Origin of the sequence: Microbacterium sp. PRF11 (assembly GCF_031844085.1) — a bacterium.
Classification (GTDB): Bacteria; Actinomycetota; Actinomycetes; order Actinomycetales; family Microbacteriaceae; genus Microbacterium.
In genome coordinates this window covers 1-56,561 of the sequence record NZ_JAUZUP010000007.1, presented here as the reverse complement: position 1 = coordinate 56,561, position 56,561 = coordinate 1, and the positions used below count along the sequence as shown (strand labels likewise).

Here is a 56,561-nt window from a genome sequence, read left to right as displayed (position 1 = left end):
CCGGGGGCCCCCCCCCCCCCCCCCCCCCCCCCCCCCCGGGTGAGAAGCGCGGGCGGGTCAAGCGGGCGCTGACCGCCGCGACCCTCGTCACGGGACTGATCGCCTCGCTGACGGCCGCGAACGTGCTGGCGTCGCCGACCGCGGCGCAGGCCGCGCCGCCGACAGGGCCGGCCTGGAGCTGCTCGACGGACGGGTACCTGTTCCAGAGCAGCCGTGGCAACACCCCCACGATCCAGTCGGTGAACATCGTCACGGGCGAGGCGCAGGAGGCCGGAACCACGGAGTACGCCGTGAACGCGGTCGGGTACAACACGCTCGACAACTACATGTACGGCATCAGCGGGACCCTCGGGAACTCCGTCGTCGCCATCGCCGCCGACGGCACGATCACGGATCTGGGCAATCCGGGCATCGACCGAGGGTGGAGCATTCAGACCGGCGACTTCGACAGCACGGGGCACCTCTGGGTCACGGCGGGTGGAGCCAACCCCAGCAACACCCAGCCCTACTACGAGATCGATCTCTCCGATCCCTCCTCGTCGACCTACGGGAAGATTCTGAAGAGTGGCACGACGAGGAAACCTGCGGCCGACTCCCGGGTTCCCTCCGACATGACGTACGTCAACGGATACTTCTACGGGCTCACCGCTCAGGCCGGGACCGGCGGAGGTGCGGGGCACCTGTACCGCATGGACACAAACGGCGTGTGGAAAGATCTGGGCGCCGTGGCGGCGACCCGGAATGAGTCGACAGGAATCTACGGGGCTTCGTACGCCGACTCCGAGGGCCTTCTCTACTTCTCCAACAATTCAAGCGGCGCCATCTACCGAGTCAACCCGAAGACATTCGAGGGTTTGAAGATCGCCGATGGGCCCGCGTCCGCGGGCAACGACGGCGCCCGCTGCGCGGATGCGCCCATTCCCACCGTCACCGTGACCAAGACGGTCGAGACCAGGGCATACGCAGAGGACCAGTTCACGGTCGCCCTCGCGGATGACGAGGGAGCGACGCTGGCCTCGGCGACCACCACCGGCACCGACACGACAGCGTCGACAACCAACTGGCCGGTCGTGCGGGGGACGACCTACCGCCTCACCGACACGATGGCCGAGGGGTCGGCCACCGGCATCGATGGGTACACGCCGACGGTCGTCTGTACCGACGAGACCCTTCAGACGGAGGTGCCGACCGGCGGATCGCCCGGTCAATGGACGTTCACCGTTCCCGGCGACAACCAGTACAGCTGCAACATCACCAATGTCGCGAACGAACGAGGATTCGTGGTGTCGAAGGCTGCGGACAAGACCACGTTGACGCAGGGCGACACGCTCACCTACACCGTCACGGTGAGGAACCCCGGCACCGTTCCGTACACGGCATCCCACCCAGCTTCCTTCACCGACGATCTCGCCAAGGTGCTCGACGACGCCACCTACAACGGCGACGCGACCGATGGCGCGACCGTCTCCGGCACGACCCTGTCGTGGTCGGGGCCTCTCGCCGCAGGCGAGACGAAGACCATCACCTATTCGGTCACCGTGAACACCCCCGACGAGGGCGACCTGCTCCTCGACAACGTGGTGTCGCCGGATACCTCGATCGGCGGGTCGTGCGACCCGGATCTCACCTGCGCGACGTCCACGCCGGTGCAGCGATACAAGGTCGACAAGAGCGCCGACAAGGTTCGCGCGGCGCCGGGCGAGACCGTGACGTACACGATCACGGTCAGCAACACCGGAAAGGTGGCGTATACCGAGCAGTCGCCGGCATCTTTCGACGACGACCTGTCGAAGGTCACCGACGACGCGGTCTACAACAATGACGCGACCGACGGCGCCACCGTGACCGGCGACGTCCTGTCGTGGGCGGGTCCGCTGGCCGTCGGCGAGACCAAGACGATCACGTACTCGGTCACGGTGAACGACCCCGACACCGGCGACAAGGTGCTCGAGAACGCGGTCGTTCCCACCGGCGAGGGCCCCGAGCCGCCGCCGCCGCCGATCATCGTCAAGGTGCTGTCGTACTCCGTCACGAAGACCGGTGACAAGACCGAGGTGAACCCCGGCGAGGTCGTGACGTACACCGTGACCGTGACCAACACGGGTGAGGCGGACTACACCGCCGAGCAGCCGGCGTCCTTCACCGATGACCTGTCGAAGGTGACCGACGACGCCACCTACAACGGCGATGCCACCAACGGCGCCACCGTCGAGGGGAACACGCTGTCGTGGTCGGGGACCCTGGCGAAGGGCGAGACGAAGACCATCACGTACTCGTTCACGGTGAACAAGCCCGCGACCGGTGACCGCACGCTCGAGAACGCGGTCGTTCCCACCGGAGACGGACCGCCGCCTACGCCGCCGACGCCGTTCATCACCAAGGTCGGCACGTACTCGGTGGAGAAGGCCGTCGACAGGACGCAGGCGAAGTCGGGCGACCGGGTGACGTACACGGTCACCGTCCGCAACACCGGCCAGGTCGACTACACCGACGCCAAGCCCGCGTCGTTCACCGACGACCTCTCGAAGGTCACCGACGACGCCACCTACAACGGTGACGCCTCCAACGGCGCGGTGGTCAGCGGCAACACCCTGTCATGGAAGGGAGCGCTCGCCATCGGGGAGACGAAGACCATCGTCTACTCGTTCACCGTGAACACCCCCGACACCGGCGACAAGGTGTTGCACAACGTCGTCGTCCCGACCGGGCCCGGCGGCGACTGCACCGGCAACTGCGAGACGACCACGAACACCACGCCGCCGCCGGCGGGGCCGCTCGCGTCGACCGGAGGGGCCCTCCTGGCCGCCGCTCCCGCGTGGCCGTGGATCGGACTCGGCGCCATCGGGTTCGCCATCCTTATCGCCCTGGGCATCACCCGTGTCCGCCGCGCCCGCACGGACGCGACCGACGAGGACTGATCGCCCGCGGTGGGAGTTGCCTCGACGGCGGCTCCCACCGCGCCCTCCTGCCGTCGACACGGAGGGCGTCGGCGCGGCGCGAGCCGTCGGCCGCTCTTCTTCTCACCCCCACCCGTGAGGCGGACATGAACGAACACCCCAGCCCACCGGCATCCGGACGCCCCGGGGTCGCGACAGCCGATGCGGTGCACCCGGTCGTCCGGGAGGTGCTCCTCGCCGCGGCCCGCGAGGCCGACGAAGCGCGGGGCCCCCGCCGTCGCGAGGCATTCCGCACCTCCCGCTACCTCCTCGCCGCCTGCCGGGTCCTCGGGGAACCCCGGGCGGGTCTCGCCGCCGCTCTGTCGGTCGGGGTGGAGGCCATCAGCTCGCGCAACGCCGTCGAGGGCGACATCCCCGCAGCCGATTTCGCGCGTCTCGCCGACATCCCCCTCGACGAGATCGAGCACTGGCGCCGTGCGGACTTCCTCCCCGCGCCCGTCGTCGAGCCCACCGGCCGCGCGACGTACCCCGCCACCGCGCTGCTCGCCGCGCTCATGCGTACGCGGACGCCCTGACGCCCCCTCGCTGCGCGGGCCCGTTGAAGAACCGTGTCCCACTTTGCGCGGAGCGTGTCCCGATGGTGGTGGTTCGGCGTGCTCGCAGGCAGCCATAAGTGGGACATGGAAGGGCCCCGGCCGGCGGGTGAGCCGCCGTCAGTCGAGCAGATGCCGCAGGTACCGCCCCGGAGCGTCGAGGAAGGTGCGGTGCAGCCGTACCACCTCGAGGTCCTCCCACGCGCTCTCGCGGATGCCCCACTCGCCCAGCTCGAGGATCGTCGCGCCGGGCAGCGCCGCGAGCACGGGGGAGTGGGTGGCGCAGACGACCTGCGTGCCGCGGGAGCGCATGCGGTCGAGAGAGGCCAACCATCGCAGGGTCGACGAGAACGACAACGCCGCCTCGGGCTCGTCGAGGCACGCGAGACCTGCGACGTAGTGGGGGTGGTCGAGCGCTTCGTCGAGAAGCGCGTTGAAGGACTCGCCGTGACTCATGGGGTGCAGGCTCGGTGGGGCGTCGGGCAGGTCGTCGCGCCACGAGTAGTAGCCGTGCATCGTCTCGGCTCGCAGGAAGAAGCCGAAGCGCGGGGCGCGGGGGCTGCGTTCCAGGCGGAGCCACTCGCCGAGGGGACTCTCCGTCCGCCGGGTGGTGCCGCCGCCATTCGAGGATCCGCCCTCGGGCGGAAGGCCGTACGCCTCGGCGATCCCCTCGAGGAGCGTCGACTTGCCGGAACCGTTCTCGCCCACGAGGAACGTCACCCCGGGGCCGAGCTCCCACCCGTCGCCCCGGGCGACGTCGAGGAACTGCGCGACGGCGGGGATGTCGGCCGGCCAGGAGCTCTCGTCGATCGGCGCGTCGCGGAAGACCTTGACCCGCTGGATGGGGCGCGGGTCGTGCAGCCACTCGTCGCCGCGGGACACGTCAGATCCAGGACGGCAGCCAGTTGTGCAGGCGCCAGAACTCGTACGGCACGGGCAGGCCCGCCCACACCGGGTACCAGAACGCCGAGACGCCGACGCACACGACAAGGAACACCACGACGATCGCCTGCCCGCTCGCGCGAGACGCCCCCCGCACTCCGCGCGCGATGTCCTGCAGCGCGAAGGCGAGCGCGAGCACGAGGAACGGCACCATCGCCACCGTGTAGAACTGGAAGATCGTGCGCTCGGGGTAGAGCAGCCACGGGAGGTAGGTGGCGGCGAGCCCGGTCAGCACCAGCGCGTAGCGCCCGTCGCGCTTCATCACGAAGCGCACGAGCAGATACACGGATGCCGCGATCCCCGCCCACCAGATGAGGGGGTTCGCGAGGCTCGAGATCGCCTCGGTGCAGCCCGCCGGGAGGGCGCATCCGTTCACGCCGACGTCGTCCTGGTGCCAGTACATCGAGGTGGGGCGGATGAGCAGCGGCCACTGCCAGGCCGGGCTGGCGTAGCTGTGCGGGGTGACGAGGCCGACGTGGAAGGCGTAGATCTGCTGGTGGTACGCCCAGAGGTTCTGCAGCGGTTCGGGCACCCAGGCCCACAACCCCGTCGCCGGTATGCCGCCGGTCCGCCCCCAGCCGCCGCTCGTGAACAGCCACCCCGACCAGCTCGCGAGGTACACGACGGCCGCGATCGGCACGAGCAGGACGAACGACACGAGGCCCTGGCGCACGGCATCCACCGGCCATTGCACGATCCCGGCCCGACGACGGGCGAGGGCGTCGGTCACCACGGCGTAGACGCCGACGGCGGCGAGCACGTAGAGCCCCGACCACTTCACCGCGGTCGCCGCGCCGGCCGCGGCTCCGGCGGCCAGCAGCCACGGACGGTCCCACAGCACCGGACCCCACGTGTGGGTCGAGCCGGGCAGGGCCGCGATGCGCGCGGCGAGACGGTCCGTGGCGCGCGTGCGGTCGAGGGCGACGAACCACAGCGTCAGCACGACGAAGAACGTGAGGAAGACGTCGAGCAGCGCGATGCGACTGAGCACGATGCTGAGACCGTCGATGGCGATGAGACCGGATGCCACGGCGGCGAACGGGATCGACCCGGTCAGGGTGCGCGCGAAGAGGTACACCAGCAGCACCGTCGCGGTGCCGAAAAGGGCGGCCGACAGTCGCCAGCCGGTCGCCGAATCGGGCCCGAGCAGCGCCATGCCCGCGCCGATGAGGATGCGTCCGAGAGGCGGGTGGACGACGTAGCTGCCGACGCCCGTGAAGATGTCGGTATCGCCCGCGGCGAAGCTCGGGTCGGCGTCGGTGGGCCACTGCGACGGGTAGCCGAGCACCCACTGGCTCCACGAGTCCTTCACGTAGTAGGTCTCGTCGAAGACCAACTGGTGCGGGTTGCCGATGTCGATCAGGCGCAGCACCGCCGCCACGAGAGTGATGATCGTGGGAGCGAGCCAGCGCCACAGCCGTGCGCCGCGCGGCGACGCCAGCAGCGCGTCGCGCCACTGGTCGAGGCGCGTCCGGTCTTCCGACGGGAGCACAGCGGGGACGGCGGTCACCGCCCCAGCATAGGGTGGGGCGGTGATCATCCTCGCGGCGACTCCCATCGGCAACCTGGGCGACGCCTCGAAGCGTCTGGTCGAGGCCCTCGAGAACGCCACGGTCGTGGCGGCGGAGGACACGCGCACCACCCAGCGCCTGCTCGCCGGACTCGGCGTCGAGAACCGGCCGCGCCTGATCGCCCTCCACGACCACAATGAGAAGGAGCGGGCGGCCGAGCTCGTCGACCTCGCCCGCGACGACGATCTGCTCGTTCTGAGCGACGCCGGGATGCCGACCGTGAGCGACCCCGGTTTCGGTCTCGTCGCCGCGGCCGCCGCGGCGGGCGTCACCGTAACGGCCCTTCCCGGGCCCAGCGCCGTCGTCACCGCGCTGGCGGTCGCGGGGCTGCCCACCGACCGCTTCGCCTTCGAGGGCTTCCCGCGCCGCAAACCCGGCGAGCGCCGCAAGGCCTTCGCGCGGCTGGCGTCGGAGGAGCGCACGCTCGTCTTCTTCGAGTCGCCGTCGCGCGTGGCATCCACTCTCGACGACCTCGCGACCGCGTTCGGCGCCGATCGCCCTGCCGCGGTGTGCCGCGAGTTGACGAAGCTCTACGAGGAGGTGAAGCGCGGCACGCTCGGCGAGCTCGCCGCGTGGGCGGCCGAGGGCGTGCGCGGTGAGATCGCGATCGTCGTGGGCGGTGCGAGCGCGCGCGAGGTCGCGTTCCCGGATGCCGTGACCCAGGTCCTCGAACTCGTGCGCAGCGGAACGCGGCTCAAGGAGGCGGCCGCCGAGGTCGCCGCGCAGACGGGCCACTCCTCGCGCGAGCTGTACCAGGCGGGGCTCGCCGTCAAGCGCTGAGTCGGTCGCGAGCGCCCGCAGCCGTCGACGGACGTCGTCGTCGCCGGGACTCCGCACGCCCGGTCGGCGCCGGGCCGTCACAGGCGCGGCCGTGGCGGTGCGCCCCCGTAGAATCTCCTGGTGACTTCCGGCCGATCCTTCTACATCACGACGCCGATCTACTACCCCAGCGATCTGCCCCACATCGGGCACGGGTACACGACCGTCGCCGTCGACACGCTCGCGCGCTGGCACCGTCAGGCGGGCGATGAGACCTGGATGCTCACCGGCACCGACGAGCACGGCCAGAAGATGCTGCGCGCGGCCGCCGCGAACGGCGTGACGCCGCAGGAGTGGGTCGACAAGCTCGTCACCGAGTCGTGGTTCCCGCTCCTCGAGACGCTCGACGTCGCCAACGACGACTTCATCCGCACGACCCAGCCGCGCCACGAGGAGCGCGTGCAGCAGTTCGTGAAGGCGCTGTTCGATCGCGGCTACATCTACGCGGGCGAGTACGAGGCGCTGTACTGCGTCGGCTGCGAGGAGTTCAAGCCCGAGGCCGAGATCGTCGACGGCACCGGCGCGTTCGAGGGCCTCAAGGTCTGCGCGATCCACTCCAAGCCGCTCGAGCTGCTGCAGGAGAAGAACTACTTCTTCAAGCTCAGCGAGTTCCAGGACCGCCTGCTCGAGCTGTACAAGACCGAGCCCGACTTCGTGCGGCCCGAATCGGCGCGCAACGAGGTCGTGTCGTTCGTGCGCAGCGGCCTGAAAGACCTCTCGATCTCGCGCTCCGCCTTCGACTGGGGCATCACGGTCCCGTGGGACCCCTCGCACGTCATCTACGTGTGGGTCGACGCGCTGCTCAATTACGCCACCGCCGTCGGGTACGGCACCGACCCCGAGGAGTTCGCCCGGCGCTGGCCGGCGTTCCACGTGGTCGGCAAAGACATCCTGCGCTTCCACGCCGTCATCTGGCCCGCCATGCTCATGGCGGCCGGTCTCGACGTGCCCCGGGGCGTCTTCGCGCACGGCTGGCTGCTCGTCGGCGGCGAGAAGATGTCGAAGTCCAAGCTCACCGGTATCGCGCCGACCGAGATCACCGACGTGTTCGGCTCCGACGCCTACCGCTTCTACTTCCTGTCGGCGATCGCGTTCGGTCAGGACGGCTCCTTCTCGTGGGAAGACCTGTCCGCCCGGTACCAGGCCGAGCTCGCCAACGGCTTCGGCAATCTGGCGTCGCGCACCGTCGCGATGATCGCGAAGTACTTCGAGGGCGTCGTGCCCGAGCCCGGTGCGTACACCGAGGGCGACCACACGATCCAGCGGATCGTGGCGGATGCCGCCGCGAACGCCGACGCCGCGGTGGAGCGGTTCCGCATCGACGAGGCCATCTCCGCGATCTGGACGATCGTCGATGCGCTCAACGGTTACATCACCGAGAACGAGCCGTGGGCCCTCGCCAAAGACGAGTCGACGCGTGAGCGTCTGGGCACCGTTCTGTACACCGCCGCCGAGGGGCTGCGCGCGCTCGCGGTGCTGCTCTCGCCGGTCATGCCCGCGTCGACCGCGAAACTGTGGGTCGCGCTGGGCGCGGCCGAGAGCCTCGGCGACCTGCACGGCCAGCCGTTGCGCGAGGCGGGGGAGTGGGGCGTCCTGCGTCCCGGTTCGTCGGTGAACGCGCTCTCGCCGCTGTTCCCGCGCGTCGAGCAGGCGTGACGCGGGTGCCTTCCGAGTCGGCGTCGGCGGCGGTCCCCGAGCATGGGGCGTCCCCTCCGCCTGTCGAAGGGTCCGCCACCGGCGGCGCCGACCAGCCACCCGCCCCCGGCTCGACCCCCGTCGACCGCCCCCGCGGCACCATCGACGGGGGCGACCCGAGCCAGTACGTCCGGGAGCGGTCGATCGACGGTCGCCGCGACGTCAGCTATCCGCCGGCGCCCGAGCCGCTCGGCATCCCGGTCTACGACAACCACACGCACCTCGAGATCGAAGACGGCGAGACGGGCCTCTCACTCGACGAGCAGCTCGAGCGCGCCCTGGCCGTCGGCGTCCACGGCGTCGTGCAGGCCGGCGGCGACGTCGACTCCTCGCGCTGGTCGGCGTGGGCCGCGCGGTCGCACCCCCGCGTACTGGCCGCCGTCGCGATCCACCCGAACGAGGCGCCGGCGTACGAGCAGGCCGGCGAACTCGATGCCGCGATCGCCGTCATCGACGAGCTCGCCGCCGAGCCGCGCGTGCGGGCGATCGGCGAGACGGGCCTGGACTTCTTCCGGACCGGAGCCGACGGCATCCCGGCCCAGCAGCGCTCGTTCGAGGCGCACATCGCGCTGGCGAAGAAGCACGGCATCGCTATGCAGATCCATGACCGCGACGCCCACGACGCCGTGCTCGAGACGCTCGAGCGGGTCGGCGCCCCCGAGAAGACGGTGTTCCACTGCTTCTCGGGTGACGCCGACATGGCGCGCACCGCCGCCGACCGCGGGTACTACCTCTCGTTCGCGGGCAACGTCACGTTCAAGAACGCGCAGAACCTGCGCGACGCCCTCGCCGTGACCCCGCTGGACCGCATCCTCGTCGAAACCGACGCGCCGTTCCTCACCCCGGTGCCCTACCGCGGTCGCCCGAACGCGCCCTACCTCATCCCCGTGACGCTGCGCTTCCTCGCGGCGGAGCTGCAGATGGATGCCGACGAGCTCGGCGCCCGGGTCGCAGCCAACACGCTCCGCGTCTACGGCGCGTTCGAGGACTGACCCCGAGCCGGGTGGGCCCGGACGCACGGAAGGCCGGCGCCCCGCAGGGCGCCGGCCTTCCGGCATCCGGGATCAGGCCTTGGTGCCGGCCTTCGGCTTGCGCACGAACAGGGTCTCGGTCTGCTCGAGCTCCATGCCCTTGGTCTCGGGGATGCGCAGGGCGACGTACACGAACGACAGCGCCGCGAACAGCGCGTACATGCCGTAGGTGAGGGGGAGCGACCAGCCCGACATCGCGGGGAACGACACCGTGATCGCGAAGTTGGCGATCCACTGCGCTCCGGCGGCGACGCCGAGGGCCTTGCCGCGGATGCGGCTCGGGAAGATCTCGCCGAGCAGCACCCACACCAGCGGACCCCATGAGGCGCCGAAGCCGACGACGAAGACGTTCGCGGCCACGAGGGCGACCCCGCCCCACGGGGCGGGAAGCGAGACGTCCTGACCCGAGCCGGTGGCGAAGGCGAACGACAGCGCCATCGCGCCGAGCGAGAGGGTCATGAGGATCGAGCCGGTCAGCAGGATCGGCTTGCGACCCACGCGGTCGACGAGGAAGATCGCGACGAAGGTGACCACGACGTTGGTCACCGAGGTGATGACCGAGATCAGCAGCGAGTTGCTCTCGTCGAACCCGACCGCCTTCCAGAGGGTCGTGGAGTAGTAGAAGATCACGTTGATGCCGACGAACTGCTGGAACATCGACAGCAGGATGCCCGTCCAGACGATGCCCTGCAGCCCCAGCACCGGTCCGCGGAGCGAGACGTTCTTGTTCTTGCGGTCGGCTTCGATCGTGTTCGACAGCTCGTTCATCGTCTTGTCGAGGTCGGCCGGAGGCACCAGGCGCGCGAAGATCGCCTTCGCCTCGTCGCGCTTGCCCTTCGCGAGCAGGTAGCGGGGCGACTCGGGAACGGTGAACGAGAGGATGCCGTAGACGGCGGCGGGGATGACACCGACGAGGAACATCCAGCGCCACGCCTCCAGGCCCAGCCACAGCTGGTTCGCCGCGCCGCCGGCCGAGTTCGCCAGCAGGGCGTCGGAGAGCAGGGCGCCGAAGATGCCGAGGGTGATCGCGAGCTGCTGGAGAGAGGCGAGCGAGCCGCGGATCTGTCGTGGCGCGACCTCGGCGATGTACGCGGGGGCGACCACCGAGGCGATGCCGATGCCGAGGCCGCTCATCACGCGCCAGAGGATCAGGTCGGGCACGCTGAAGGTGAGCGCGGCGCCGATCGACGACACGAAGAACAGTACGGCGCCGAGGAGCATGACCTTCAGGCGGCCCCAGCGATCCGAGAGGGCACCGGCGATGATGGCGCCCACCGCGCAGCCCAGCAGCGCGACGGCGACGACGAAGCCCGTCAGCACCTGCCCCAGTTCGAAGTTGCCGTCGACCGCATCGACCGCGCCGTTGATGACCGAGGAGTCGAAGCCGAAGAGGAAACCGCCCACCGCGGCCGCGACCGAGAGGCCGATGGCTCGTCGCCCGTAGGGGCTTCTGAGGGTGAAGGCGTTCGAGGGGATGGACTGCGTTTGACTCACCTGCCTACGCTACTCCCGCCCCACGGACGTCGAGGGTTCTGGCGGAGCCCTGACTACAGTGGAACAATGCCCGTTTCGCTCCTCGGTGCCGCCGAGATCCGTCGGCTCGCCGCCGACCTCGATGTCACGCCCACCAAGAAGCTCGGGCAGAACTTCGTCGTCGACGCCAACACGGTGCGCAAGATCGTGCAGGCGGCGCGGGTCACGGCAACCGATCGGGTCGTCGAGATCGGCCCCGGCCTCGGATCCCTCACGCTCGCGATCCTGGAAACCGGCGCGTCGGTGACGGCGGTCGAGATCGACCACCGCCTCGCCGAACGCCTGCCGGACACCGCGCGTGCCCACGGGGTGCCGGAGGACCGCCTGACCGTGATCGACGCCGACGCGCTGCGCGTCGACGAACTGCCGGGTGAGCCGAGCGTGCTGGTCGCGAACCTCCCATACAACGTGTCGGTGCCGGTGCTGCTGCACTTCCTCGAGACCTTTCCGTACCTCGAGCGCGGCGTCGTCATGGTGCAGGCCGAGGTGGGCGAGCGTCTGGCCGCCCCTCCCGGGTCGAAGATCTACGGTGCGCCGAGCGTCAAGGCCGCCTGGTACGGCGCCTGGCGTTTGGCGGGCACCGTGTCGCGTCAGGTGTTCTGGCCCGTCCCCAACGTCGACAGCGTGCTCGTCGGCTTCGATCGGGATGCCGAGCCCCGTGGCAGCGAGGAGCACCGCCTCCGCACCTTCCAGATCGTGGATGCCGCTTTCCAGCAGCGTCGCAAGATGCTCCGCCAGGCGTTGTCCGGCGTGTTGGGGGGAACCGCGGCCGAGGCGTCGGCGCAGCTGGAGGCCGCGGGCGTCGACCCCACCCTCCGCGGCGAGCAGCTCACGGTCGACGACTACGCCCGCATCGCCGCACCCATCGCGTGAGTCGCCAGGATTTGTCGCCTGGCGGCCCGCCGCGGCGACAAATCCTGGCGACTCACGCGGGCGGGTATCGGGTGAATTCTCGCCGTGTTCATCACGCGTTCCCGAAACACGTCTGTAACATTTCGAGCTGACCGGGAGCATCACGCCGGTGACGAGGCCGTACCCGACGGCCCGAGAGGATCGAGATGCGCTACGCCGAGTACCCCCGAGCCGAACGGGTGCTGCTGCACCTGAGCGACACCCACCTGCGTGCCGGTGGAGCCCCGCTCTACGACGGCGTGGACTCGGAGGCGTACCTCGCCCGCGCGGTCGCGTCGATCGAGGCGTCGGGGCTGCGCCCGCACGCGCTCGTGTTCACCGGCGACCTCGCCGACTTCGGCGAGGCCGATGCCTACGCCCGCGTGCGCGCGCTGGTCGAGCCGCTCGCCGAGCGCCTCGACACCCGCGTCGTGTGGGTCATGGGCAACCACGACGAGCGGTCCGCGTTCCGCGAAGCGCTGCTGCCCGACGACGTCGCCGAGAAGGCCGCGCCCGTCGACCGCGTCGACGAGTTCGACGGCCTGCGCATCGTCACCCTCGACACCTCTGTGCCGGGCGCCCACCACGGCGAGGTCACGGCCGCCCAGCGCGCGTGGCTCGCCGACGTCCTGTCGACCCCGGCCCCTCTGGGCACGATCCTGGCGATGCACCACCCTCCGGTCCCGAGCGTCCTCGACCTCGCGGCCTCGGTCGAGCTGCGCGACCAGCGCGACCTGGCCGACGTCCTGCGGGGGAGCGATGTGCGCGCGATCCTGGCCGGGCACCTGCACTATTCGACGTTCGCCACTTTCGCCGGCATCCCGGTGTCGGTCGCGTCGGCCACCTGCTACACGCAGGACCTGATGGTCCCGGTGGGGGGAACCCGGCCCCAGGATGCCGCGCAGGGGTTCAACATCGTGCACGTCTACGACGAGACGATCGTGCATTCGGTGGTTCCGCTGGCGGCGAGCGAAGCGTTGCAGTACGTGGACGCCGAGGAGTCCCAGCGTCGCCTCCGCGACGCCGGGATCGTGGTCCCGACTTCGCGGGCGCTCAGCGGGCGGGTGTCGCCGCCGACGACGCCGATCCCGATCCTGCACTGACCGCGGGCTTCTCCCACGGCGCGGCGACGGGGAAGTAGCGCTCCAGGCAGGCGCGCAGCGCCGGGACGCGCACCTCCTCGGGGATCTCGGGGACGCTGCCGTCGTTGAGGCAGAACATGTCGGTGTCGCGACGGGAGACGAGTCGCTCCATGGTGCGCAGCGAGTCGAGCTGCGTCGTCTGCACGTAACGCGTGCGGGGCTCCGTCGTCACAACAGCCCGGCCGGTGGCCAGCGCGTAGTAGTGGTACAGGCTGTTCGTCACCGAGATGTCGGTCGCCGCGCGGAAGCGGCTCGCCGCGGTGCGGGTGTAGTCGTCGGCGAACTCCGCCTCGAGCTCGAAGGCGACCGAGCGGCGCAACGGCGTCGCGCAGTGCTCGAGGTCGAGCGTGATGACCCGGCCGAATCGCTCCTTCAGGAGGGCGCGGTTGACGCGGAGCCCGTTGTCGTGACCCGAGCGCTCGATGTGCGCCGGACCACTGCCGATGCGGACGCCGCTCTCGACGAAACGGCTCACGCCGCCACCGCTGAAGAACAGCTCGGGGGTCACCGGTCGCCCGAAGAACATGTCGTCGTTGCTGTACAGGAAGTGCTCGGCGAGACCGGGGATGCGGTGCAGCTGCGCTTCGACGGCGTGCGAGTTGTGCGTGGGCAGCACCGAGGGGTCGGCGAAGAACTCCTCGCTGCGCACGACGGTGACCTTCGGGTGATCGGCGAGCCACTCGGGCGTGGGGGAGTCGGTCGCGATGAAGATGCGCCGCACCCAGGGGGCGTACATGTGGACGCTGCGCAGCGCGTAGCGCAGTTCGTCGACCTGGCGGTAGCGGGCGGCGTTGTCGTCGCCGTCGCCGACGACGTAGCCCTTCATGCGCGCGGCACGCTGGCGCTGGAACTCGCTGGACGAGCCGTCGACCCACGAGAAGACCATGTCGATGTCGGCGGTGAATTCGTTGGGGTGCGGGTCGAACATGCCCGAGACGGTGGTCCACCGTCGGCCGTAGCGCTCGACCTCGACCAGATCGAGGTCGGCCGTGGCGAAGCGGCGGCGGGTGAGGGCGCTCGGACGCGGCGCCTCGACGGTGGTGTCGCCGAAGCGCCACAGCTCCAGGCGCGGGGCGAGCGACGCGCCGTATCGGTAGGACCCCTCGGTCGACGTGCGCGGACGGAACACGGCGTAGGCCTGCACCGACCCGGGCGCGGGCTGCACGCTGTGGGCGGGGACGGGGTCCTCCCCGCGGGCCTTGAGGTACACCGGGCCCAGATCGGGATCGCGAAGTGCATCGACCGCCCGCTCGCCGTCGACGGTGTCGACCACGAGCTTCGGGCGGCGGTTCGCGTCGCGCACGAGCAGCACCCGCACGCCGGCCGCCTCGATGGCCGCAGCGGCCGTCAGCAGGTCGTCCTGCTCCGCCATCGCAGGGGTGGCGGTGTCGTCGACGACGTGGAGGATGCCGTCGTGCATGCGGATGTCGGAGCGGGACAGCAGGGCGCGCCAGGGGTCGGTGTCGTTCGACAGGGGGACCATCGGGCGCATGCTGCCTCCTCGGGGGGATGGATGACGGATCCCGCAACCGTAGGGTTCCGGGGTTTCGACGACGTTTCGGCGGCGGCGCCGAACGGTGGGGAGCGGAGCGCTACTGTCGAAGAGTGACTCTCATCGCCCGCTCCGGCCCGGACCTCCCCGTACCGCCTTGCGAGCGACGGCGGGAAGCGGGCCGACACACCAGTTTCGCACACCCCGAGCCCGTCGAAGAGCGAGGTTGACGATGGCGTCGCACCCCCCGGCATCCGTCCGCGTCCGTGCCCCCGGGAAGATCAACGTCTTCCTCGAGGTGGGCGACGTGCAGGACGACGGTTACCACGAACTCGCGACCGCGTTCCAGGCGGTCTCGCTCTACGAGGAGCTGACGGCGACCCCCGCCGACGACATCACACTCGAGGTCGCGGCCCGGGGGCCGGTCGACGTGGAGGGAGTGCCCACCGACGACCGCAATCTCGCCGTGCGCGCGGCACGTCTGCTGGCTCAGACCGCCGGCATCGACCGCGGCGCCCATCTGTCGATCCGCAAAGCGGTCCCGGTGGCCGGTGGCATGGGCGGCGGCTCGGCCGACGCAGCCGCGGCGCTCGTCGCGTGCGACGCCCTGTGGGGGCTGGGGATGCCGACGAGCGAGCTCGCGCGTCTGGCGGCGCGTCTCGGAGCGGACGTGCCCTTCGCGCTGCTCGGCGGGACCGCGGTCGGGACGGGGCGCGGAGACGAACTCAGCCCGGCCCTGGCGCGCGGGCGCTTCGACTGGGTGCTCGTGCCGAACGACGAGGGCATGTCGACGCCGGTCGTCTACGGCGAGCTCGACGCCCATCGCGAGCGGCACGCGGTCGACATCGGTCCGGCGCCGCGGGTGCCCGCGGTCGACCCCGACGTGCTGCACGCGTTGCGCCAGGGCGACGCGCGCATGCTGGCCGCGACGCTGCGCAACGATCTGCAGGCGCCGGCGCTGCACCTGCGCCCCGACCTGGCGCGGGTGCTCGAGCGCGGCGAGAGCTCGGGAGCGCTCGCGGGGCTGGTCTCGGGCTCGGGACCCACGCTGGCGTTCCTCGCCGCCGACGAGTCCTCGGCGATCGACCTGCAGGTGACGTTGAGCGCCGCGGGCCTGGTGGCTCTGCACGTGCACGGGCCCGTCCCGGGCGCGCGGGTGGTCTGACCCCGACGACGGTTTCCCTTCGACGGGCTCCGGGACCCGGTGCGGGGGAAGGGACAGCCGAGGGTCGGGCGACCGGTCCCTTCGACAGGCTCAGGGACCTGGCGCGGGGCGGTTCCCGGTCCTTCGACCGGCGAAGCCGCCGGAGCGCGGCACCCTAGCCCAGGTCGACACACGGGGCAATCTTCGCAATCCGTACCGACGGCCTCGCTAGCCTCGACCGAGGTGGACCGACACCGCTGGGCGCCGTGCCCGCGGGCGCCACGGAGGGGGTATCCCATGAAGGCAGTGCTCGACGGCGTCGTGATCGCCGAGGCCGACCGCGACGACCTGGCCTCGATCGAGGGCAACTGGTACTTCCCGCCCCAGTCGGTGCGCGAGGGCGCGCTGTCGCAGAGCCCCACGCCGTACACCTGCCCCTGGAAGGGCGCTGCGCAGTACTGGAACATCTCCCTCGACGGCGCCGAACTGAGCGACGGCGCCTGGTCGTACCCCAACCTGCGCCCGGGTGCGGTGGACCGCGTGGGCAAGGACTTCGCCGGCTACGTGGCCTTCGATCGCAAGGTCGTGGTCTCCGACTGAGTCGGATCAGCGCATGATCGAATTCTCGGCCGTCTCGAAGGTCTTCCCCGACGGCACCCGCGCCGTCGACGACTTCCACCTCGTCATCCCGTCTCGGAAGACGACGGTGTTCGTCGGGTCCTCCGGCTGCGGCAAGACGACCCTGCTCCGCATGATCAACCGGATGGTCGAGCCCTCGTCGGGCACCATCACGATCGACGGCGACGACATCGGCGGCAAGCCCGCCGTGCAGCTGCGCCGCAGCATCGGGTACGTGATGCAGAACTCCGGCCTGCTGCCGCACTTCACCGTCGCCGACAACATCGCGACCGTCCCGGTGCTCCAGGGGCAGAACCGCAAGACCGCCCGTACCCGGGCGCTCGAGTTGATGAAGACCGTGGGGCTCGACACCGCGATGGCCGACCGCTACCCGAGCCAGCTCTCGGGCGGTCAGCAGCAGCGCGTCGGCGTCGCCCGCGGGCTCGCGGCCGACCCGAACATCCTCCTCATGGACGAGCCGTTCGGCGCGGTCGACCCGATCGTCCGCGACGAGCTGCAGCAGGAGCTGATCCGTCTGCAGAGCGAGATCGGCAAGACCATCGTGTTCGTCACGCACGACATCGACGAGGCCTTCCTCCTGGGCGACCAGGTCGTCATCCTCGAGAAGGGCGCGAAGATCGCCCAGGTCGGCACGCCGAGCGAGATCGTCGAGAACCCGGCGTCCGACTTCGTCGCCAGCTTCATCGGAGCAGTCAAGGGCAAGCGGGCCCTCCACCTCAAGCAGACGGCCACCGGCACGGTCGTCGTGGACGCCGAGGGTCGCACACAGGGCGCCCTGGTGGAGGACTCCCGCCCGTGACCTGGGTCGTCAACAATCTCGACCTCATCGGCGAGCTGACGCTGGTGCACCTGCGCCAGAGCCTCATCGCGCTCATCGCGGGTTTCGTGCTGAGCGTCCCTCTGGGCTGGGTCGCCTGGCGCTACCGTCTCGTGCGCAGCGGCGTCATCACGATCACCGGGCTGCTCTACACGATCCCCTCGCTCGCCCTGCTCATTCTCGTACCCGTCGTGACCGGCTGGTACAGCATCGTCAGCGAGACGAACCTCATCGTCGCGCTCGCCATCTACGCGGTCGCGATCCTGGTCCGCGCGGTCGCCGACGGTCTCGATTCGGTGGATGCCGGGGTCCGCCAGGCCTCCACGGCCATGGGCTATGGCTCGTTCCGCCGGTTCTGGGCGGTGGAGTTCCCGCTCGCCGGTCCCGTCGTCCTCGCGGGTCTGCGCGTGGCCTCGGCGAGCACGATCGCGCTGGCCACGGTCGGCATCCTGGTCGGCATCCAGAACATCGGCTACCTGTTCACGAACGGTCTGCAACGGCGCATCATCCCGGAGGTGTTCGCGGGGATCGTCGCGATCGTCGTGCTGGCGCTGCTGATCGATCTTCTCCTCGTCGTCGCGGGCCGGCTGCTCATGCCGTGGACGCGGGCGACCAAGAACGTCTCCCGTCAGGGTACTCGGACGGCGGTGAAGGCATGAACCTCCTCGGCGACGCCATCGGCTGGATCTTCTCGGGCGACCCCGGTCGCGGCTTCGACCCCATTCCGCTCGCGATCGGCGTGCAGCTGCTCTACACGCTCGTGGCGATCCTCATCGCAGGCGCGATCGCGATCCCGCTCGGGTGGTACATCGGCCACACCGGCAAGGGGCGCGAGATCGCCGTCGCCGCGTCGGGCGCCGCGCGCGCGATACCGTCGTTCGGTCTGCTGATCCTGCTCACGCTGCTGCTGGGCGTGCTGCACAAGCCCGAGGCGGCGATCATCTCGTTCGTGGTCCTCGCGATTCCCTCGCTCCTCGCGGGTGCCTACACCGGCTTCGAGGCCATCGACCGCCGGGTCATCGACGCGGGCCGGTCGATGGGAATGACCGAGACGCAGATCCTCTGGCGCATCGAGGTGCCGCTCGGTCTCCCGCTGCTGGTCGGCGGCATCCGTGCGGCCACGCTGCAGGTGCTCGCCACCGTCACCATCGCCGCCTACATCGGGCTCGGCGGACTCGGGCAGTACATCATCGCCGCGATCCCGCTGCGCCGCTTCGACATCCTCATCGGCGGCGCCATCCTCGTCGCCGTTCTCGCGCTCGTCATCGACGGCCTGTTCGCGCTCCTCCAACACCTCGTCGTCCCGCGCGGCATCCGTGCCGCCGGCGCCGCGCAGCCGCAGCGGCGCTCCGCCCGGCAGCGGCGCGCCGAGGCCATCGCCGTGGGCGCTCCCGCCGCGCCTCCGGCGACTCCCTGACCCACCCGAATCCCGATCACCAGAAAAGAGAGCATCCATGTTCACAGCACGAACCCGGAAGGGCCTCGGTCTCTTCGCCGGCCTCGCGGCCGCCTCGCTCGCCCTCGCCGGTTGCAGCGGCGGATCCAGCGACCCGCTCAGCAACGACGGTGGCGACGGCGGCGACTCGTCGTCGACGATCGTCGTCGGCTCGCAGGCCTACTACTCGAACGAGATCATCGCCGAGATCTACGCGCAGGCCCTCGAGAGCGCCGGCATGACCGTCACGCGCCAGTTCCAGATCGGTCAGCGCGACGCGTACATCCCGCTGCTCGAGGACGGCTCGGTCTCGGTGTTCCCCGAGTACACCGGCAACCTCCTGCAGTTCTTCGACGCCGAGACCACCGCCCGCACCGCCGACGAGGTCTACGCGGCCCTCCCGGACGCCCTCCCCGAGGGCCTCGAGGTGCTCGACCAGTCGTCGGCCACCGACCAGGACTCCTACACGGTCACCTCGGCGTTCGCCCAGGCCAACGGCCTGACCACCATCGCCGACCTCGCCAAGGTCACCTCGGGCCTCACCCTCGGCGGCAACGCCGAGCTCGCCGAGCGCCCCTACGGCCCCGAGGGTCTGCAGTCGACCTACGGCGTGAACGTGCAGTTCTCGCCCACGGGTGAGACCACCGTCGACGACCTGGTCGCCGGCACCATCCAGGTCGCCAACGTCTACACCGCCGACCCGCGCATCCAGACCGACGACCTCGTCACGCTGACCGACCCGAAGGGCCTGTTCCTCGCGTCGAACGTCGTGCCGGTCGTCAACTCCGACGTCGCCTCGCAGGTGTCGGACGTGCTCAACAAGGTCAGCGCGGCGCTCACGCCCGAGGGCCTGGTCGAGCTGAACGTGAAGTCGACGGTCGACCAGGAGTCGCCGGAGAACATCGCCAAGGAGTGGCTCGCCGCCAACGGCTTCTGAGCCCACCCGTTCTTGCGGGGCCGTCCGGATGTCCGGGCGGCCCCGCTGTGTTCCGTGGGGGGATGCCGTCCGGATTCCGGGCGGCCCCGCCGTGTGTCGTGGGGGGCGTCCGGATTCCGGGCGGCCCCGCCGTGGTTCGTGGGGATCCCGCCCGGGCGGCCCCGCCGTGTCGCCCGGAGCAGATACCGTCCGGCCGGCGTCTCCCGTGACCGCGGGTCGCCTACCCTGGAACGGATATGGCACATCTGCTCGGGGGCGAAGCCCTGCACCTGGAATACCCGACCAAGGTCGTCTTCGACTCCGTCTCGCTCGGCGTGAACGAGGGCGACCGGATCGGCATCGTCGGACGCAACGGCGACGGCAAGTCGAGCCTGCTCGGCATGCTGGCCGGCATCCGCGAGCCCGACAGCGGTCGCGTGACCGTGCGCGGGGGAGTGACGGTCGGCGTGCTCGACCAGCAGGACACCCTCGACGACGACGACACGATCGGCCACGCCGTGGTCGGCGACCGTCCCGAGCACGAGTGGGCGGGCGACGCCCGCACCCGTGACGTCATCGCGGGCCTGCTCGGCGACCTGCCCTGGGACGCCCGACTCGGCGACCTCTCGGGCGGCCAGCGCCGTCGCGTCGCGCTGGCGAAGCTGCTCTCGGGCGACTGGGACGTGCTGTTCCTCGACGAGCCCACCAACCACCTCGACGTCGAGGCCATCACCTGGCTCGCCGGCCACCTCAAGAAGAGATGGGCCCCGTCCGCGGGCGGCTTGCTCGTCGTGACCCACGACCGGTGGTTCCTCGACGAGATCTGCACCATGACCTGGGAGGTCCACGACCGGATCGTCGAGCCGTTCGAGGGCGGGTACGCCGCGTACATCCTGCAGCGCGTCGAGCGCGATCGTCAGGCGGCATCCATCGAACAGCGCCGGCAGAACCTCGCCCGCAAAGAGCTCGCGTGGTTGCGCCGTGGGGCGCCGGCGCGCACCTCGAAGCCGAAGTTCCGCATCGACGCGGCGAACGAGCTGATCGCCGACGTGCCCGAGATCCGCGACAAGGTGGCGCTGCAGTCGCTCGCCGTCTCGCGCTTGGGCAAAGACGTGGTCGACCTGCTCGACGCGGGGGTGGCCTACGGCGACCACACGGTGCTCAGAGATGTGGAATGGCGCATCGCGCCCGGGGAGCGCACCGGCATCCTGGGGGTCAACGGCGCCGGCAAGTCGACCCTGTTGAGCCTGGTCACCGGCTCGCTCGAGCCCACGAGCGGGCGGGTGAAACGCGGCAAGACGGTCAAGGTGGCCACCCTCACCCAGCGCCTCGACGAACTCGAGCAGCACCTGAACGATCCCGTGCGCGTGGTCATCGCGGGGTTGCGCACGACCTACTCCTTCGGTGCCGGGTCGAAGGCCCAGGAGCTCACCCCGGGGCAGCTGCTGGAGCGCTTGGGCTTTTCGAACGCCCAGCTCTCGACGCCCGTGAAAGACCTGTCCGGCGGGCAGAAGCGCCGCCTGCAGCTGCTGCTGGTGCTGCTCGACCAGCCGAACGTGCTGATCCTCGACGAGCCGACCAACGACCTCGACACCGACATGCTCGCGGCGATGGAAGACCTGCTCGACTCGTGGTCGGGCACGCTCATCGTCGTGTCGCACGACCGGTACTTCCTCGAGCGCGTCACCGACCAGCAGTACGCGATCCTCGACGCGAAGCTCCGCCACCTCCCCGGCGGTGTCGACGAGTACCTGCGGCTGCGTTCGATCCAGGATGCCGAGCCCTCCCGGCCCGCGCAGACGGGTGGCGCTGCGCCGGCTCCGGGTCTGCAGGGCGCCGAGCTCCGGGCCGCGCAGAAGGAGGCCTCCGCCACCGAGCGGCGCATCGAGAAGCTCCAGCAGCAGATCGACAAGGCCAAGGCCGCTCTCGCCGACCACGACCAGGCGGACTACGTCGGTCTCGGCAAAGAGATGCAGCGCATCTCGGGCTTGGAGGCCGAGCGCGACGAGCTCGAGATGCAGTGGTTCGAGCTCACCGAGGCGATCGGCTGAGCCGGCGCCGGCCGAGCCGGTGAGCGGAGGGGAATCGGGCAGCGGAGGACGTTCGGTGCCGTGACCGTCCTCCGCCGACCGGATCTTCTCCGCTCACCGCGCCTCGGCGCTCAGCGCACCGACACGAAGATCGGGTTGGTGTAGAGCCAGGTGTCCAGCCACGGGTTGCCCTGCCCCGGCGCGTGCGGCTGCGGGGCGCGCGGGTCGACCTCGGCGCCGCGCGGGCCGGTGCCGTTCACCCGGCCGTCGGAACCGCGCACGCGCACGTAGCCGTCGACGTCGACCGTGCCCACCGGGATCACGAGCTGGAACGGCGAGCCACTGCGGTCGCTCACGTCGCGCAGCTCGATCACGCGGGTCTTGGGCGCCACCATCGTGTCGCGGTCGCCGACGGGGCCGGTGATCTCGCCGCGGATGACGTCGAGGTGCGCGAGACGCGGCAGGATGCCGGCGGAGTTGCGCTGCGTGGTCGGCTCGACGTCGATCACGAGCTCCACCTTCGTCCCGCGCGGCACGCGCAGGGTGCCGCCGAGGGTGGCGGTGTTCGCGGTGTCGTCGGCGGCGCGGAGCGTCACCGACAGACCGGCGACGAGGTGGCCGTGGTCGACCCACATCCGCCCGGCTCGCACCGCGTCGAGGACGGCGGCGTGCGTGCGGGCGGTGGCGCCCACGTGGGTGCGGCTGAATTCTCCCGGCCACAGATCGCTCCCGCCCTGCGGCGTCGCCGTCGACACGGGGTCGGGGCGGCGCCCCGCGCGGTTGAAGTTGGCCAGCGTGGCTCCGTTGTCCCACCCCGTGCCGGTGGGGAAGTCGCCCACCCGGGTGTTGTCGAAGTTCTTCAGGTGCAGATCGCTGTTCGTCGTGATCCACCAGCGGCGGCCCTCGCTCAGCAGCGCGTCCCACATGCCGCCGACGACGGCGGTCATCCAGTCGAAGCCGCCGTGCGCGCGGTAGGCCTCGGCGGGGAACCCGGGGAAGGAGTAGTCGCTGCGCGAGTTCTCGTACTCGCCGCGCTGGGAGCGGTCCGTGGTGTTGGCGGCGAGGCCCGACGCCTGGGCACCCGGCGCGCCCTCGAAGCCGAGGAACACGTCGGGGTCGGCATCCTGCCACGCGCGCAGCTCGCCGGGGGAGTCGATGCCCAGTCGGCTCGGGTGGTTCGCGAGCACCAGCACGTCGTCGACCACGCCGCTCTTGCGCTGCTGACCGAGCCACCGGATGCCGTCGACCGCGTGCTGCAGCCAGTCGGCGGCGTCGCTGGTGCCGGGGCGGGGCTTCTCCCATTTGTTGAGCTTGCCGTCGTAGTCGAGCTCGAAGCGGCGCAGCACCTGCGTGACGCGAGGACCGGGTGCCACGAGCACCGTTCCGTGCTCCGCGGCGGGGATGTACCACTCGAGGCCCTGGAACACGAGCAGGTCGGGCCGCGCGGTGCGCGCCGCCTCGATCTCGCGCGCCGCGTTGAAGACGCCGCCCACGTTCGCGTGCCCGAGGTTGCTGTGCTCGGTGAAGGCGATGGCATCCACTCCGAAGCGCTGAGCCTGATCGAGGATCGTCGTCATCGCGTACTTCGCGTCGTGCGAGTAGACCGAGTGCACGTGGTGGTCGAACACGAGCCAGCTGAGCTTCGAGGGATCGGCCGGCGTCGTCGCGGCGGCCGCCTGGGCGCTCGCGACCGCGGCGGGGCCGAACGACGACGCGGCCGAAGCGGTGGTGACGGCGGCCGCGGCGGCGGCCAGGAAGGTGCGGCGCGAGAGGCCGGAGTGCGTGGGAGAGGACATCGCTGACTTTCGTGAGGAGGGTCGCCGGGAACGTATGCGCGGCGGGTGAATGCGAGGTGGCCGGTCGATGATGTTGACGTCATCATCCGTTCACCGGCCGGATCATCCGGTGCGGCACAGTCCCTCGCGTCCGCAGAACCCGCCTCGACCGAGAGCCGCCATGTCGTCCAGCACCCCCTCCCTCCGCCTCCTTCCCGTCGCCGCGATCGCCGTCGCGGCGCTGCTCCCGCTGGGTGCCGCCGGAGCGTCCGCCACGACCGCGGACGAGCTCGTGATCCGGGATGCCGCGGGCGCGGCGATCTACGCGGGCGACGCCACCGCCTACCCGTCGTTCGCCACGGGGGAGGCGAGCGGCGGGTGCCCGGCGGGCGTGCGCGACGGCGCCCGGCTGACGGTGACGCCCGTCGGCGGCAGCGCCGTCGTCGCGTCGGCCACCGTCCCCGCGAGCGCGGGGACGGTCGTCGTGCCTATGGCGTCGTCGTTCGCCGAACTCATCCCCGCCGGAACGGGCTCCGCGGCGCTCTCCGTCGAGTGCCTCGCCCTCAGCGGTGGGGTGCCGTCGACGGTCACGCCCGTGGCGACCGTCACCGTCACGTTCGCGGGGGCCCGGTGGTCCATCCCCGGCGCGCCCACCGCGACGCCGACGCCGACCCCGACGGCGACCCCCTCGTCGACCCCGACCCCCACGACGGGTGCCCCGAGCGCCTCGCCGTCTCCCTCGGCATCCGTCTCGATCGCGCCGACCGCGTCGGCGACTCCCGCGCCGGCAGCGGGCGGTGCGAACCTCGCCGTGACGGGCGGCTCGATCGCGGCGGGGGCGGGTCTGCTCGCTGCCGCGGCCGTGGTGACCGGTCTCGCGCTGCGCCGTCGTCGCCGCGAGCGCACCGAGGCCTGACCCGCCGAGCGCCGCTGGACGGCACGGGCGTCCCGCGGCGCCCGTGCCGTCGCGCACGTGACCGGCCCGCGGGCCGTGCGGCTACGCTCGGCGGAACGTGCTCAGTGCACGGCGTACTCGAGGAGCACGATGAACACGCCGAGACACGCGGTGGCCACCGCGCCGACCAGACGCATCGGGATCGACGCCTTGCGCCGCGCGTAGGCGCCGTACCCGAGCAGGCCGAGCACGGCGAAGGTCGCCCACATGCACGCCTCGAAGGCGTCGGGGACGGGGACTCCGGCGATGCCCGCGTACACGAGCACGAGGATCGCCGGCACCGAGGCGTAGAGCATGCCGGAGCCGTGCCGCAGACCCTGGCGGGTGGCCCGGCGCAGACCGTGCGCGGCGTGCTCCGTGAGCGTGTGCGCGAAGACATGCGCGATGAAGAACACCACGAGCGAAGTGACGGCGCTCTCCAGCACCTCCCACACCGAGTCGGTGTGGTCGTCGGCGATCGAGACGAAGGCCGCGAAGACGATCAGGCCGTAGATGGCGGCGGGGGAGCGGAACCGCACGTCGAACCACGCGAGGACGCGGGCGAGGTGCGACGGCCGCGTGACGGGGGCGCTCATGCGTCGAACCCGAGGCTGAGCTTGCGCAGCAGCGTCGCGAGCCGGTCCCGGTCGCCCCGGGCCAGCCCGTCCAGCAGCAGCGCTTCGGCGTCGACCAGGCGGGTGATGGCGGCGTCCACGCGCACCCGGCCGTCCTCGGTCAGGGTCACCAGGATGCTCCGTCCATCGCCCGGGTCGGCCTCGCGGCGGACGAACCGGCGGGCGACGAGCCGGTCGATCCGGTTGGTCATGGTGCCGCTGGAGACCAGCGTCTGCTGCAGGAGCTGCTTGGGGCTGAGCTGGTACGGCTCCCCGGCACGGCGCAGGGCCGACAGCACGTCCCACTCCCACGACTCGATGTCGCTGCGGCGGAATGCCTCCTTGCGGGCGTTGTCGAGGTGCCGCGACAAGCGTGCCACGCGGGAGAGCACCTCGAGCGGCGAGAAGTCGAGATCGGGGCGCTGGCGCATCCAGGCCTCGACGATGCGGTCGACTTCGTCGCTGTCCCTGGTCACGGTCTCATTATGGCGACAAGGCGACGCGCGTGACGGCGGGCGCGAACGCCGGCGGGCGAGGTCTGGCAGACTTGACCGGTGCCCGCGGGCACGGTCCGCCGTGGTGTAACGGCAGCACGACAGCCTTTGGAGCTGTTAGGTCTAGGTTCGAATCCTGGCGGCGGAGCATGACCTCACCGACCGAGCTCGCCGTCGTCGTCCTCGCTGCGGGCCAGGGCACCCGCATGCGTTCCCGCCTCCCGAAGGTGCTGCACCCGGTGGGCGGTCGTCCGCTCGTCGGCCACGTGCTCGACACCGCGGCATCCCTCGATCCGGCGCGCATCGTGGTCGTCGTCCGCCATGAGCGCGAACTCGTCGCGCAGGCGGTGTCGGAGCTCGCCCCGGGCGTCGTGGTCGTCGACCAGGACGAGGTGCCCGGCACCGGCCGCGCCGTCGAGGTCGCGCTCGACGCGCTCGGGGACTTCGACGGCGACATCCTGGTGCTCAGCGGCGACGTGCCGCTGCTCGAGACCGGCACCCTCACCGAACTGCTCGCGACGCACCGCACCGGGGGCAGCGCGGTCACGCTGCTCACCGCCCGGGTCGACGAGCCCTTCGGCTACGGGCGCATCCTCCGCGACGACAGCGACGGCGTGCGTCGCATCGTCGAGCAGAAGGACGCGTCGACCGACGAGGCCGCGGTGAACGAGATCAACGTCGGCGTCTACGCCTTCCGCGCGGCCGCGCTGCGCACGCAGCTCGCGCTCGTCGGCACGGCCAACGCGCAGGGCGAGAAGTACCTCACCGACGTCATCGGGCTGCTCCGCGATGCGCAGCTGGGAGTTGCGGCATCCCTCACCCCCGACGCTTCGGCGGCTCTGGGCGTCAACGATCGCGTGCAGCTGTCGGAGGCCGGGCGCACCCTCAACGCGCGCACGGTGCGCCGCTGGCAGCTCGAGGGCGTGACCGTCATCGACCCCGCCACGACCTGGATCGACGTCACCGCCACGCTCGCCCCCGACGTGACGATCCTGCCCAACACCCACGTGCGGGGGGCGACCGTCATCGGCTCCGGCGCCACGATCGGCCCCGACACCTCGCTCGTCGACTGCGAGATCGGCGAGGACGCCACCGTGACCCGCACCGACGGGACGCTCGCCGTCGTCGAAGCGGGCGCCACCGTCGGACCCTTCGCGTACCTGCGCGCGAACGCGCGCGTGGGCGTCAACGGCAAGGTCGGCACCTTCGTCGAGGTCAAGAACTCCTCGATCGGCGAGGGGAGCAAGGTCCCGCACCTGTCGTACATCGGCGACACCGACATCGGCCGCGGCGTCAACCTCGGCGCGGGCGCCATCACCGCCAACTACGACGACCTCGCCAAACACCGCACCGTCATCGGCGACGAGGTGCACAGCGGCTCGCACAACGTCTTCGTCGCGCCGGTTACGATTGGAGACGGCGCCAAGACGGGTGCCGGCGCGGTGATCCGCAAGGACGTCCCGGCCGGCGCATTGGCTCTGAGTGTCGCCCCTCAGCGCAACATCGAGGGGTGGGTCGAGAAGAACCGACCGGGCACCGCAGCGGCCGACGTGGCCGCGCGGGCTCGGGCTGAACAGGAAGCGCGCGATGGCTCGTAAGAAGAACCGTGTAGATCTCGACCGCGACAACGGCATCGCCCCCGGGCTCGTCGCCAAGACCAAGAAGCGGCTCGTCGTCGCTTCGGGCCGGTCGCACCCCGAGCTCGCCGCGCAGGTCGCGCAGCACCTCGGCACCGAGCTCGCCCCCACCGAGCACCGCACCTTCGCGTCGGGTGAGATCTACACCCGCTTCGAGGTGTCGATCCGCGGGTGCGATGTGTTCGTGGTGCAGTCGTTCGGTCCGCCGGTCAACGAGTGGCTCATGGAGCTGCTCATCATGCTCGACGCGCTCAAGCGCGCCTCGGCCAAGCGGGTCACGGTCGTCGCACCGTACTTCCCGTACTCCCGTCAAGACAAGAAGGGCCGCGGTCGCGAGCCCATCAGCGCGCGCCTCGTCGCCGACCTGCTGAAGACCGCCGGCGCCGACCGCATCATGAGCGTCGACCTGCACGCCGCGCAGATCCAGGGCTTCTTCGACGGTCCCGTCGACCACCTCTTCGCCAAGCCCGTGCTGCTCGAGCACTTCGAGCAGGGCCTCACCGGCGAGGATCGCGAGACCCTCACCGTCGTGTCTCCCGACATGGGTCGCGTGCGCGTGGCCGACACGTGGTCCGACAGCCTGGGCGCCCCGCTCGCGATCATCCACAAGCGTCGCGACCCGAAGGTCGCCAACCAGGTCTCGGTGCACGAGATCGTGGGTGACGTGAAGGGGCGAACCTGCCTCCTCGTCGACGACATGATCGACACCGGCGGCACCATCCAGAAGGCCGCGCAGGCGCTCAAGGCGAACGGGGCGCGCAAGGTCATCGTCGCCGCGACCCACGCGATCTTCAGCGACCCCGCCGTCGAGCGCCTCCAGGATGCCGCGATCGACCAGGTCGTGGTCACCGACACCGTTCCGATCTCCGCCGAGCGTCGGTTCGAGCGTCTCACCGTGCTGCCGATCGCTCCGCTCCTCGCGCGCGCGATCCACGAGGTCTTCGAGGACGGCTCGGTCACGAGCATGTTCGGCGGCGACGCGTAAGCGTTCCCGGCCCACTGACTCAGCCGTCTCCCGTTCCGGGAGGCGGCTGAGCCTCTTCGGGGCGGGTTCGGCGCAGCGCGCTCACAGCCGGCACAAAAGAATGAACCCGGGTGCCGCCAAGGTCGTGTCCCTACCGTGAGCACGAACGCGCCGCGAGGCACGACCGAAGGAGGACCCTCATGATCCGCACCACAGCCGTACCCCGTCCCGTCCGCATCGGCACCGCTCTGCTGGGCGTCGCCGGGATCGCCACCCTCGCCGGGTGTTCGGGCGGCGCGAGCACCGACTCCGCGGCGCCCGCCGAGAGCGCCGCCGCCCCGGCGGCCACCTCCGCCCCCACGTCGAGCGCGGCCGCGGGCGGCTCGAGCGCCTCGGGCACCTATACGGACGGCACCTACGAGGCGACCGGCCAGTACGCCACCCCCGAGAGCGTGGAGACCGTGGACGTCACGCTGACGATCGCCGGAGACACCGTCACGGCGGTCGAGGTGACCGGCGACCCGCAGGCCGCCGAGTCCAAGCGCTACCAGAGCGAGTTCATCGGCGGCATCAAGGACGAGGTCGTGGGCAAGAAGCTCGACGAGATCTCGGTCAGCAAGGTCGCCGGCTCCTCGCTGACCAGCGGCGGCTTCAACAAGGCCGTCGACGAGATCAAGTCCGAGGCCAAGGCCTGACGAACATGAGCATTCCGGTTGCGACGGGTTCGACCTGGACCTTCGACGCGATCGGCACGTCGTGGGCGATCGAGACGGCGGATCCGCTGTCCTCGAGCGCCCGCGACGCCGTGTCGTCCCTCGTCGAGCGGTTCGACCGCGAGTGGTCGCGGTTCCGCGATGATTCGCTCGTCTCGTCGCTCGCCGAGGGGCGCACGGCATCCATCCCCGCCCCGGAAGACGCGGATTCCATGCTCTCGCTCTACCGCGAGCTCGCCGCCGCGACCTCCGGCGCGGTGAACCCGTTGGTCGGCGACTCGCTCGCGCGTCTCGGGTACGACGCCCGCCTGACTCTCGCGGCGTCGGGGGACGCGCAGCCGGCTCCGGCGTGGGACGAGGTCCTCCGCTGGGATGCCCATCATCTGCGGGTCACGACGCCCGCGACCATCGACGTGGGGGCGCTCGGCAAGGGGCGCCTGGTCGACCTCGTCCTCGAGGCCGTGCGCGTCCACGCCGAGGGCGATGTCGTGGTCGACGCCTCCGGCGACCTCGCCGCCCGCGGTACCCCGGTCCGTGTCGGCCTCGAGCATCCCTACGACCCCACGCGCGCGATCGGCGTCGTCACGGTGACCGATGCGGCCCTCTGCGCCTCGGCCATCAACCGTCGCGCGTGGGGGAACGGCCTGCATCACGTGCTCGACGCCCGCACCGGCGCTCCCGTGCGGGCGTACGCCGCGACCTGGGCCCTCGCCGACACCGCGATGCGCGCCGACGCTCTCGCCACGGCGCTGTTCTTCGACGGCGGCCCCGAGCTCGCGGCATCCTGGGACTGCTCCTGGGTCCGCATGCGCACCGACGGCCGCGTCGAATGGTCGCCCGGATTCTCGGGCGAGATCTTCTCCTGACCCCGTTCCATCCCCCGAAGGGTTCCTCATGAGCACCACGCTCACCGCCGGCTCGACCCGGGTCCTCGGCCTCATCGGACGTGTGTCGATGTACCGGCTCGTCCTCGCGTCGCTGGGCCTGCTCGCCGTCGTCTCGCTCGTGCTGTCGTTCGCGGGACTGGTGGTGCCGCAGCCGCTCGAGCTGGTCGCGAGCGTCGTGGTGCTCGCCGTGGCGTGCGCGCTCACCGACCTGGTCGCGCAGAGCCTGCTCCGGATGCCGCGCCGTCTGGAGTCCTCGCTGATCACCGCGGGGATCCTGCTGTTCGTCCTGCGCCCCTCGGTCGAGCCGATGGGCCTGGCCGGTCTCGCACTCGCCGGTGTCGTGGCATCCGCGTCGAAGTATCTCCTCCTGTGGCGCGGGCGGCACGTCTTCAACCCCGCCGCCACCGGTGCGACGGTGCTGACGATCGTGAGCATCTGGGCCCCCGACCTCGGCTCGTCCGCCTGGTGGGTCGGCTCGCCCTGGCTGGCGGCCACGGTGCTGGTCCTCGGCGTCCTGCTGCTGCTGAGGACGGACAAGCTGCCGATCGTGGTCGTCTTCTGGATCGTCGCGATGGCCGTCGCGTTCCTCCGTACGAGCGTGCAGTTCCAGGCGGCCGGGTTCCCGGTCGACGTACCTGCCGTGCTGATGCAGGTCGCGTTCTCGTCCCCCTTCCTCTTCCTCGGCGCGTTCATGCTGTCGGAGCCGCTGACGCTCCCGCCGCGTCGTGCGCAGCAGTACCTCGTGGCGATCCTCGTCGGCGTCCTCGCCGGGTGGCCGCTGCCGGTCGGTGAGATCACCCTCGGCCAGGAGCGCGCCCTCCTCGTCGGCAACCTCCTCGCCTTCCTCTTCTGCCTGCGCGCGGCCGTCCGTCTGCGGGTGGAGCGTCGCCGCGACGTGACCCCCACGGTGCGCGAGCTGTCCTTCCAGGCGGCACGCCCCTTCTCGTTCCGCCCCGGCCAGTACCTCGAGCTCGACGTGCCGCATCGCCGCCCCGACGCCCGCGGCACGCGCCGCGAGTTCTCGATCGTCTCGGCTCCCGAAGACCTGCCCGAGGTGCGCATCGCCTTCAAGGACGGCTCGCAGTCCTCGTACAAGCGGGCGCTCGCGGCGGTCGAGCCCGGATCGACGCTCGCGGTCACCGGCGTCTGGGGCGACTTCGTCCTCCCCTCGCGTCCGACGTCGCCCGTGCTGCTGGTCGCGGCCGGCATCGGGGTGACCCCGTTCGTGTCGCAGCTGCGCCACCTCGTCGCCACCGGTCAGGAGCGCGATGTCGTGCTCGTGTACGTCGTGTCCGAGGCGTCGGAGCTGGCATTCCGTGACGAGATCGCCGACAGCGGCATCCCCGTCGTCGTGTTCTCGCGCGACGAACCGCTCGACCTGCCCGCGCGGTGGGCGTGGGCGGGACCGGATCGAGTGGATGCCGAGGCGCTCTTGCGCGCCGTTCCCGACATCGCGCAGCGCTCGGCGTACGTCTCGGGCCCGCCGCGGCTCATCTCGGCGCTCGCCCCGGCGCTCGCGAAAGCCAGATCGCTCACCACGGACGCCTTTGCCGGCTACTGAACCGCGACAGGCAAGGTTCAGCCCTCCAACGTGAGACTGGCGTCCGGCGCCGCGAGAGGAGAAGGTGGGGGTATGCGCTCGACCTTCTTCTCCTCCGACCCCGTGGACGACGGTGACGGCGACCGCTTCGACGGGCGGTCCGAGCGGATCCCCTCGTTCGAGCCGCCGCGCGATGAGATCCCGGTCCTGTCGGGCCTTACCGGCCTGCTGGCACGCGGGAGCGACGTCGTCATCGCCCTCATGGGCGTACGCGTCTTCTCGGACGGCGTCGAGATCCTGTTCGATCGGCACCTCCGTCGCGGTGGACGCGACCCACGGGAGTGGCAGCTCGCGCAGATGGACTTCGCGGGGCACTTCGGGGTGGCCGACCGCACCCCGGGACGCCTGCGTTGGGGTTTGTCGCTGGGCGACGGTCAGCGGCTGCTCCTGGACGACCCGTTCGGGTTCCCAGATCCGCACCGCCACGACGCTCCGGCCGAGCCGCAGCGTCACACCGTGCGGATGACGGGTCAAGGCGGGTCGGGCGGGTCCGACGAGTACACGATGCATGACGGGCTGTGGCTGTGGCCGCTGCCGCCTGAGGGCCCACTCGACGTCGTCGTGCAGTGGACGACGTTCGGGGTTCCCGAGTCGCGATTCTCGCTCGACGGTGGCCACCTGCGTGCCCTGGCCGCCGAGGTACGTCCGCTGTGGGACTGACGGCCGTGGACGTGGCGGTCGCCGGCGTCGCGGCGGCGCCCGCCCCCGACGTCGAGGCGGCGAAGGCGGCGGTCAGGGAGCGCTGCGCCTGACCGCCGGCATCCGCGAGGTCACACCGGGTCGGCGGGCTTCGCCGGAAGCCGCACCTCGAACGTCGTGTCGCCGGGGGCGCTCCGCACGGTGATCGTGCCGCGGTGGGCGTCGACGATCGCGCGGGCGATCGAGAGGCCGAGGCCCGTTCCGCCGGTCTTGCGGTCGCGGGAGCGGTCGGCGCGGGCGAAGCGCTCGAACAGCTGGGAGGCCACCGACGGGTCGATCCCGGGCCCGTCGTCGTGGACGCGCAGCACCGCTTCGTCGCCCTCGTGGGCGACTGACACGTTCACCTCGCTGCCGGCCGGGGTGTGCGTGCGGGCGTTCGCCAGCAGGTTCGCGACCACCTGGTGCAGGCGCGAGGCATCCCCGGCCAGCTCGACGGGCGCGTCGGGGACGTCGATCGTCCAGGAATGGTCGGGACCCGCGGGGCGGGCGTCGCCCACGGCTTCGACGGCCAGGCGGGTGAGGTCGACGGAGCCATAGACGAGCTCCTGTCCCTCGTCGAGGCGCGCCAGCAGCAGCAGATCCTCGACGAGAGTCGTCATGCGCAGCGATTGCGCCTGGATGCGCTCGAGCGACTGCTCCGTGGTCTCCACCGCCCTGGCGACGCGCTGGCGGCTCTCGTCGTCCTGCGCCTGGCGCATGGCGCGCAGCGACAGCTCGCTGAAGCCGCGGATGGATGCCAGGGGAGTCCGCAGCTCGTGGCTGGCATCGGCCACGAACCGGCGCATCAGCTCCTCGTTGCGCTGTCGGGCGGTGAGCGAGGCGTCCACACGGTCGAGCAGCGTGTTCAGGGCGGAGCCGACTTGGCCGATCTCGGTCTGCGCGTCCGCCTGCTCGGCGGGCACGCGCTCCGTGATCGAGACGTCGCCCTGGTCCATCCGCAGCGAGGCGACACGCGTCGCGGTCTCGGCGACGGCGCGCAGCGGACGCAGGCCGAGGCGGATGACGATCGCGATGATCACGGCGAGCAGCAGCAGCCCGCCGGCCGTGACGAGGGCGACCGTGGTGAGGATCGCGCCAATGGTGCCGGTGACACTCGACAGCGGTAGGCCGACCAGGAATGCGCCGCCCCCGGGGGCGGCGTACGGCCGAACAAAATATTCACCAAGATTGGGGAGGTCGACCGTCTGAGCTCTGCCATCCGCCGATTGCAGAGTCTGGACGATCTGCCCGAGATCGTCATCGGAGAGGGCGCGCGGTCCGTTGTCCTCCACGACGGCCCCGGTGATGCTGGAGCCGGTGTTCAACACGAGCAATGTGCCGCCCGGGAATCGGGTCGATTCGAGCACCGACTCCGCATCGCTCTGGAACGCCACGCGCGGCTGGATAGACGCCGCCGTCTCATCCACCTGCGCCCCGAGGTTCACGTACAGCACCTGACTGAGGATCGCGCTCGTCGAGATGCCGATCATCACGAGGATGAACGCCACCATGCCGATCACGGCGGTCATGAGTCGCGCCTGCAGGGTCCAGGGGCGGCGTAGCCGCGTGAGCGTGTTCTCGCGTCGCGGTGCGGCGGGGGGAGCGGACGGGGGAGCGGGTCGGGGCGGGATCGTCACTGGGGAGCTTTGATCATGTAGCCGACCCCGCGGACGGTCTGGATGAGCGGCTCCTGTCCGGCGTCGATCTTCTTGCGCAGGTACGAGATGTACAGCTCGACCACGCTGGAGCGGCCGCCGAAGTCGTAGTTCCAGACGCGGTCGAGGATCTGCGCCTTCGACACGACCCGGCGCTGGTTGCGCATGAGGAAGCGGAGGAGCTCGAACTCGGTGGCGGTCAGCTCGATCCCTCGGTCGCCGCGCATAACCTCGTGGCTGTCCTCGTTGAGCGACAGGTCGCCCACGCGCAGGATCGGCTCGGCGTCGCGAGTGAGTGCGGTGCCCGCACGGCGCATGAGCCCCCGCAGGCGCGCCACGACCTCTTCGAGGCTGAAGGGCTTGGTGACGTAGTCGTCGCCACCGGCGGTGAGGCCCGCGACCCGATCGGCCACGGCGTCCTTCGCCGTGAGGAAGAGCACGGGAACGTCGTTGCCCGAGTGGCGCAGGCGCTGCAGCACGGCCATGCCGTCGAGGTCGGGCATCATGATGTCGAGCACCATGGCATCCGGTTCGAAGTCGCGGGCGGACTGCAGGGCGTCGAAGCCCGACCCGGCGGTCTTCACGTCCCACCCCTCCATGCGCAGGGCCATCGACAGCAGGTCGGTGAGCATCTGCTCGTCGTCGACGACGAGCACGCGCAGCGGGCTCCCGTCGGGGCGGGTGAAGGCGGGGGCGGCGGCGGTCGCGGTCATGGAACTCATTGTGCGCCGGAATCTATGAGCTTTCTATGGTGTGCATTATGGGATTCCTGTGAGCTGCGCAGCCACCGGCTGGACATCATCGCGAGGCCGACCCCCAGCGCTCCGCCGACCGTGTTGGCGGCGAGGTCGCGCACGTCGGCCACCCGCGACGGCAGCCACAGCAGCTGCGCGGTCTCGATCGCCGCGCTCAGCGCGAGGGCGATCAGGATGCCGTGCCACCACCGCCCCCGCCACGCCATCGCCAGCAGCCCCGCGGGGATGAACAGCGCGACGTTCGCCACGGACTCGACGACGTCGAAGGTGATCCAGAATGTCGCCGGGAGCCTGCGCAGCGCCTCGAGCACCCGATCCAGGATGCCGCCGACCTCGGCGTCGTAGATCGAGGGACGCAGCGTCATCCACCACAGGCCGACGGCGTAGACGCACGAAGCGGCGACGAGCAGTGCCCGCCGCCGCTTCGTCATCGGGGTCGTCAGTGGGTGTCCTCGGCCTCGATCTCGGTGCGGTCGCCCGACCAGAGGGTGTGGAAGGTGCCCTCCTTGTCGATCCGGCGGTAGGTGTGCGCGCCGAAGAAGTCGCGCTGACCCTGGATGAGGGCGGCCGGCAGGCGCTCGGCGCGCAGGCCGTCGTAGTACGCCAGCGACGAGCTGAAGGCGGGGGCGGGGATCCCGCTCGCCGCGGACAGCGACACGATGTGGCGCCAGGCGTCCTGGGCGCGGCCGAGGGCCTCGACGAAGTACGGGGCGGTCAGCAGGACGGGCAGCTCGGGCTCGGCGTCGTACGCCTCGGCGATGCGGTTGAGGAACTGGGCGCGGATGATGCAGCCCCCGCGCCAGATCTTCGACACGGCACCGAGGTCGATGCTCCAGTCGTACTGCGCCGCACCCGCGCGGATCTCGTCGAAGCCCTGCGAGTAGGCGACGATCTTCGAGGCGTAGAGCGCGAGGCGCACCTGCTCGATGAACGCGTCGGCGTCTTCGCCCGAGAGCAGCTCCGTGCCCGAGGGGCCGGGGAGCTCGCGCGAGACCTCGCGCTGCTCGGGGTGGCTCGAGAGCGAGCGGGCGAAGGTGGCCTCCGCGATGCCCGAGACGGGCACGCCCAGGTCGAGAGCCGTCTGCACGGTCCACGCGCCGGTGCCCTTCGCGCCGGCCTGGTCCAGGATGACGTCGACGAGGGGCTTGCCGGTGTCGGCGTCGGTCTGGCGCAGCACCTCGGCGGTGATCTCGATGAGGTACGACTCCAGCTCGCCGCGGTTCCATTCGGCGAACACGTCGGCGATCTCGGCGGGCGTCTTGCCCGTGGCGCGACGGATGAGGTCGTAGGCCTCGGCGATGAGTTGCATGTCGGCGTACTCGATGCCGTTGTGCACCATCTTGACGAAGTGACCGGCGCCGTCGTGGCCGACGTGGGTCACGCACGGCTCGCCCTCGGCGACCGCAGCGATCGACTTCAGGATCGGGCCCAGCGTCGCCCATGCCTCGTCGGATCCGCCCGGCATGATCGAGGGGCCGCGCAGAGCGCCCTCCTCGCCGCCGGAGACGCCCATGCCGACGAAGTTGATGCCGGTGTCGCGAACGGCCTTCTCGCGGCGGATGGTGTCGGTGAACAGCGCGTTCCCGCCGTCGACGATGATGTCGCCGGGCTCGAAGACCTTGACGAGCTCGTCGATGACGAAGTCGGTGGGGCGGCCGGCCTTCACCATGATGATCGCGGTGCGCGGCTTCGACAGCGACGCGGCGAAGTCCTCGTACGAGAACGAGGCGACGAAGTTCGCTTCGGGGTGCTGCTCGAGCACGTGCTCGGTCTTGTCCTGGCTGCGGTTGAAGATTGCGACGGTGTTGCCCTCGCGGCTGGCGAGGTTGCGGGCGAGGTTCGAGCCCATGACGGCCAGGCCCACGACGCCGATGTTGGCGGTGCCGTCGCCTTCGCCCTCGGGGCGCGAGTCGGCTTCGGCGGTGGGACGCTCCACCTCTTCGATGCCGGGTGCGCCTTCGTGCACCTGTGCGGCCTCGTGCGGGGCCTGGTCCTGGTCGGTCGAAGGTCCGGTCGGGGAGGGGGTCGACGTCATTCGTTGCTCCGTTTTCGGGTGCGAGGAAGGGGTGGGCGAGCGCACGCGGGCCGCCTCCGCCACTGTATCGGCTCGGCCCGCGCGTGTTTCAGGGTGTGGCGGTGAGGTGCAGGCGGGCGACGACCTCGTCGACCTGCTGCTGCGGTGTGAGGTCGAGGTCGACGCGGATCGCCCGCTCATCGGCATCCGGGATCTCGAGGGTCTCGAACTGCGAGGTGAGCAGCGACGGCGGCATGTAGTGTCCCTGGCGGCGCAGCAGGCGCTCGAGCACGAGCTTCGGGTCGCCCATCAGCAGCACGAAGGTGACGTCGTCGCGGCGCAGCACGTCGCGGTAGCTGCGCTTCAGGGCGGAGCACGTGATGACACCGGGGCGGCCGGCGGCAATCCGACCGTCGATCCACCCCGCGACGCGATCGAGCCAGGGCCAGCGGTCGTCGTCGTTGAGGGCGTGACCGGATGCCATCTTGGCGACGTTCTCGGCGGGGTGCAGGTCGTCGCCCTCTTGGAAGTCCCAGCCGAGGCGACCGGCGAGCATGCCGGCGACGGTGGACTTGCCGGTGCCGGCGGGTCCCATGAAGACGAGGACGGGGACGGGAGCGGTCATGGCTTCTCTCTTCGTCGAAAGCGGTCGGTTGACGGTCAGATCGTGCGGCGGACTTCGGTGAGCACGGCGGCGACGTACATCCGCGTGTGCTCCTCGGCGGCGTCGGCGTCGGCGCGACCGATGGCTTCGGCGGTCGCGACGTGGTTGTCGAGGGCGTCGGGGTTCGGGATGCCGGGGGTCAGACCGTGCATCGCGCGGCCCTCGATCGCGGCGGCGATGGGCGCGCGCGCGGCGGCGAGCATGAGGTTGCCGCTGGAGATCAGGATGAGGTCGTGGAAGGCGATGTCGGCCGCGAGGTACTCGGGGGAGTTGCCGAGGCCGGCCGCCCCCAGCCGTGCGAGCTCCTCGGCGAGGCGGAGGATCTCGCCGCGCTGGAGGTCGGTGGCGCGGCGCGCGCTCAAACGGGCGGCGACCGGTTCGATCGCCGCGCGCAGCTCCGTGGTGTTGACGATGAGTTGGTCGCGGCGGCGGCTCGCGAGCTGCCAGCCGATGAGGCGGGTGTCCAGGGCGCTCCAGTCGGAGGCGGGGCGCACGGTGATGCCCACGCGGCGGCGCTGAGCGAGCATGCCCATGGCTTCCAGCACACGGACGGCCTCGCGCACGACCGTCCGTGAGACGCCGTACTCGGCTTCGAGGGCGGCGAGGGTCAGCACGCGGCCGGCGGGCAGCTCTCCGTCGACGATGCGGATGCCGATGGCATCCAGCACGGAGTCGTGCGAGGCGCGGGCCATGACCCCTCCTTAGGTCGTTTGGTACGACCATATCTTGTCAAAAATATGATCATTGTGTGAAAATGCCCTGACTGGACTCGTGGGCGCGGGTCGATCACAGCATGCCCGACGCCGCGCACCCTGAATCAACGGAGATCTCTTGGACGACTGGACTCAAACACTCGGCACGGCGCCGCTGCTCGCCATCGCGGCGGGCGCGATCGCACTGATCCTGGTGCTCATCATCTGGCTCAAGGTGCACGCGTTCCTCGCGCTCATCATCGTGTCGCTCGTGACGGCGTTCGTCGCCGGCATCCCCGTGTCGGCCATCGTGTCGACGCTCACGGGAGGGTTCGGAGGAACCCTCGGCACGGTCGCCCTGCTGGTCGCACTCGGCGCGATGCTCGGGCGGCTCATCGAGCACTCCGGCGGGGCGCAATCGCTCGCGGAGACGTTCGTGCGCATCTTCGGCGAGAAGCGAGCCCCGTTCGCCCTGGGCATCGTCTCGCTGATCCTCGGCTTCCCGATGTTCTTCGACGCCGGGCTCGTGATGATGCTGCCGATCATCTTCGCGATCGCCCGTCGAGTGTCGGGTAACAACGTGCTGCTGTTCGGTCTGCCCGCTGCCGCCGCGTTCTCGGTGATGCACGTCTTCCTGCCCCCGCACCCCGGCCCCGTCAGCGCCACCGAGCTTTACGGCGCGAACCTCGGCTTGGTGCTGCTCGTCGGCCTGCTCATCGCCTTCCCGATCTGGTACCTCTCCGGTTACCTGTGGGGCAAGTTCATCGCGCGCCGCATCGTGCTCCCGGTGCCCGCGCTCTTCGGCGATGTCGACGCCGACCAGCCGAGCAACCCGCCCAAGCCCCTGACCGTCATCGCCGTGCTCCTGCTGCCGATGCTGCTGATCTTCCTCAACACCGGTCTCACCACCCTGGGCTCGGCCGGGGTCGTCGACACCGACAACACGGTCGTGCAGGTGCTCATCCTGCTCGGCAACTCGCCCGTCGCCCTGCTCATCACCGTGCTCGTGGCGACCGTCGTGTTCGGCTTCCGCCGCGGCGAGAACGGCACGGCCCTCGAAAAGGTCGTCGACTCCGCTCTCGGGCCGGTGTGCTCGGTCATCCTCATCACCGGCGCCGGTGGCATGTTCGGGGCTGTCCTCCGCGCCTCGGGTATCGGTGACGCGCTCGCCGACAGCCTGGGCGACCTCGGACTCCCGGTCATCGTGGCGGCCTACATCATCGCGGTGATCCTGCGTCTGGCGCAGGGCTCGGCCACGGTCGCCCTCGTCACCGCCGCGGGCCTCGCGGCCCCGGCCGTCATGGCGGGCGACTTCTCGCCGCTGCAGGTCGTCGCGATCACGATCGCCACCGCTGCCGGCTCGGTCTTCGCCGGCCACGTCAACGACTCCGGCTTCTGGCTCGTCGGCCGCCTGATGGGCATGGACGTCAAGACGACGCTGAAGACCTGGACCGTGCAGCAGGCCATCGAGTCGGTGCTCGGCTTCGCTGCGGCGCTGCTCGTCTTCGCGATCGGAGCGGTCCTGTGACCGGCTCGAACGCCGATCTGTTCGACGTCTCCGATCGCCTGGCCCTCGTCACCGGGTCGTCCCGAGGTCTGGGCCGTGCGCTCGCTCTCACGCTGGCCCGCGGGGGCGCGCGACTGATCGTCCACGGTCGCGACGAGGCCGCCGTCGAGCAGACCCGCGCCGAGGCCGAGGAGCTGTCGGGACGTCCGGCCCACGCCGTGACCTTCGACGTCACCGACGCCGCGGTCGTCGAGAACGCCGTCGGCGAGCTGCTCGCGGAGGTGGGGACGCCCGACATCCTCGTCAACAACGCGGGCGTGCAGCGCCGCGCGCCGATCCACGAGTTCGCGGTGTCGGACTGGGATGACATCGTCGCGGCGAACCTGTCGGGGGTGTTCTACGTCTCGCGGTTCGTCACCCCCGCGATGGTGGCCCGCGGCTCCGGCAAGGTCGTGAACGTCGCCTCGGTGCAGTCGCGTCTCGCGCGTCAGACGATCGCCCCGTACTCGGCGACCAAGGGCGGCGTCGCGCAGCTGACCGCAGGCATGGCCGCCGACCTCGCGCGCTTCGGCATCCAGGTCAACGCGCTCAGCCCGGGCTACTTCGCCACCGAGATGAACCGCGCTCTCGTCGACGACCCCGAGTTCACGCGCTGGCTCGAGCAGCGCACGCCCGCCGCCCGATGGGGCGAGGTCGACGAGCTGCGCGGAGCCCTGCTCTTCCTCGCCTCGGATGCGTCGAGTTTCGTCTCGGGGCAGAACATCTTCGTCGACGGCGGGATGACGGCGGTCGTCTGACCGCGGAGAGGAACGATGATGCAGTCACTGCTGATCGAGAAGGCGCTCACCGCCGCCGTGCACGAGGTCGACGTCCCCGAACCGGGGGAGAGGCAGGTGCGCCTGCGCGTCGAGTACGTCGGCATCTGCGGCTCCGACCTGCACTACTACTTCGAGGGGGCCAACGGCGCCTTCGTCGTCCGCGAGCCGCTCGTCCCGGGGCACGAGCTATCAGGGCGGGTCGACCTCGACCCCTCGGGCACCCTCGCCGCGGGCACCCCGGTGACCGTGCACCCCGCGCGCTTCGGCACGCCCCGTGCGGGGATCGAGGACGCCCCGCACCTGTGGCCCGGGGGCTCGTACCTCGGCAGCGCGTCGACCTGGCCGCACACCCAGGGCGCGGCATCCGAGTATCTGATCGTCGAGGCCGCCATGGTGCGCGTCCTCCCCGACGACCTCCCGGTCCGGCGTGCCGTTCTGGCCGAACCGCTGGCCGTCGCGCTGCACGCGCTCGGCAAGGCGGGCGACGTCGCGGGTCTCGAGGTCCTGGTGACCGGGTCGGGGCCCATCGGGCTCATGGCCGTGGCCGCCGCCGTCGCCGCGGGGGCGCGCGTCACCGCGACCGACGTGCTCGCGGGGCCCCTCGAGCGAGCCCGAGCCCTCGGCGCCGAGGCCGTCATCGACGTCTCCGCCGACGACGTCGAACCCAACGCCTACGCCGTGGTGCTCGAATGCTCCGGGGTGCCGGTGTCGATCTCGACGGCGCTGAAGGCTGTGCGCCCCGGCGGCACGGTGGTGCAGGTGGGCATGCTCCCCGACGACCCGCGGCCGGTCAACCTCGCGCCCTTCATCTCGAAGGAGGTGCGCTATCTCGGCGCCTTCCGGTTCCACGAGGAGATCGACCGGGCCGTGCAGCTGCTGGCCGAGAACCCCGTCATCGAGACGGCGCTCACGCACGAGTTCGCGCTGACGGATGCCGAAGAGGCGTTCGCCACCGCTCGTGACTCGCAGCGCTCCGGCAAGGTCGTCTTCGCGCTCTGACACGGAGAACGCCCCGGTGCTCGCCACTCGAGCACCGGGGCGTTCCACGTGTTCAGTCCGCGCTGCGCTCGGCCGTGAACCGGCGGGTCACCGCGATGTCGCGCTCGCCGAGGCCGCGGTCGACGATCTCGTCGAAGGCCGAACGCAGGGCCGGAAGGAGGGCGGGGCGGGTTCCGGTGGCCCGGGCGATGTCGGCGGCGAAGCGCAGGTCCTTGACCATGTACCCCGCGATGCCGCTGGGGGAGTCGTCGCCCTCGACGAGTTTGTCGCGGCGGCTGTGCAGCAGGTTCGAGCCCGCGTAGCCGCCGCCGAGCAGCTCCCACAGGGCCGCCGGGTCGACGTCGGAGCGCGCCGCGAGCTCAGTCGCCTCGCCGAGGGCGAGGATCGTCGCCGCGACCACCATCTGATTGCAGGCCTTGGCCACCTCGCCCGCGCCGAGCGGTCCGAGGCGCACAGGTCGTCCGCACGGCTCGAGCAACGCCGCGGCGTGTTCGGTGTCGGCGGGATCGCCCCCGAGCATGATCGACAGGGTGCCCGCTTTCGCGCCGTCCTCCCCGCCCGACACGGGACAGTCGACGACCCGGATGCCGGCCGGCAAGCGCTCCGCGAGTTCGCGGACCCCGACGGGGGAGGAGGTCGAGCCGATCATGACGAGGTAGTCGCGACCGCCGACGCCGGCGAGGAGGCCGTCGGGCCCGTCGAGGTGTTCCTCGAGCTGGGGGAGGTCGGGCAGCATCACCAGGACCGCGTCGGTCGCCGCGGCGAGCTCGCGCGCGGTCGGCGCCCACTGCGCGCCCACCGCGGTCAGATCCGGGCGATCGCGGCGCGCGTGCACCGTCAGGGATCCGCGTGCGTCCAGCAGATGCCGCGCCATCGGTTCGCCCATTGCGCCCAGGCCCCAGACGCCCAGGCGTGTGTCGTCGGAGGTACCGGTCTCTTCGTCGAGCGGAGTCATGGCGCGATCCTATCGGCTGGACAACAGGTTGAACAGGGTTCACTATGGTGAACAGCATTCGAAACAGCCCGCGAGCGGTCGGTGATCCTCGCGGTGGAGGGAAGAGACGACGATGTCGACGACGAAGAGCCTACGCGCGGTGGTCGCGGTTCCCCTGAGTGACGAGCACTGCCGCCTCATCGAACGCCTCGAACCCCGCGTCGAGGTGGTGCGCGACGCCTCGCTCACGCACCCCATGCGCGGGCCCGCCGATTGGTCGGGCGACCCCGCCCACGAACGCACCCCCGACGAGCAGCGTGCCTTCGACGCGATGGTCGATTCCGCCGAGGCCCTCTTCGGCATCCCCGACGTCGACCCCGCCGCCCTCGCGCGGACCGTGGCGGCGAACCCCCGTCTTCGCTGGGTCATGACCACGGCCGCGGGCGGGGGCGGTCAGGTCAAAGCGGCGGGCCTGGATCGCGAGTCGCTCGACCGTGTCGTCTTCACCACGAGTGCGGGGGTGCACGGCGGGCCGTTGGCGGAGTTCGCCGTCTTCGGAGTGTTCGCCGGGGCGAAGGATCTGCCGCGGTTGGCGCGCCAGCAGGCGGAGAAGACCTGGACCGACCGGTGGGAGATGCGTCAGGTCGACGAGATGACCGTCCTCGTCGTCGGTCTCGGAGGGATCGGCGCCGAATGCGCCCGTCGCTTCCACGCTCTCGGCGCTGAGGTCTGGGGGACCACGCGCTCCGGCGCCCCGGTCGAGGGCGTCGATCGACTCATCCCGCTCGACGACCTCGTGACCGCCGTGCAGCAGGTGGACGCCGTCGTCGTCACCCTGCCCGGAACCGATCAGACCCACCACCTGATCAGCGCGGAGGTGCTCGCCGCGGTCAAGCCCGGCGTCATCGTCGCCAGCGTCGGTCGGGGGACCGTGATCGACGAGAAGGCGCTTCTCGCCGCCCTCGACGACGGGCGGGTGTCGTTCGCCGCGCTCGACGTCTTCGAGGTCGAACCTCTGCCCGAGGACTCCCCGCTGTGGCGGCATCCGAACGTCCTCGTGAGCCCGCACACCGCCGCGTTGAGCAGCAAAGAGGAGGAGCGCATCGCCCGACGCTTCGCCGAGAACGCCACGCGCCTTCTCGACGGCGAGCCGATGCGTGCCGTAGTCGATACGGTCGAGTTCTACTGACACGGTCGCTCCGGCGACGTCGACGCAACGGGAGGTCGCAGTGAGCGACGACGACGACACCGCGATCGCTCGAGATCCGGCTCCGGCGGTGGGGCGGAGCATCCGCCTCCTCGGTCTGCTGGCCGAGGCCGACCGTGCGCTAACGCTCACCGAGCTGGCCGCGGGTCTCGGGCTGGCGAAGTCCTCGACCGCGAACCTGTGCCTGTCGCTCGAGGCCGGCCGCATGATCGAGCGCGTTCCGCTCGGCTACCGCCTCGGCATCCGTACCGCGGAGCTGGGCGGCGCCTTCGCGGCGCAGTTCAATCAGGTGCGCGAGTTCTACGCCGTGTGCGAGAGCTCACCGGTACTCGCGACCGAGCTCGTGCAGGTCGCCGTGCTCGACGACGTCGATGCCCTCTACCTCGCCCGGTACGAGGGGTCGCGTTCCGTGCGGCTCGGCACGCCGCTCGGCTCGCGCCTCCCGGCGGCCCTCTCCGCCACGGGGCGGGCGCTGCTCATGACCCGCTCCGACGACGACGTCCGCGCCCTCCTCGCGCACGGCCGCCCGCTGCCGAAGCTCACCGAGCACAGCACGGTCGACGTCGACGCGGTCATCGCGAAGCTGCGCGCTGCGCGCGAGCGCGGGTGGTCCGTCGACGAAGAGGAGTCCTTCCGCGGCATCGTCGGCGTCGCCGTCCCCCTCGAGGGGTGGGCGCCGGGCGATCCGCAGCTCGCGTTGGGCGTCGGCATCCCGGTCGCGGATGCCACGACCGAACGCCTCGCCCGCGTCGGCGCCGCGCTGCGCGAGGCCGCCGCGGCCTTGACGAACCCGTTCAGCGCGACGCGCGCGGGCTGATCCGCCCGCGCTGCCCCTCCTCGGGTTTGGGGCGAGGTTCGTCGTTCGGGGCGGAATGATCCCGCCCCGAGCTGCCGAACCCGCCCCGAACGCCCTTTGTCATGCCGTAGCGCCGGAAACGTGTTCAACATATTGAACTCTGTCCAGCGGGTTGGTACAGTCGGCTTCGTCGTAAGACCCCAGCCGATCGAAGGAGATGGCCGTGACCACTTCATCCAACCCGACGCCGCCGCCGACGGATGATCCCGAATACGCCGCCAATCTGCGGCGGGCGACGCTCGCCTCGAGCATCGGCAGTGCGCTCGAGTACTTCGACTTCGCGCTGTACGGCCTCTCGACGGCGCTCATCTTCAACGTCCTGTTCTTCTCGCAGGACAACCCGGCCCTCGCGACGGTGGCGGCTTTCGCGACCTACGGGGTCGGCTTCCTCGCCCGTCCGTTCGGCGGCCTCTTCTTCGGTGTCCTCGGCGACAAGCTCGGTCGCAAGTGGGTGCTGGTCATCACGATCCTGCTGATGGGTGGGGCCTCCACCGCGATCGGCCTGCTGCCGACGTACGAGGCGGTCGGCATCCTCGCGCCGATCCTGCTCGTGATCATGCGTCTGCTGCAGGGTTTCGGGGCGGGCGCCGAGCAGGCCGGGGCGACCGTGCTCATGGCGGAGTACGCGCCGGTCAAGCGTCGCGGGTTCTTCTCGGCCCTGCCGTTCATCGGCATCCAGGCGGGAACCCTTCTCGCCGCCGTCGTCTTCAGCCTGATCTCGCTGCTCCCCGAGGACCAGCTGCTCAGCTGGGGCTGGCGAGTTCCGTTCCTCGCCTCCTTCGTGCTGATCCTGCTCGCGCTGTTCATCCGCATGCGGCTTCGCGAGACGCCGACGTTCATCGAGCTCGAGAAGACCGAGCAGATCGCCGATCGCCCGATCCGCGACATCTTCACGCGCGGTCTCCCGGGCGTCGTCGTCGGCATCGGTCTGCGCATGGCCGAGAACGGCGGCTCCTACATGTTCAACACCCTCGCGCTGACGTTCTTCGTCGCCTCGGTCGGGGGCCAGGCAGACCGCAGCCTGCTCACCTGGGGTGTCACGCTCGGTTCGCTCATCGGCATCTTCTCGGTGCCGCTCACGGGGGCGCTGTCCGACCGCATGGGCCGGCGGACGGTCTACCGCGCGGGCGCGCTGTTCATGCTGCTGCTCACCTTCCCCGCGTGGTGGCTGATGTCGCTCGGCAGCTACCCGATCACGATCGCCGTGATCGCGATCGGCATCGGCGTCGCGGTGAACTCGATGCTCGGACCCCAGTGCGCGATGCTTCCCGAGCTGTTCGGCAACCGCCACCGCTACCTCGGTGTCGCGATGGCCCGCGAGATCTCCGCGGTGCTCGCCGGTGGTCTCGCCGGGGTCCTGGGCGCCTACATCATCGCGGTGAGCGGGGCGAACTGGTTGCTGCTGGCGATCTACATGGGCACGCTGGCACTCATCACCACGGCCTCGACGTTCCTCGTGCCCGAGACGCTGCGTCGCGACCTCACCCGCACCGACGATGCGATCAAGGTGTCGCGCGACGAGGCCGGCGAGGGCGTGGATGCCACGACCGTCACCGTCCGGACGATCGCGTGAGCGCGCCCGACCGGGCCGCTTCGATGACGGCAGCCATCTGATGCGTCTGGCGAGGATCTCCACGCCCGACGGTGTCCGTACCGTCCGCGCCGTGGCCGACGGTACGTGGATCCCCGTCCACGACCCGTTCGCCGCCTTCACCGCCGGGCGCGAGGTCCAGGATGCCGGCGGTCCGGTGTCGGGAACCCTCCTGGCGCCGTGCGAGCCGACGCTCGTCGTCGGAATCGCCCAGAACGGTCCGCGTCACGCCTCGCCGGTGCAGGCGTGGCTGAAGAGTCCCCGCACCGTCGTGGGCCCCGATGCGACGGTGACGCTCCGACGTGATGCCGGGACCACGGTGGCCGAGGCGGAAGTGGCCGTGGTGATCGGCCGGGAGACGACGGGCCTGACCGCCGGGAACGCGCACGAGTACGTCCTGGGTGTCACCGCGGTGAACGACCTCTCGAGCCCCGACCGCGCGGCGGTCGACCCGCGTAACTTCGAGTCCAAGTCGGGGCGGGGCTACACCCCGCTCGGGCCGTGGATCGACACCTCGATCGGGCTCGACGACGACGTGCCCCTCCGCTTGCTCGTCGACGGCGAGCCGGTCGCCGAGACCTCGGCCGGCCGCTACCCGGTCTCGCTGCGGGACTGCCTCGCGTACGTGGCGGGATGGACGACGCTCGGGCCCGGCGACGTGATCATGATGGGCGCCCCGTTCTCGGCATCCCCGATCCGGCCGGGAGCCGATGTCGACGTGGTGGTGGGAGAGATCAGCCTGCGCACCTCGACGGTGTGAGGCGGGGAGCCTCACGGCTCCGATGTGCGACGAGGCGGACCCGCGGTGGGCGGGTCCGCCTCGTTCGTCCCCGTCGTACGGGGGCGGTCATCGGTCGATCGCCCGAGGGGGCGGCCGGCGATCCGCGTGATCAGTGCTTCTTGTAGTTCGCGTTGCGACCCATCGAGAACAGGGCGCCGATCGCGCCGATGCCGCCGACCAGGGCGATGCCGCCGATGACCCAGAGCACGACGTGTGAGAAGAAGCCGCTGTCCATGATAATCCTTCGGGTCGGTGGGCTTCGATCCTATCGGGCCGCCGGGAGCGCCCCGGCACGCGCGGGTCGTGCGGGCACGCGCGCGCTGGTAGACTTCCGGGGAACTTCGGCGAGGGATGCCGCTTCGCGGGCCGTACGGCTCGCGGGCATCCGTGATCGACGCAGTGATGCAGGCTCCCCGGCTTTCCTCACGCGCTCGCGTTCGAGTCGAATCCAGACCACACAGGTGCGGGCCATGTCCCGCTCACAAGCTGCGGGCCGCGAGCCCGCGAGGAGAACATCATGTCGGAAGACAACAAGGTCGTCGCGGAGCTCCGCGAGAACTTCGGCAAGGGCTTCGCCCGTCGTCTGCGCGCCGCGGGCAAGATTCCGGCCGTCATCTACGGTCACGGCACCGAGCCCCAGCACGTCGCGCTGCCCGGCCACCAGGTCGCGCTGCTTATCCGCCGCGCCAACGCGCTGCTCGACCTCGACATCGCGGGCAAGGGCCAGCTCGTCCTCGTGAAGGACGTGCAGAAGGACCCCGTGCGCCAGATCATCGAGCACATCGACCTCATCGTCGTGAAGAAGGGCGAGAAGGTCCAGGTCGACGTCCCCGTCGTCGTCACCGGCGAGCCCTTCCCCGGCACCATCGCGATGCTCGACGCCGCCTCCGTGTCGCTCGAGGTCGAGGCCACCCACATCCCGCAGAACATCGAGGTCTCGGTCGAGGGTGCCGAGGACGGCACGCAGATCACCGCCGCGGACCTGACGCTGCCGCAGGGCGCGACCCTCGTCACCGAGCCCGAGACGCTCGTCGTCGGTGTCTCGATCCCGCTCGACACGATCGCCGCAGACGAGGAGATCGCCGAAGCCGACGCCGAGGTCGCCGAGGAGCAGTCCGAAGAGGCCGAGTCGGCCGAAGAGGGCGACGACAAGTAATCCCCGGCGGGCTCCGGCTCGCCGATCACGAGGGGGCGCGTTCTCGCGCCCCCTCGTTCTACTTTTCCGGGTCTTCGGGGCTCGGCTCGAGCGCGCGGACCCGGTTCGCGCATCCGGAAGGATGGATGCCATGGCAGACACCTGGCTCATCGTCGGTCTCGGCAACCCCGGCCCGCGCTACGAGGCGACTCGGCACAACATCGGTCAGATGGTGATGGACGAGCTCGCCGGGCGGCGGCGCGAGGCTTTCCGCGCGCACAAGGCGAACGCGCGCGTCGTCGAGACGTGGCTCCGACCGGGGGCGGCGAAGCTCGTGCTCGCCAAGCTCAACTGCTTCATGAACGTCTCCGGCGGTCCGGTGGCGGGTCTGGCGCGGTTCTACGGTGTCGAGGCTGAGCGTGTCGTCGTCGTGCACGACGAACTCGACATCCCCTACGACACCATCAAGCTCAAGACCGGGGGCGGTCACGGCGGGCACAACGGCGTGCGCGACATCGCCAAGGCGCTCGGCACCGCGGACTTCCCCCGCGTCCGCGTGGGCATCGGCCGCCCGGTGGGACGGCAGGACCCCGCCGACTGGGTGCTCGACCCGTTCAGCGCGATCGAACGGCAGACCCTGCCGATCCTCGTCTCGGATGCCGCGGATGCCGTCGAACTCCTCGTCGAGGACGGTCTCGTCGCCGCTCAGCAGCGCTTCCATGCCCCTCGGGTGTGACGCCTGGACTTCAACTTCAACGCTCGATCGGGCGGACGGGAACGGAGAGGACCGTCGATCCGTCCGGTGAGAGGGCGTGCCGGAATGGTCCGTGTGCGTCGAGGCCGCGCTCGAGGAGAACCGCGTCTAAGGCTGCCCAGCAGTCGCCGAGATCGACGGGGCGATCCGCCAACCGCACGCGTGCTCCTCGATCGGCGGCGGCCACGGTGAGCACGGGGGTGCCCGCTGTCGCCGTTCGACCGGGGATCAGCACCGTGACCGTGATGACCTGCAGGTTCGTCGTCCCGTCGTAGATCTGGACCACCGTCTCGGCGGGGCGCGGTTGCACGCGTTCCCTCAGTCGGTGGGCTACCGCGGCGATCTCGCTCTCGTGGAAGACCGGGGCCCGCGACCCGGCGCCCTGGAGGTGCGGCAGCGGCCCGATCTCGAGCGTCGCCTCGATGGCCTCTCGTGCCCGGTCGAGCGCTTCGAGGCGCTGATCGAGCTGACGAAGAGCGGCACGATCGCGGGCGATGCTCGCGGCGAGGGTGGACCGTCGCGCGTCGAGGACGGTCCGTACGCGGCTGATGTCGCTCGTCGAGTCGAACAGGTCGCGGATTGCGTCGAGTCCGAAGCCGTTGGCGCGAAGCGCGACGATCGTCTGCACGCGCCCCTCTTGCTCCGGTTCGTAGGTCCGCGCACCCGATCGCGGGTCCACCGCCGCCGGCGGGAGGATTCCGGTCGCCTCCCAATGGCGCAGCATGCGTGGAGTCGTGCCTGTGCGCCGGGCGAGTTCGCCGATGGAGAGCATGGACGACATTCCACACCCTGACACGGTGTCAGGGGGAAGCAGGCGATGACGCAGCGGCCGCGACCGCCTTCACGGTATGACGTCGTCGCGCACACGTCGTCCGGCGCCTCGGCCGGAAGGCCGTGGTTCGGGTGCACGAGAGTCGTATCCGCATGATCATCGCACGGGCACTCCTGAGGGCGGCGGCTCCTCCCGCGCGAACCGTACGGCCGGCGAATACGGGAGCGGATGGTCGGTGTAGACGCGCCCGGTGGGTGAGGTGAACTCGATGACCCCGCCGGGGAGTTGTCTGACCTGCCATCGGGTGAATTGCTTCTGCGTGTGGTGTCTCTGGCAGAAGTGGCAGAGGTTGCACACGTGAGTTTTGCCGCCGAGGGCGTAGTCGAGGTTGTGGTCGACCTCGCAGCGCACCGCCGGGGCCGTGCAGCCGGGCCACCGGCAGTGCCGGTCGCGGGCACGAAGGTACCGGTCGATCGCGGCGGTCCGCTGATACGTGTCGGTGCAGAGCACGGCTCCGGTGACGGGGTGGGTGAGTACCCGGTCCCAGGGCACTCTCGTCGTCTCGGCGAGGCGTCGGGCGGTGTCGATGTCGATGGGGCCGTGTCCGACGAGTTCGGCGGGGTCGATGTTCTCCCGCTCGGGATTCAGGACCGACAGTGCGGGGACGACGACTTGCACACGCGCTCGGATGGCACCGAGGGTGCCGGGGCCGTCGTCGGTGCGGGTGGGGTCGGCGTCGGGCGCGGCGGTCAGGAGGAGGTCGGCGAGGATGTCGGCGCGAACCTGATCGGTGCTGCGAACATCGCCTGCGCCTGCGCCTGCGCCTGCGCCTGCGCCTGCGCCTGCGCCTGCGCCTGCGCCTGCACCCGCGGTGGCGGCGGTCGCGTCGCGCTCCAGCGCCTCCATCGCGCCGACCGTTTCCCCTTCCAGCCGTTCGTCGGAACCGCGGCCAATACGGTCGATCCCGAACGCGGCGCCGCTGACGACCGACTGATCCGAACCGGACGAAGATGTGTCACCGGCGCCCGCCGAGACCGGCAATCCGGGCTCATCGCGCGCATCGATCAACGCTCGCGACTGCTGCGTCAACCGGTCGTAGATCCCCACCGCGAGCACCGTCGGAAGCGTCGCGATCAGATCGGACATCCCGTTCTCGCCCCGTACCACCCGGACGCACCGTTCCTCACGGCCCCGCCGGTGACGTTCGGTGATGGTGGTGGGCTGCAACCGCTCCGTCAGGGTCGCCAGTCGCGCGCGCAGGCGCCCGGGGCTCAGCCCTTCGGCGGTGGCGGCGGCGAGGACGTCGAACTCCGCACGCTTGTCGACGGGCAGGGGTGTGCCGGCATCCACGATGGCCTGCACGTGCGCCCGCGACAACGCTCCTGCTTCCCAGGCGTCAACGGTCGCCGGGAAATGGTCCACGAGCGTCAGCGCTCGCTCAATCTGCGCCTGCACCGACCGATCCGACAAACACCCCGCGGCCGCGATCTCCGACGCCACCTCCCGCAGCGCCATCTCCGCCGCGCGGGACGACGCCCGCTGCCCGGCCATGACGTCGATCGCGAGACGCCCTGCCCGGGCCAGCGCTCGGGTCTTGCGGGCTTCGGCAGACGCGAGTGCGGCATCCGCTTCGAGCACCTCGCCCAGCACGACCGCAAGCGGGTCGGACCCGTCGGGTGACGAGGGTGGAGGTGTCGAGAAGCTCATGCAGGCATGCTAGCCGTGACCTCCGACATTTAGCCTTCCGATCGGGTTTTTCTGTGGATGGATCTACCAGAGAACCGTCTGTGGAGGAACAGTCCGAAGCCTCTACGCAGCACGCAGCACGCAGCATGCCGCGCGCCAGGTCGCGTGCCTAACGCCTCTACGCAGCACGCCGCACGCAGCATGCCGCGCTCCAGGTCGCGTGCTTGACGCTTCCACGCAGCACGCCGCACGCCGCCCCGCCGGCCGGCTGATCGAGTCCCGGCATCCCGGTGCAAGACGCACCGCGACGCATCCAAGCGCATCCTGTTCAGCGCCCGGAACCTCGCGAGCAAGCCAACGCGTCGCATCCGGAGCGTTCCGCTCGAGCGCAGACATGGTCCGGCAGCACGCCCAGGTCGTTCCGCACCGCCCGCGAACCTGACGCACCTCGCCCGCGCGCGCCGCCCTGGACGAGACGCATCGCCTCCCCGAACGGGACAAGCCGGACCTGCGCGCCCCCGCCCGTTCCGCGCCGCAGAGTTCCGCTGTCGTCATCATCGAGAACGACAACGGCCCCGGCCTTCGAAAGACCGGGGCCGTGAAACGTCTTCGTCACATGGCGGAGCCGACGCCCACGGCCGCACCGACACCCAGGGCGACGACGACGGCGATGCCGCCGAGGACGGCGAGGACGATCGCGCCGATGCCCCAGCCGCGTCCGCGGTTCTTGACGGCCGCGATGATGCCCTGCACGAATCCCCACAGACCGAACACGCCGTAGACGAGGAACGCGACGACGCTCAGCACGGCGACGGCGACGGCGGCCTGCTGCGCCTCCGCCGGCACCGTGTTCGGGTCGATCTGACCGGTGGAATCGGCGTACGGTGCGATCGCGCCGCTCTGCAGTCCGCCGATGAAGGCGATGATCGAGCCGCCGACGACGGCGATGAGCGACACCACGAATGCCACGACACCGAGTCGCTTGGACTGCGCGACCGCACGCCGCGGCGGTTCACCGTAGGCGGGGGCTGCGGGAGCGCCGTATGCCGCCGCGGGGGCGGGTTCGCCGTACGCCTGGCTGCGTGCGGCGGGCTCCTCGTACGGCCCCGGGGGCGGAGGTGTGGTGCTCACGTGTTGCTCCTCTGGTCGACGGTGGGCGGGTTGCACCCGTTTCGGCGAGCATAAGGACGCGTGTTCGAGCGGTCGCGGGGCTGGACGCACCGCCCGTCAGCGGGGTATCGCCTGCTCCGAAGCCGGATGCCGGCGACCCTCGTCGCGGAGAATCCGCGGCTCAGACGCCGGTGACGGTGTCGAGACCGGCCGAGACACCGGCGATGACGGCCACGACCGCGAGCCCGCCGAAGATGAACGGACCCAGCACCGACAGGACGATCGCGGCGACGCCCGCGCCCGTGGCGGCCCGTCGGGACACCGCGACGATCCCGAGCACGAAGGCGGCGATGCCGACCACAGTTCCCGCCCAGAACGACACTTCCGCCAGCAGCACGAGGTCGCGTACCGGCGTGAGCACCCGCCAGTCAAAACCCGTCGCCGTGCTCATCGAACCGAGCCCCGGTGCAGCGCCCCGCGCGGAGCGGTAGGCCGCGAAACCGCCGATGGCGGAGGCCAGTACGGTCCCCATGACCGACAGGAGCAGTGCCCAGGTGCCGAGTGGGCGTCCGCGGCGAGGAACCGGGGGAGGGGAGAGGAGGGTACCGACCGGGGGAGCAGCGTGCGGCGCCGCGAAAACGGGCCCGTTCGAAGCGCTCGGCGAGGTCATCCCCACACTCTACGAGACCGCCGCGATGCCGCCGCGAGCGGCCTCACCGCGCCGCTCGATCCCCCTCGGGCCGGCCCGATGTCGGTGGCCCCGCGTAGACTTACACGAGTGACAGTTCCCGGGATCGTGCGCGCCCTCGAGCAGGCCGAGTCGTATCGTGAGGCCGCATCAGCGGCATCCACCGACCTGTCTCTCTCCCTCGTCGATGGTCTCGACGCCCCCGTCATCGCGGGCCTCATCGAGCGCCGGCGGGCCGCGGGTGAGCCGGGCGCCGTGCTGGTGATCGCCCCGACCGGACGCCGCGCCGAGTCTCTCGGGCCGGCTCTGGATGCCGTCCTCCCCGGCGCCCAGGTGCTGCACTTCCCCGCCTGGGAGACGCTCCCTCACGAGCGGCTCAGCCCGAGCCCCGAGACCGTCGGACGCCGACTCGACGTGCTGCGACGGATCGCCGCGTGGGACGGGACGACGCCGCTGGTCGTGACCGCCTCGGTCCGCAGCGCGCTCCAGCCGCTCGCTCCGGGCCTCGGCGACGTCGAGCCGATCGAGCTCACCGTCGGCGGCCGCGGGCTGGAACTCGAAGCCGCGACCACGCGCCTGGTCGAGCTCGCCTACCATCGCGTCGACATGGTCTCCCGGCGCGGCGAGTTCGCGGTGCGCGGCGGCATCCTCGACGTCTTCCCGCCGGTCGCCGACCATCCTTACCGCGTCGAGTTCTTCGGCGACGAGGTCGATCAGATCCGCGCCTTCTCGGTCGCCGACCAGCGATCGCTCCCCGGCGAGGTGTCCACCGTGACGCTCGTTCCCAGCCGCGAGCTGCTGTTGACCACCGAGGTCCGCGCCCGTGCCGCCGAGCTGCGCGACGGTTACCCGGGACTTCGTCAGCTGCTCGAGAAGATGGCCGAGGGCATTCCGGCAGAGGGCATGGAGTCGCTCATCCCGGTGCTCGTCGACGACCTCATCACCCTCGTCGACTATCTCCCCGGAGGCAGCGCCGTCGCTCTGGTCGATCCGGAGCGCTCGATCGCCCGCGCCACGACCCTCGGCGATACGAACCGCGAGTTCCTCGAAGCCGCCTGGTCGGCGGCGACGGCCGGTGCCGACACCCCGGTCGACCTGGACTCGGGGGACTTCGTCACCCTCCACGACCTCCACGAGATCGCGAACGGGCGTGGCGGCGTCTGGTGGCAGTTCAGCGCGTTCGATTCGGGAGCAGCGGATGCCGAGGACGAGGGGCTCGTCGTCGGTGACGACTCCGCGCACCGGGTGAAGGCCGAGCCGGTGCCCTCGTTCCAAGGGAACGTCGAGGGGGCGACCACACACGTCGGCGCGCTGCTCTCCGACGGATGGTCGGTGGTGGTCACGGCATCCGGACCGGGACTGGTCGACCGCGCGCGGGACGTCCTCGCGGAGCGCGGCATCGCCGCCCGCCGTGTCGACGAATTGCGTGTCCCGCCCGAGCCGGGTGTCGCGCACGTGGTGTGCGCGCCGCTGGAGCGCGGTTTCCAGCTGAGCGAGGCGAAGCTCGCCGTCATCACCGAGACCGAGTTCTACGGCCGTTCGGTCAGCGGCGACAATCGCGGCGTCAAGAAGCTCGCCTCGCGGCGGCGCAACGTCGTCGACCCGCTGCAGCTCAAGCCCGGCGACGTCGTCGTGCACGCGACCCACGGCATCGGCAAGTTCATCGAGCTCACGCAGCGCGAGGTGTCCAGCGGTGGGCGCAACGCGGTCAAGACGACCAAGGAGTACCTCGTCCTGGAGTACGCGCCGTCCAAGCGCGGCTACCCGGGCGACAAGCTGTTCGTTCCCACCGACCAGCTCGACCTGCTGTCGAAGTACGTCGGCGGCGAAGCCCCGACCCTGTCGAAGATGGGCGGCAGCGACTGGGCCGCGGCGAAGGGGCGCGCCCGAAAGGCCGTCCGCGACATCGCGGTCGAGCTGGTGAAGCTGTACTCGGCGCGCATGGCATCCAAGGGCTACGCCTTCGGCCCCGACACCCCGTGGCAGCGCGAGCTCGAAGAGGCGTTCCCGTTCGCCGAGACACAGGATCAACTGCAGACGATCGACGAGATCAAGGCCGACATGGAGAAACCGATTCCGATGGACCGGCTGCTGTCGGGCGACGTCGGCTTCGGCAAGACCGAGGTGGCGGTGCGCGCTGCTTTCAAGGCCATCCAGGACGGCAAGCAGGTCGCGATGCTCGTGCCGACGACCCTGCTCGTCAAGCAGCACCTCGAGACGTTCGCCGAGCGCTTCGCCGGGTTCCCGGTGACCGTGCGCCCGCTGTCGCGCTTCCAGAGCGACAAAGAGGCGAAGGCGACGCTCGCCGGCCTCACCGACGGCACCGTCGACATGGTCATCGGCACGCACCGCATCCTCACCGAGAAGGTGGTCTTCAAGGACCTCGGGCTCATGATCATCGACGAGGAGCAGCGTTTCGGCGTCGAGCACAAGGACGCGCTGAAGAAGCTCAAGACGAACGTCGACATCCTCGCGATGAGCGCGACCCCCATCCCGCGCACGCTCGAGATGGCGGTGACCGGCATCCGCGAGATGTCGACGCTGGCCACCCCGCCCGAAGACAGGCATCCGATCCTCAGCTATGTCGGTCCCCGCAACGACAAGCAGATCGCCGCGGCGATCCGGCGCGAACTCCTGCGCGAGGGCCAGGTGTTCTACGTGCACAACCGGGTGTCGTCGATCCAGCGGGTCGCCGCGCACCTGGCCGAACTCGTGCCCGAGGCGCGCATCGTCGTCGCCCACGGGCAGATGGGCGAGCACGCGCTCGAACAGGTCGTCGACGACTTCTGGGAACGCCGCGCGGACGTCCTCGTGTCCACGACCATCATCGAGACGGGTCTCGACATCTCGAACGCGAACACGATCATCATCGACCGCGCCGACAAATACGGCCTGTCGCAGCTGCACCAGTTGCGCGGACGCGTGGGCCGAGGCCGCGACCGGGCCTACGCCTATTTCCTCTACGACGAGATGAATCCGTTGTCCGAGACCGCGGCCGACCGTCTCGAGACGATCGCCGTCAATAACGATCTCGGTTCCGGCATGCAGGTCGCCCTGAAAGACCTCGAGCTGCGAGGCGCGGGCAACCTCCTCGGTGCCGAGCAGGCCGGGCACATCGCGGGTGTCGGTTTCGATCTGTACCTGCGCATGATCGGCGAGGCCGTCTCGACGTTCCGCGGCGAGGACGTGGACGGTCCCACCGAGCTCCGTCTGGAGCTGCCGGTCGATGCTCGTCTGCCCGAGTTCTACATCGACAGCGAACGCCTGCGGCTGGAGGCGTACCAGAAGCTCTCGGCCGCGGCATCCGCCACCGCCAAGGACGACGCGATCGACCTCGTCGTCGACGAGCTGCGCGACCGGTACGGCGAGCCGCCCGCCGAGGTCGAAGGGCTCATCGCCGTCGCGCGCCTGCGTCGGCGCGCAGCCCAGGCCGGACTCGCCGACGTCGTCGCGATGGGGTCGAACCTCCGCATCGCCCCCGCCCATCTCGCCGATTCGATGCGGGTCCGCCTGCAGCGCCTGTACCCGAAGGCGAAGCTCGTCGCCGGAGGCGATGCGATGGTCGTTCCCCTGCCCCAGGATGCCGACGATGCTCACCTCATCGCGTGGGTCCGGCAGCTGCTCGATGCTCTCTGGCCGCTGCCGATCGATGCGGCCGTGGAGACCGCGAACGCTTGACCATCATTCCCCGCCGCCCCTGACGGAGGACGAGGGCCCGGACGACCGATGGTCGACCGGGCCCTCGTCGCTTCGCCGGGGATTTCCGCGGGACCCGCGCGGCGACACGCCCGGGCGGAGGCGTCGATTCGACCGAACCCGGATCTCGACGTAATGTTTTACCTGTTCGCCCCACAGGGGAGAGCGGAGAGGCCGGAAGGCCCCGCATCGTCTCAAGCGGCGAACCACCCAAAACCCCAACACATGGTGTAAGGTTTTGATCCGGTCGTTCGACCGGTTCCCGAGGTTGATCTCCTGAGATCCCAGTGCGGAGCCGCAGTCCGACGGTCGATATGAAGTGAACTGCCTCACGGGTAGGTCTTGGTGACTGTTTCTGTGGGTG

The 56,561-nt window shown here is 70.7% G+C and carries 50 protein-coding genes and 1 tRNA gene; 32 read left to right on the top strand and 19 right to left on the bottom strand.

Annotated elements, in window-relative coordinates:
• The first annotated feature begins 122 nt into the window (after window positions 1–122).
• Together Q9R20_RS15930 and Q9R20_RS15925 are read left to right on the top strand one after the other, a co-directional pair.
• Window positions 123–2,918 (top strand): DUF6923 family protein, encoded by a 2,796-nt coding sequence (locus Q9R20_RS15930; RefSeq protein WP_311250263.1) that lies wholly within the window; start codon window positions 123–125, stop codon window positions 2,916–2,918.
• A gap of 125 nt (window positions 2,919–3,043) precedes the next feature.
• Complete coding sequence (locus Q9R20_RS15925) at window positions 3,044–3,472, top strand: hypothetical protein (RefSeq protein ID WP_311250262.1); 429 nt, start codon at window positions 3,044–3,046, stop codon at window positions 3,470–3,472.
• A gap of 138 nt (window positions 3,473–3,610) precedes the next feature.
• Here the strand turns inward: Q9R20_RS15925 and Q9R20_RS15920 are convergent, their stop codons facing one another.
• Both Q9R20_RS15920 and Q9R20_RS15915 read right to left on the bottom strand, forming a co-directional pair.
• Window positions 3,611–4,372, bottom strand: coding sequence for an AAA family ATPase (locus tag Q9R20_RS15920; protein WP_311250261.1), 762 nt, complete (start codon window positions 4,370–4,372; stop codon window positions 3,611–3,613).
• A gap of 1 nt (window position 4,373) precedes the next feature.
• A complete protein-coding gene (locus Q9R20_RS15915; RefSeq protein WP_396653705.1) occupies window positions 4,374–5,972 on the bottom strand; it encodes a dolichyl-phosphate-mannose--protein mannosyltransferase in 1,599 nt (532 codons plus the stop codon).
• Here Q9R20_RS15915 and rsmI point away from each other — a divergent pair.
• The 3 genes from rsmI (at window position 5,965) to Q9R20_RS15900 (ending at window position 9,509) form a co-directional block, all read left to right on the top strand.
• Entirely contained in the window at window positions 5,965–6,783 is an 819-nt protein-coding gene (gene rsmI, locus Q9R20_RS15910) for a 16S rRNA (cytidine(1402)-2'-O)-methyltransferase (protein WP_311250259.1), read from the top strand. The genes Q9R20_RS15915 and rsmI overlap by 8 nt on opposite strands.
• Before the next feature lie 120 nt (window positions 6,784–6,903).
• Complete coding sequence (gene metG, locus Q9R20_RS15905) at window positions 6,904–8,478, top strand: methionine--tRNA ligase (RefSeq protein WP_311250258.1); 1,575 nt, start codon at window positions 6,904–6,906, stop codon at window positions 8,476–8,478.
• Between the two features lie 140 nt (window positions 8,479–8,618).
• On the top strand, window positions 8,619–9,509 hold the full coding sequence (locus tag Q9R20_RS15900) for a TatD family hydrolase (RefSeq protein ID WP_311250264.1): 891 nt from the start codon (window positions 8,619–8,621) through the stop codon (window positions 9,507–9,509).
• Between the two features lie 72 nt (window positions 9,510–9,581).
• Here Q9R20_RS15900 and Q9R20_RS15895 read toward each other — a convergent pair whose 3' ends face one another.
• Window positions 9,582–11,042 carry a sugar porter family MFS transporter gene (locus Q9R20_RS15895; RefSeq protein WP_295838255.1) on the bottom strand — a complete coding sequence of 487 codons (1,461 nt, stop codon included), beginning with the start codon at window positions 11,040–11,042 and terminating at the stop codon, window positions 9,582–9,584.
• Window positions 11,043–11,108: 66 nt separating this feature from the next.
• Here Q9R20_RS15895 and rsmA point away from each other — a divergent pair, with 66 nt between their 5' ends.
• Together rsmA and Q9R20_RS15885 are read left to right on the top strand one after the other, a co-directional pair.
• Complete coding sequence (rsmA, locus tag Q9R20_RS15890; protein ID WP_311250257.1) at window positions 11,109–11,954, top strand: 16S rRNA (adenine(1518)-N(6)/adenine(1519)-N(6))-dimethyltransferase RsmA; 846 nt, start codon at window positions 11,109–11,111, stop codon at window positions 11,952–11,954.
• Between the two features lie 185 nt (window positions 11,955–12,139).
• A complete protein-coding gene (locus Q9R20_RS15885) occupies window positions 12,140–13,075 on the top strand; it encodes a phosphodiesterase (protein WP_311250256.1) in 936 nt (311 codons plus the stop codon).
• Here Q9R20_RS15885 and Q9R20_RS15880 read toward each other — a convergent pair.
• Complete coding sequence (locus tag Q9R20_RS15880) at window positions 13,026–14,606, bottom strand: stealth family protein (RefSeq protein WP_311250255.1); 1,581 nt, start codon at window positions 14,604–14,606, stop codon at window positions 13,026–13,028. The two genes, Q9R20_RS15885 and Q9R20_RS15880, sit on opposite strands and share 50 nt — an antisense overlap.
• Before the next feature lie 232 nt (window positions 14,607–14,838).
• On the opposite strand from Q9R20_RS15880, the gene Q9R20_RS15875 reads away from it, so the two are divergent.
• The 7 genes from Q9R20_RS15875 to Q9R20_RS15845 all read left to right on the top strand — a co-directional run bounded on the left by Q9R20_RS15875 (window position 14,839) and on the right by Q9R20_RS15845 (window position 21,608).
• Window positions 14,839–15,771 carry a 4-(cytidine 5'-diphospho)-2-C-methyl-D-erythritol kinase gene (locus Q9R20_RS15875; protein WP_311250254.1) on the top strand — a complete coding sequence of 311 codons (933 nt, stop codon included), beginning with the start codon at window positions 14,839–14,841 and terminating at the stop codon, window positions 15,769–15,771.
• A gap of 276 nt (window positions 15,772–16,047) precedes the next feature.
• Complete coding sequence (locus tag Q9R20_RS15870) at window positions 16,048–16,350, top strand: DUF427 domain-containing protein (protein ID WP_311250253.1); 303 nt, start codon at window positions 16,048–16,050, stop codon at window positions 16,348–16,350.
• A 13-nt stretch (window positions 16,351–16,363) separates the two neighbouring features.
• On the top strand, window positions 16,364–17,188 hold the full coding sequence (locus tag Q9R20_RS15865) for an ATP-binding cassette domain-containing protein (RefSeq protein WP_311250252.1): 825 nt from the start codon (window positions 16,364–16,366) through the stop codon (window positions 17,186–17,188).
• Entirely contained in the window at window positions 17,185–17,865 is a 681-nt protein-coding gene (locus Q9R20_RS15860) for an ABC transporter permease (protein ID WP_311250251.1), read from the top strand. Before Q9R20_RS15865 ends, Q9R20_RS15860 begins: the two co-directional genes overlap by 4 nt.
• A complete protein-coding gene (locus tag Q9R20_RS15855; protein ID WP_311250250.1) occupies window positions 17,862–18,623 on the top strand; it encodes an ABC transporter permease subunit in 762 nt (253 codons plus the stop codon). The genes Q9R20_RS15860 and Q9R20_RS15855 overlap by 4 nt, the downstream gene beginning before the upstream one ends.
• Before the next feature lie 37 nt (window positions 18,624–18,660).
• On the top strand, window positions 18,661–19,578 hold the full coding sequence (locus Q9R20_RS15850) for an ABC transporter substrate-binding protein (protein WP_311250249.1): 918 nt from the start codon (window positions 18,661–18,663) through the stop codon (window positions 19,576–19,578).
• A gap of 236 nt (window positions 19,579–19,814) precedes the next feature.
• Window positions 19,815–21,608, top strand: a complete 1,794-nt coding sequence (locus Q9R20_RS15845) for an ABC-F family ATP-binding cassette domain-containing protein (protein ID WP_311250248.1) — start codon at window positions 19,815–19,817, stop codon at window positions 21,606–21,608.
• A 110-nt stretch (window positions 21,609–21,718) separates the two neighbouring features.
• On the opposite strand, the gene Q9R20_RS15840 is transcribed toward Q9R20_RS15845, so the two are convergent.
• Entirely contained in the window at window positions 21,719–23,383 is a 1,665-nt protein-coding gene (locus Q9R20_RS15840; protein ID WP_311250247.1) for a PHP domain-containing protein, read from the bottom strand.
• A 160-nt stretch (window positions 23,384–23,543) separates the two neighbouring features.
• Here Q9R20_RS15840 and Q9R20_RS15835 point away from each other — a divergent pair, with 160 nt between their 5' ends.
• Window positions 23,544–24,278, top strand: coding sequence for a hypothetical protein (locus Q9R20_RS15835; RefSeq protein ID WP_311250246.1), 735 nt, complete (start codon window positions 23,544–23,546; stop codon window positions 24,276–24,278).
• Window positions 24,279–24,379: 101 nt separating this feature from the next.
• Here Q9R20_RS15835 and Q9R20_RS15830 read toward each other — a convergent pair whose 3' ends face one another.
• Window positions 24,380–24,892, bottom strand: a complete 513-nt coding sequence (locus tag Q9R20_RS15830) for a hypothetical protein (RefSeq protein ID WP_311250245.1) — start codon at window positions 24,890–24,892, stop codon at window positions 24,380–24,382.
• Window positions 24,889–25,341, bottom strand: a complete 453-nt coding sequence (locus Q9R20_RS15825; protein ID WP_396653706.1) for a MarR family winged helix-turn-helix transcriptional regulator — start codon at window positions 25,339–25,341, stop codon at window positions 24,889–24,891. Before Q9R20_RS15825 ends, Q9R20_RS15830 begins: the two co-directional genes overlap by 4 nt.
• Before the next feature lie 139 nt (window positions 25,342–25,480).
• On the opposite strand from Q9R20_RS15825, the gene Q9R20_RS15820 reads away from it, so the two are divergent.
• From Q9R20_RS15820 to Q9R20_RS15790, 7 genes are all read left to right on the top strand, one after another.
• Window positions 25,481–25,552: transfer RNA gene (locus Q9R20_RS15820), tRNA-Gln, on the top strand.
• A 1-nt stretch (window position 25,553) separates the two neighbouring features.
• On the top strand, window positions 25,554–27,002 hold the full coding sequence (gene glmU, locus Q9R20_RS15815) for a bifunctional UDP-N-acetylglucosamine diphosphorylase/glucosamine-1-phosphate N-acetyltransferase GlmU (RefSeq protein ID WP_311250243.1): 1,449 nt from the start codon (window positions 25,554–25,556) through the stop codon (window positions 27,000–27,002).
• On the top strand, window positions 26,992–28,026 hold the full coding sequence (locus Q9R20_RS15810) for a ribose-phosphate diphosphokinase (protein WP_311250242.1): 1,035 nt from the start codon (window positions 26,992–26,994) through the stop codon (window positions 28,024–28,026). Before glmU ends, Q9R20_RS15810 begins: the two co-directional genes overlap by 11 nt.
• 179 nt (window positions 28,027–28,205) lie before the next feature.
• Window positions 28,206–28,700 (top strand): hypothetical protein, encoded by a 495-nt coding sequence (locus Q9R20_RS15805; RefSeq protein WP_311250241.1) that lies wholly within the window; start codon window positions 28,206–28,208, stop codon window positions 28,698–28,700.
• A gap of 5 nt (window positions 28,701–28,705) precedes the next feature.
• Window positions 28,706–29,584, top strand: coding sequence for an FAD:protein FMN transferase (locus Q9R20_RS15800; protein ID WP_311250240.1), 879 nt, complete (start codon window positions 28,706–28,708; stop codon window positions 29,582–29,584).
• A gap of 28 nt (window positions 29,585–29,612) precedes the next feature.
• Window positions 29,613–31,166, top strand: coding sequence for a flavodoxin reductase (locus Q9R20_RS15795; RefSeq protein WP_311250239.1), 1,554 nt, complete (start codon window positions 29,613–29,615; stop codon window positions 31,164–31,166).
• Between the two features lie 72 nt (window positions 31,167–31,238).
• Window positions 31,239–31,865, top strand: coding sequence for a hypothetical protein (locus tag Q9R20_RS15790; RefSeq protein WP_311250238.1), 627 nt, complete (start codon window positions 31,239–31,241; stop codon window positions 31,863–31,865).
• A 110-nt stretch (window positions 31,866–31,975) separates the two neighbouring features.
• On the opposite strand, the gene Q9R20_RS15785 is transcribed toward Q9R20_RS15790, so the two are convergent.
• From Q9R20_RS15785 to Q9R20_RS15760, 6 genes are all read right to left on the bottom strand, one after another.
• Complete coding sequence (locus tag Q9R20_RS15785) at window positions 31,976–33,412, bottom strand: ATP-binding protein (protein ID WP_311250237.1); 1,437 nt, start codon at window positions 33,410–33,412, stop codon at window positions 31,976–31,978.
• A 104-nt stretch (window positions 33,413–33,516) separates the two neighbouring features.
• On the bottom strand, window positions 33,517–34,251 hold the full coding sequence (locus tag Q9R20_RS15780; RefSeq protein WP_311250236.1) for a response regulator transcription factor: 735 nt from the start codon (window positions 34,249–34,251) through the stop codon (window positions 33,517–33,519).
• 5 nt (window positions 34,252–34,256) lie between these two features.
• On the bottom strand, window positions 34,257–34,724 hold the full coding sequence (locus Q9R20_RS15775) for a VanZ family protein (RefSeq protein WP_311250235.1): 468 nt from the start codon (window positions 34,722–34,724) through the stop codon (window positions 34,257–34,259).
• An 8-nt stretch (window positions 34,725–34,732) separates the two neighbouring features.
• The gene (gene gndA / locus Q9R20_RS15770) at window positions 34,733–36,328 is read right to left on the bottom strand and encodes an NADP-dependent phosphogluconate dehydrogenase (RefSeq protein ID WP_311250234.1); all 1,596 of its coding nucleotides are present in this window, start codon (window positions 36,326–36,328) and stop codon (window positions 34,733–34,735) included.
• Between the two features lie 88 nt (window positions 36,329–36,416).
• Window positions 36,417–36,932 (bottom strand): gluconokinase, encoded by a 516-nt coding sequence (locus Q9R20_RS15765; protein WP_311250233.1) that lies wholly within the window; start codon window positions 36,930–36,932, stop codon window positions 36,417–36,419.
• 35 nt (window positions 36,933–36,967) lie between these two features.
• Window positions 36,968–37,663, bottom strand: coding sequence for a FadR/GntR family transcriptional regulator (locus tag Q9R20_RS15760; protein ID WP_295838327.1), 696 nt, complete (start codon window positions 37,661–37,663; stop codon window positions 36,968–36,970).
• Window positions 37,664–37,802: 139 nt separating this feature from the next.
• Here Q9R20_RS15760 and Q9R20_RS15755 point away from each other — a divergent pair, with 139 nt between their 5' ends.
• Genes Q9R20_RS15755 through Q9R20_RS15745 form a run of 3 tightly spaced genes read left to right on the top strand, consistent with a single transcriptional unit; the run spans window position 37,803 to window position 40,987 of the window.
• Entirely contained in the window at window positions 37,803–39,191 is a 1,389-nt protein-coding gene (locus Q9R20_RS15755; protein ID WP_311250232.1) for a GntP family permease, read from the top strand.
• On the top strand, window positions 39,188–39,967 hold the full coding sequence (locus tag Q9R20_RS15750; RefSeq protein ID WP_311250231.1) for an SDR family oxidoreductase: 780 nt from the start codon (window positions 39,188–39,190) through the stop codon (window positions 39,965–39,967). The genes Q9R20_RS15755 and Q9R20_RS15750 overlap by 4 nt, the downstream gene beginning before the upstream one ends.
• Before the next feature lie 18 nt (window positions 39,968–39,985).
• Window positions 39,986–40,987 carry a zinc-binding dehydrogenase gene (locus Q9R20_RS15745; protein WP_311250230.1) on the top strand — a complete coding sequence of 334 codons (1,002 nt, stop codon included), beginning with the start codon at window positions 39,986–39,988 and terminating at the stop codon, window positions 40,985–40,987.
• Between the two features lie 52 nt (window positions 40,988–41,039).
• On the opposite strand, the gene Q9R20_RS15740 is transcribed toward Q9R20_RS15745, so the two are convergent.
• On the bottom strand, window positions 41,040–41,942 hold the full coding sequence (locus Q9R20_RS15740) for an NAD(P)-dependent oxidoreductase (RefSeq protein WP_311250229.1): 903 nt from the start codon (window positions 41,940–41,942) through the stop codon (window positions 41,040–41,042).
• A gap of 112 nt (window positions 41,943–42,054) precedes the next feature.
• Here Q9R20_RS15740 and Q9R20_RS15735 point away from each other — a divergent pair, with 112 nt between their 5' ends.
• The 4 genes from Q9R20_RS15735 (at window position 42,055) to Q9R20_RS15720 (ending at window position 46,335) form a co-directional block, all read left to right on the top strand.
• Complete coding sequence (locus Q9R20_RS15735; protein WP_311250228.1) at window positions 42,055–43,110, top strand: D-2-hydroxyacid dehydrogenase; 1,056 nt, start codon at window positions 42,055–42,057, stop codon at window positions 43,108–43,110.
• 40 nt (window positions 43,111–43,150) lie between these two features.
• Window positions 43,151–43,945 carry an IclR family transcriptional regulator gene (locus tag Q9R20_RS15730; protein WP_311250227.1) on the top strand — a complete coding sequence of 265 codons (795 nt, stop codon included), beginning with the start codon at window positions 43,151–43,153 and terminating at the stop codon, window positions 43,943–43,945.
• A 196-nt stretch (window positions 43,946–44,141) separates the two neighbouring features.
• On the top strand, window positions 44,142–45,557 hold the full coding sequence (locus Q9R20_RS15725) for an MFS transporter (RefSeq protein ID WP_396653704.1): 1,416 nt from the start codon (window positions 44,142–44,144) through the stop codon (window positions 45,555–45,557).
• 91 nt (window positions 45,558–45,648) lie between these two features.
• Window positions 45,649–46,335, top strand: a complete 687-nt coding sequence (locus Q9R20_RS15720; protein ID WP_311250225.1) for a fumarylacetoacetate hydrolase family protein — start codon at window positions 45,649–45,651, stop codon at window positions 46,333–46,335.
• Between the two features lie 130 nt (window positions 46,336–46,465).
• On the opposite strand, the gene Q9R20_RS15715 is transcribed toward Q9R20_RS15720, so the two are convergent.
• Complete coding sequence (locus tag Q9R20_RS15715) at window positions 46,466–46,591, bottom strand: hypothetical protein (RefSeq protein ID WP_311250224.1); 126 nt, start codon at window positions 46,589–46,591, stop codon at window positions 46,466–46,468.
• Window positions 46,592–46,873: 282 nt separating this feature from the next.
• Between Q9R20_RS15715 and Q9R20_RS15710 the strand changes: the two genes are divergently transcribed.
• Both Q9R20_RS15710 and pth read left to right on the top strand, forming a co-directional pair.
• Window positions 46,874–47,512, top strand: a complete 639-nt coding sequence (locus Q9R20_RS15710; protein WP_311250223.1) for a 50S ribosomal protein L25/general stress protein Ctc — start codon at window positions 46,874–46,876, stop codon at window positions 47,510–47,512.
• A gap of 130 nt (window positions 47,513–47,642) precedes the next feature.
• Window positions 47,643–48,227 (top strand): aminoacyl-tRNA hydrolase, encoded by a 585-nt coding sequence (gene pth, locus Q9R20_RS15705; protein WP_311250222.1) that lies wholly within the window; start codon window positions 47,643–47,645, stop codon window positions 48,225–48,227.
• 16 nt (window positions 48,228–48,243) lie between these two features.
• Here pth and Q9R20_RS15700 read toward each other — a convergent pair whose 3' ends face one another.
• From Q9R20_RS15700 to Q9R20_RS15685, 4 genes are all read right to left on the bottom strand, one after another.
• Complete coding sequence (locus Q9R20_RS15700; protein ID WP_311250221.1) at window positions 48,244–49,026, bottom strand: MerR family transcriptional regulator; 783 nt, start codon at window positions 49,024–49,026, stop codon at window positions 48,244–48,246.
• Between the two features lie 147 nt (window positions 49,027–49,173).
• The gene (locus tag Q9R20_RS15695) at window positions 49,174–50,724 is read right to left on the bottom strand and encodes a DUF222 domain-containing protein (RefSeq protein WP_311250220.1); all 1,551 of its coding nucleotides are present in this window, start codon (window positions 50,722–50,724) and stop codon (window positions 49,174–49,176) included.
• A gap of 591 nt (window positions 50,725–51,315) precedes the next feature.
• A complete protein-coding gene (locus tag Q9R20_RS15690; RefSeq protein WP_311250219.1) occupies window positions 51,316–51,834 on the bottom strand; it encodes a hypothetical protein in 519 nt (172 codons plus the stop codon).
• A 160-nt stretch (window positions 51,835–51,994) separates the two neighbouring features.
• Complete coding sequence (locus tag Q9R20_RS15685) at window positions 51,995–52,345, bottom strand: hypothetical protein (RefSeq protein ID WP_311250218.1); 351 nt, start codon at window positions 52,343–52,345, stop codon at window positions 51,995–51,997.
• A gap of 246 nt (window positions 52,346–52,591) precedes the next feature.
• On the opposite strand from Q9R20_RS15685, the gene mfd reads away from it, so the two are divergent.
• Window positions 52,592–56,179, top strand: a complete 3,588-nt coding sequence (gene mfd / locus Q9R20_RS15680; RefSeq protein WP_311250217.1) for a transcription-repair coupling factor — start codon at window positions 52,592–52,594, stop codon at window positions 56,177–56,179.
• Window positions 56,180–56,561 lie beyond the last annotated feature (382 nt).

What these genes read in the sequence shown, in the direction of transcription:
- Q9R20_RS15845 (WP_311250248.1), top strand. Translation starts at nt 19,815, where the DNA reads ATGGCACATCTGCTCGGGGGCGAAGCCCTGCACCTGGAATACCCGACC.
- Q9R20_RS15700 (WP_311250221.1), bottom strand. Translation starts at nt 49,026, where the DNA reads ATGTCGTCCATGCTCTCCATCGGCGAACTCGCCCGGCGCACAGGCACG.
- Q9R20_RS15785 (WP_311250237.1), bottom strand. Translation starts at nt 33,412, where the DNA reads ATGACCGCCGTGATCGGCATGGTGGCGTTCATCCTCGTGATGATCGGC.
- Q9R20_RS15875 (WP_311250254.1), top strand. Translation starts at nt 14,839, where the DNA reads ATGGCGTCGCACCCCCCGGCATCCGTCCGCGTCCGTGCCCCCGGGAAG.
- Q9R20_RS15775 (WP_311250235.1), bottom strand. Translation starts at nt 34,724, where the DNA reads ATGACGAAGCGGCGGCGGGCACTGCTCGTCGCCGCTTCGTGCGTCTAC.
- Q9R20_RS15760 (WP_295838327.1), bottom strand. Translation starts at nt 37,663, where the DNA reads ATGGCCCGCGCCTCGCACGACTCCGTGCTGGATGCCATCGGCATCCGC.
- Q9R20_RS15925 (WP_311250262.1), top strand. Translation starts at nt 3,044, where the DNA reads ATGAACGAACACCCCAGCCCACCGGCATCCGGACGCCCCGGGGTCGCG.
- Q9R20_RS15685 (WP_311250218.1), bottom strand. Translation starts at nt 52,345, where the DNA reads ATGGGGACCGTACTGGCCTCCGCCATCGGCGGTTTCGCGGCCTACCGC.
- Q9R20_RS15795 (WP_311250239.1), top strand. Translation starts at nt 29,613, where the DNA reads ATGAGCACCACGCTCACCGCCGGCTCGACCCGGGTCCTCGGCCTCATC.
- Q9R20_RS15810 (WP_311250242.1), top strand. Translation starts at nt 26,992, where the DNA reads ATGGCTCGTAAGAAGAACCGTGTAGATCTCGACCGCGACAACGGCATC.
- Q9R20_RS15735 (WP_311250228.1), top strand. Translation starts at nt 42,055, where the DNA reads ATGTCGACGACGAAGAGCCTACGCGCGGTGGTCGCGGTTCCCCTGAGT.
- glmU (WP_311250243.1), top strand. Translation starts at nt 25,554, where the DNA reads ATGACCTCACCGACCGAGCTCGCCGTCGTCGTCCTCGCTGCGGGCCAG.
- Q9R20_RS15840 (WP_311250247.1), bottom strand. Translation starts at nt 23,383, where the DNA reads ATGTCCTCTCCCACGCACTCCGGCCTCTCGCGCCGCACCTTCCTGGCC.
- gndA (WP_311250234.1), bottom strand. Translation starts at nt 36,328, where the DNA reads ATGACGTCGACCCCCTCCCCGACCGGACCTTCGACCGACCAGGACCAG.
- Q9R20_RS15780 (WP_311250236.1), bottom strand. Translation starts at nt 34,251, where the DNA reads ATGACCGCGACCGCCGCCGCCCCCGCCTTCACCCGCCCCGACGGGAGC.
- Q9R20_RS15885 (WP_311250256.1), top strand. Translation starts at nt 12,140, where the DNA reads ATGCGCTACGCCGAGTACCCCCGAGCCGAACGGGTGCTGCTGCACCTG.
- Q9R20_RS15825 (WP_396653706.1), bottom strand. Translation starts at nt 25,341, where the DNA reads ATGCGCCAGCGCCCCGATCTCGACTTCTCGCCGCTCGAGGTGCTCTCC.
- Q9R20_RS15740 (WP_311250229.1), bottom strand. Translation starts at nt 41,942, where the DNA reads ATGACTCCGCTCGACGAAGAGACCGGTACCTCCGACGACACACGCCTG.
- Q9R20_RS15715 (WP_311250224.1), bottom strand. Translation starts at nt 46,591, where the DNA reads ATGGACAGCGGCTTCTTCTCACACGTCGTGCTCTGGGTCATCGGCGGC.
- Q9R20_RS15805 (WP_311250241.1), top strand. Translation starts at nt 28,206, where the DNA reads ATGATCCGCACCACAGCCGTACCCCGTCCCGTCCGCATCGGCACCGCT.
- Q9R20_RS15710 (WP_311250223.1), top strand. Translation starts at nt 46,874, where the DNA reads ATGTCGGAAGACAACAAGGTCGTCGCGGAGCTCCGCGAGAACTTCGGC.
- Q9R20_RS15745 (WP_311250230.1), top strand. Translation starts at nt 39,986, where the DNA reads ATGCAGTCACTGCTGATCGAGAAGGCGCTCACCGCCGCCGTGCACGAG.
- Q9R20_RS15870 (WP_311250253.1), top strand. Translation starts at nt 16,048, where the DNA reads ATGAAGGCAGTGCTCGACGGCGTCGTGATCGCCGAGGCCGACCGCGAC.
- rsmA (WP_311250257.1), top strand. Translation starts at nt 11,109, where the DNA reads ATGCCCGTTTCGCTCCTCGGTGCCGCCGAGATCCGTCGGCTCGCCGCC.
- Q9R20_RS15830 (WP_311250245.1), bottom strand. Translation starts at nt 24,892, where the DNA reads ATGAGCGCCCCCGTCACGCGGCCGTCGCACCTCGCCCGCGTCCTCGCG.
- pth (WP_311250222.1), top strand. Translation starts at nt 47,643, where the DNA reads ATGGCAGACACCTGGCTCATCGTCGGTCTCGGCAACCCCGGCCCGCGC.
- Q9R20_RS15800 (WP_311250240.1), top strand. Translation starts at nt 28,706, where the DNA reads ATGAGCATTCCGGTTGCGACGGGTTCGACCTGGACCTTCGACGCGATC.
- Q9R20_RS15725 (WP_396653704.1), top strand. Translation starts at nt 44,142, where the DNA reads ATGGCCGTGACCACTTCATCCAACCCGACGCCGCCGCCGACGGATGAT.
- Q9R20_RS15880 (WP_311250255.1), bottom strand. Translation starts at nt 14,606, where the DNA reads ATGCGCCCGATGGTCCCCCTGTCGAACGACACCGACCCCTGGCGCGCC.
- Q9R20_RS15855 (WP_311250250.1), top strand. Translation starts at nt 17,862, where the DNA reads ATGAACCTCCTCGGCGACGCCATCGGCTGGATCTTCTCGGGCGACCCC.
- Q9R20_RS15850 (WP_311250249.1), top strand. Translation starts at nt 18,661, where the DNA reads ATGTTCACAGCACGAACCCGGAAGGGCCTCGGTCTCTTCGCCGGCCTC.
- Q9R20_RS15790 (WP_311250238.1), top strand. Translation starts at nt 31,239, where the DNA reads ATGCGCTCGACCTTCTTCTCCTCCGACCCCGTGGACGACGGTGACGGC.
- Q9R20_RS15915 (WP_396653705.1), bottom strand. Translation starts at nt 5,972, where the DNA reads ATGATCACCGCCCCACCCTATGCTGGGGCGGTGACCGCCGTCCCCGCT.
- Q9R20_RS15765 (WP_311250233.1), bottom strand. Translation starts at nt 36,932, where the DNA reads ATGACCGCTCCCGTCCCCGTCCTCGTCTTCATGGGACCCGCCGGCACC.
- Q9R20_RS15865 (WP_311250252.1), top strand. Translation starts at nt 16,364, where the DNA reads ATGATCGAATTCTCGGCCGTCTCGAAGGTCTTCCCCGACGGCACCCGC.
- Q9R20_RS15695 (WP_311250220.1), bottom strand. Translation starts at nt 50,724, where the DNA reads ATGAGCTTCTCGACACCTCCACCCTCGTCACCCGACGGGTCCGACCCG.
- Q9R20_RS15835 (WP_311250246.1), top strand. Translation starts at nt 23,544, where the DNA reads ATGTCGTCCAGCACCCCCTCCCTCCGCCTCCTTCCCGTCGCCGCGATC.